We start from the raw sequence: 57,671 nt of genomic DNA, 5'->3' as shown, positions 1-57,671 counted from the left end.
CGCCGACGCCCCCACAACGGCGATCCTCATGCGTGCTCCTCTCGCAGTGGTCACCATGTGACCGGGAGTTCGTTGACGCCCTGGATCGTCGTGCCCGGGCGCAACGGCAGCTGGTCCACCGGAACCGCGAGGCGCAGCGTCGGAACACGCTTGATCAACGCGCCCAGGACGACCTCCAGTTCCAGGCGGGCCAGGTTCTGGCCGAGGCACTGGTGGAGGCCGGTCGGCGGGCGGGCCTGCCGCCAGCATGGCGTCGATGCGGTCGTGCACGATCCGTTCGATGTCCTCGCGCATGCCCTTGGTCCGCCGTACGGTGAACTCGCTGAGCAGCATCCGCCGCTTGGTGTCGTGCTCGGGCGGGTCGGTGACGATGAACGACCGCTGCGACTCAAGGAGTTCACGGCTCCGCTCGCGTACCACCGTGGCGCGTGGGGAGAGGGCGGGGAAGTTCGGGCGGGTGCGGTCGGAGGACATCCGCGGATCGGCCAGCAGCCTGCGCGCGGTCTCGTGCCTGGTGACCAGCCAGCTGACGGCCGTCGTAGAGCGTCACCCTGTGCGGAGGCGCCTTCTCGGCACGTAACCGGAGGTATTCGGCGGGCGGTTGGTAGGGGCAGGTGCGGTCGCGCGGGTGGTCCGGGACGTGCTCCGGCATGGTGGTCATCGCTCTCCTGGAACTCGGATGGTGCTCGTGAAGGATCGGGTCCGTTCTGTGACGCGCGGGCTGCCGGCCCCGGTGGGGGCCGGCAGCCGACGGGCGGTGGTGGGTCAGGGACGGGTCTTGGCCAGCAGTTCGACGATCTCCGCCGTGCTGCCGGTCTCGCCGAGCCTGGGGAAGATGTGCTCGACGCTGTTGCGGTGTGCTTCTTCGCTGCGGTCCGCCATGGCGTCGGTGGCCAACGTGACGTGGTAGCCGTGCTCATGGGCGGCCCGGGCGGTGGACTCCACACCGATGCTGGTGGCAATACCGGCCAGCACGATCTGGGTGACGCCGCGGCGGCGCAGCTGCAGGTCGAGGTCGGTGCCGTGGAAGGCGCCCCAGTTGCGCTTGGTCACCGTGATGTCCTCGGGGTGGCCGGCCAGTTCGTCGACGATCACGTCCCAGCCCTCGGGCCGGCCGCCAGAGCGGCGCGGGGCCTCGGTACGGCCGGGGACGGCGTCGGAGCCGTCGGCCGCGAAGGTGACCCGTACCAGGACGACCGGCAGGCCGTGCGAGCGGAAGGCGTCGGCCAACTCGACGCCGCGGGCCACCACTTCGGGGCCGGTGTGGGGGGCGGTGGCCGAGGCGGCGATGCCCTTCTGGAGGTCGATCAGTACGAGCGCGGTGCGCTCGTCGAGGGTACTCAGTGCCATGGGTGGGTCTTTCCGTTGCGTTGTTTCGGGGGTCAGCGGCGGCCGGTGCCCGGCGCGGTCTTCGGTAGTGCGCGCGCCAGCGGGGCCGCGGTCGCGAGCGGGACCGCGCCGCCCGCCATGAACAGCGCCGGGGGGTGCGGTCCGTCGGTGTGGGCGCCGTGTTCGAAGAAGGCGGCGCAGGCCGAGGAGGCGGCCATCGCGCTCAGGTAGGCGCAGGTGCGCAGCGGCCCGGCGGCGGAGCCCAAACGCTCGGCGTCGCCTGGTGGTAGAGCGCGTTCCAGTTGGCCAGGCCGTTGTCGCCGATCGGCGGCAACGCCACAGCGATCAACGATGAGTTGGCCGGGTTGAGGATCGACCCCGGGGTCGTCCGGGTGATCAGCCCGCGGTCGAAGCCATCCTCCGGGCGTGAGTCGGGCGGCGAACCGCGCAGCCGCGTGAGTATCGCGCTCACAGCTCGGTGAGCCGTTCCAGCAGGGCCATCGCCTCGACGACGGTCTGCCGTTCCTGCTCGGTGTAGTGGTTCTGGAGGGCTCGGGTCAGCCACTCCTCGCGGGCCTGCCGGTCGCCGGCGGCGCGTTCCCGTCCGGCGCCGGTCAGCGTGACCAGTTGTCGGCGGCCGTCGTCGGGGTCGGGCTCGCGTTGGATCAGCCCCTGCTTGTCGAGTGCCGCCAGCGTGGTGGCCATCGACTGCGGGCGAACCCCCTCGGCGGCGGCGAGCCCGCTGGCCGACGCCGGTCCCCGCTTGTAGAGCAGGGTGAGCGCGGACACCTGGGAAGGCGTGAGGTCCTGGGTACTGGCGATCTCGCGCAGTCGGCGCCGCAGGCGGCTGAACACCACCCACACATCGCGCGCGGCGCGGGAGGCCGTCCCGGAGACACCGTCGGTGGTCTCGTCCATGCCGCCACGGTAAATCCTTCAGTTCAGGCTGTCCAGTTCTATCTGGTCAGCCTGAACTGATGAATGCGGGTGGTTCCTTCGGTGGGTGGTTCCGTTATGAGACGGTCTGCGCCCACTTGTCGGCGACGGTCTTCTTGGCGGTCGTCAGCTGGTCCTCGGTGGGGAAGGCGGGGGAGCCGGAGACCGCGGGGAGCTTGCCCGCGGCCACGGCGTCCAGGCTGCCGTTGACCTCCATGGCGTCCATCAGCACCGGGCGTGCGTACCCCTTGAGGAAGAGGTTCTGGCCGTCGTTGCTGTAGAGGTACTCCTCCCACAGCCGGGCGGCGGCCGGGTGCGGGGCGTTGGCGTTGATCGCCTGCGAGTAGTACTGGGCGTAGAGGCCGTCGGTGGGGACGTTCACCTGCCAGTCGACGCCCTTGTTCTTGAAGGCGTCCGAGTAGCCGACGTTGAGGTAGTCCCAGTCGATGGTGATCGGCGTCTGGCCCTTCTCGATCGACGTCGGAGTGGCGAACGCCGGGTTGAAGTTGCCGATCCGCTTGAGCTTGGCGAAGAAGTCAAGGCCCGGCTGGATCTCCACGTACGAGCCGCCGTTCGCCATCGACGCCGCGTACACCGCGCCGAACGCGGCACCGGACTTGGTCGGGTCGCCGTTGAGCGAGACCTGGCCGCGGTACTCGGGCTTGGCCAGGTCGGCGAAGGTCTTCGGGCACTCCCGCACCCGCTTGGCGTCGCAGCCGATCGAGATGTAGCCGCCGTAGTCGTTGTACCAGTCGGCGTTGCTGTCCTTCTGGGCAGCGGGTATCTGGTCGTAGGAGGCCACCTTGTACGGGGCGAACAGGCCCTGCTGGGCGCCGCTGAGCGCGAACTGCGAGCCGAGGTCCAGCACGTCGGGCGCGTTCGACTGGCCCTTGCGGGACGTGACGGCGGTGATCTCGTCCTGGCTGGCACCGGTCGGGTTCTCGTCCTGCACCTTGATGCCGTACTTCTTGGTGAACCCGTCGATGACCGCGCCGTAGTTGGCCCAGTCGCGGGGCAGCGCGATCGCGTTGAGCGTGCCCTCCTTCTTGGCGGCGGCGACCAGGGCGTCCATACCGCCGAGGTCGGCCGCCGAGGTGGCGGTGGCAGCGCTCTTGTCGTTCGCCGTGGTGCTCGCGGCGGGCGTGGAGCCGCAGGCGCTCAAGGTGAGCGCTGCCGCGGCCAGGACGCCGGTAGCGCCGATCGCCCGGTTACGGGGCACGTTCACGGGTTCTCCTTGCGGGGGTCTGAAAAGGCCACGCTGCGGTGCAACATGACGGGCTCAGTACGTAGCAGTTCGGTGGCCGAAAAGTGAACAAGTGGCCGAGAAGCGATGACGGTAACCGGAACGAAGCGGGTCGTCCAGGGGGTGCAGGCCCTGTGTGGAGGATCTTTGCCGGATTGCGGTGTGTTTGATACCCGGTCGCGTGTTCGGAGCGTCGCGGCGGTGGCGACGGAGGGTGTGCCCAGCGGGCGAACGCCCCCGATAGGCGCAAAAGCGATTTGTGGCAGCGAGTTGGGGTGAAGGGGCGGATCCGGGTGGATCGGTGGCACGAGCTGGGGTGGTGCTCGCGGTGATGCGGAGCGGCCGCGCGGGCTGGGGGTGGGCGCGCGGTCGATCGGTGGTGCGGCTTGGTGCGCGGTCGTGGCGCGCGGTCGGTCGGCTACTCGGCCGCCTGCTCGTGAACGACGGCGAACAGGCCGCGAGCCTGGGATCCGTCCGCTAGCTGCCAGTTCGCCGCGACATGTCCCAATGTGGCCGGGGTCTCGCCTCGTTCGGCGCTGAGAGCCCGATTCACCCGGATGCGGAGTTCCCGGGCGCCGGTCCGTACCAGGAGGTCGGTGCCGTGCGGCCCGTCGGTCACGGCCGAGGACTCGACCTCCGCCGTGTGGCCGCTCTCCGCGAAGTGGCCGACGACGGTCGGGTCCGGGGTGTCGTTCACGCTCTGCGAGTGCGGCTCGGCCCGGCCCATGACGAGGGCGAGGAGTTGGGCGACGAGCACCGGGTCGTGGACGCCGTCGTAGACCCACCGCCGCCCCAGCACCCCGTGCTCCATGGTGCCGATCAGGGCGTGCTCCGCGCCGTCGAGCGGCGCCCCACGGTAGGTGAGCGGCGCGTGGTAGGTGACCGGCGCGTCCCCGGACCCGTCGGTGGCCGCCATGAACTCGATCCCGACCTCGCCCTTCGGGTCATCGAGCCGGAAACCGCCCGCCTTGCCCAGCTGCGGAGTACGACCAGCGGCGCCGAGGTACCAGGGCCGCGCGGGAAGCCATCCGGTGAGCAGTTCCAGCTTGGTCGGCGACAACGTGGTGCGGTGGATGACGGCCATACCTCGGACAACCCCTCCCGTTGGTTACGCCCATCCTGCCACTCCCCTTGGCGGGTAGGGGAGTTGCTGCCGCCGTGGCCTCCGTGACACGACACAGCGGTGGGGGCGATACGGCGTGGCCGCCGCGGAGCCTGCTTCCATAGGGGGCGCCGTTGCCGTCAGCTGCGAGGAGCCGACCCTGAACACGTCGTTCGCGGAAGTACTGTCCGTGGGACTGCTGGTCGTGGTGCTGGTCTGCGCGGTGGTACGGCCATGGGGGTGGCCCGAAGCGGTGGTCGCGGTTCCGGCGGCGGGCGCGGTGATCGGCACCGGAGCGATCTCGCTGGACCACGCCAGAGTGGAGGCCGCCAGGCTCGGCCCGGTGATCGGGTTCCTCGCGGCGGTGCTGGTGCTGGCCCAACTCTGCGATGACGACGGGATGTTCCAGGCCTGCGGGGCATGGATGGCCCGTACGGCGGTGGGGCGACCGCGCCGACTGCTGGTCCAGGTGTTCGTGATCGCGTCGCTCACCACCGCGGTGCTGAGCCTGGACGCCACGGTGGTGCTGCTCACCCCGGTGGTGTTCGCCACCGCGGCCCGGCTGGGGGCACGGCCCAAACCGCATGTCTACGCCTGCACCCACCTGTCCAACACCGCCTCCCTGCTGCTGCCGGTCTCCAACCTCACCAACCTGCTGGCGTTCGCCGCCAGCGGCCTGAGCTTCACCCGCTTCGCCGCCCTGATGGCGCTGCCGTGGCTGGTCGCCATCGCCGTCGAGTACGTGGTGCTGCGCCGGTTCTTCGCCACGGACCTGGCCGCCGGCGCGCAGGCACCGCCTCCCGCCGAAGCGCCGGAACCGCCGCTGTTCGCCCTGGTCACCGTCGCCTGCACACTGGGCGGCTTCGTGCTCACCTCCGCCCTCGGGGTGAACCCCGCCTGGGCCGCGCTGGGTGGCGCGCTCGTGCTCGCGGTACGGGCGCTGGCCCGGCGGCGCACCACGCCCGCCGCGATCGTCCGCTCCGCCGCGCTGCCGTTCCTCGCGTTCGTGCTGGCCCTCGGCATCGTGGTGCGCGCCGTGGTCGACAACGGGCTCGCCTCCGGGCTCGCCCATCTGGTGCCGGGCGGCACCTCACTGCCCGCGCTGCTCGGCATCGCCGCGCTGGCGGCCCTGTTGGCAAACGTCATCAACAACCTGCCCGCCGTCCTGGTGCTGCTGCCGCTGACCGCCCCAACCGGCCCCGGCGCCGTCCTCGCGGTGCTGCTGGGTGTCAACATCGGCCCCAACCTCACCTACGCCGGGTCCCTGGCCACCCTGCTGTGGCGGCGCATCGTGCACGAACACGACGCCGAGGTGGACCTCGGCGAGTTCACCCGCCTCGGCCTGCTCGTCGTACCCGCGGCACTGGTGCTCGCCGTGGTAGCACTGTGGGCGTCCCTGCGCGTCGTCGGAGGCTGAGCACGTGACCGTCATCGTCTGGATCGTCGAGGGCACCTGGCACGCGTGCGTCGACGCCGCCCGCACCCACGCACCGCCGGACGCGCGGATCGTGCTGCTGCACGTCACCGGGCACGACGTCCCGGGCGCGGCGCACGGCGTCTACGCGGGGCTGCTGGGCCGCGGCCACCCCAAGGGGCACCACCCGGCCGAAGGCTGGGGGAGGGATCCCGGGGCGCGGATGGAGGACCTGGCCGCGGCCAGCGCGCAGGAGCTACTGGCCGCCGCCGCCGATCGGCTGGCCCGACCGTGTACCCGGCTCGCCCGGGTCGGTCGCGTCGAACGGGAGGTGGTCGCCGCCGCCGAGGGCGCCGACCTGCTCATCGTCGCCCGCGACGGCGACCGCAGCCGCCTCGGGCCGCGCAGCCTGGGGCCCGCCAGCCGCTTCGTCGTCGACCACGCCCCGTGCCCCGTCCTGCTCGTCTGGCCGGAACCGGCGCCGGGCATCGCCACGATCCCGCCGCCACCGCGTCACGGGTAGTGGGGCTCGGCCCGGCTGGAGCTGCCGACTCGCGGCAGGTCCAGCTCCGCCCGGGCGAAGGCGTCGGCCTCCGCGTCGGTGGTGAACAGCCGCCCGGTCGTGCGTAGTTCGTCCAGGACACCGAGTGCGTCCATGGGTGGCAGATGCTGGTCGCTGATGCCGCACACCAGGACCAGGGTTCCGCGTTTGGCCAACGCGGCGACGGTGTCCCGTAGCGCCAGGATCCCGGTGGCGTCGACGGCGGTGACCCGCGCCATGCGCAGTACGACCACGCCCGTCTGGCACCGCATGAGCGGGCGCAGCAGCCGCGCGGCCGAGGCGAACAGCAGCGGCCCCTCGACGCGGTAGACGGCGAACGACCGTCCGTCGGGCTCTCGTCGTACACAAGCGGAACGCACCACCGCACGCAGCGCCAAGCCAGCGGCCAGCACCAGCCCGGCGGTCACGGCGGCGACCAGGCCAAAGGCCAGTGTGACCACGGCGGTTACCGCGACGACCGCGGCCTGCCCCCGATCCGCACGAGCCAGCGCCCGCAACGACCGGACGTCCACCATCCGCGTCGCGGTGGCGATCAGCACCCCGGCCAACGCGCACACCGGCACCGTCGCCACCAGCGGCGCGGCCGTGAAGGCGAGCACCCCCAGGGCCACGGCATGCACGAGCGCGGCCAGCCGAGAACACGCCCCCTGGCGCACGTTGCTGGCGGTACGAACCACGGTCCCGGTCGCCGCCAGCCCGCCGAACAGCGGCGCGGCCAGGTTGGCCACCCCCTGCCCGAACAACTCCCGGTCGCCGTCATGTGGTTCCCCATCGCTCATCGCGTCCGCCGCCGCTGCCGTGATCAGCGCCTCCAGCGCCACCACGGCGGCGACGGTCACCGCCGACGGCAGCAGCACCGGCATCGAGCGGAAGTCCAGGAAGCCCAGCGACGGATACGGAAGGCTGGACGGCACATGCCCGATGCGCGGCAAGGACAGCCCAACCACCCGTACCAGCACGGTGCCACCGACCACCGCCACCAGGGCGGACGGCACGTTCGGCAGCAGTCGGCCACCGACCAGCCGGGCCACCACCACTGCCGAACAGAGCGCGACGGCCACCCAGTTGGGGTGCGCTATGGATCTGACCGCGGCCTCGATGACCGTGCCGCGCGGACGCACGGCGATACCCAGCCCGGGAGGGATCTGCTGAAGGATGATCACCGCGGCGCTGCCGATGGTGAATCCCTTGACCACCGGCGCGGGCAGATAGCGTAGACATCCGCTCACCCGGGACAGCGCCAGTGCGATGACCAGCAGCCCGGCCATCAGCCCCACGGTCAGCGCACCGCGGGCACCGAAGCGGTGTACGACGGGTGCGATCACCACCGTCAGCACCCCTGTGGGGCCGGAGACCTGGAGGTTGGAACCGCCCAACAGGGCGGCCAGCCCACCGGCCACCACCGCACTGGCCAGCCCGGCCTGGGGGCCGAGGCCCGAGGCGGCACCCAGACCGAGGGCGAGCGGAAGCGCGGTGATCGCCACCATGAGCCCGGCCAGCACGTCCTTGCGCGGGCAGCGCCCCATGTCAACGAGGTCGAGCCGACTGGGCAGTACACCCCGTAACCGAGCCCATGCGCTCCCTGGACCGCCATAGGTGATCACTGGAACCCATTCCCTCCTTACTGGCTTTACGTTGCGTCAAGAAGGCATTGAGGAAAGGGAGAAGGGGATTCGCGCGACGGCGTCGGGGGCAACCGCCGGTCCACAAAGCCGTGTTCGAAGTTGAACGGCTTGATGTCATCGACAATGGCACGGACTACATGGCTGCTGCAATAAAGTCCGGATTACTCGGATTTTCCGGTGATTCGGCAGGGCTGGTCAGCGACATGGGATCAGGTGTCCAGCCCGGCGGCCGATGGCCGAGCGGCGGTTGCCGGTGTACTCGGCCAACGGCCCTGCGGAACCTATCCGTTGGTCAGCCGGTCGAAGGCGACCGGTAGGTGTTCCGGGCCGCGGAGCGTGGCGTTCTCGCGGTAGGGGGGTGGGTCGGCGACCAGCCGTGGGGCTTCCAGGCGCCGGGCCAGGGCGGTGAGGGCCAGCTGGGCTTCGGCGCGGGCCAGGGTGGCGCCCACGCAGTAGTGGATACCGCCGCCGAAACCCAGGTGGGTGTTGTCCCGGCGGTCGGGGACGAAGCGGTCGGGATCGGGGAAGCGGCGGTGGTCGCGGTTGCCCGCGGCGAGCATGATGCGGATCCTTGACCCCTTGGGGATGGTGGTGCCCGCGATGTCGATGTCGGCGAGTGCGCTGCGGCCCGACATCTGCACCGGAGGGTCGTACCGCAGTACCTCCTCCACCAGCGGGGTGGCCAGGTCGGGGTCGGTGCGCAGCCGGGCGAGGACGCCCGGGTCGCGCAGCAGGGCGAGTGTGCCGTTCGCGATCAGGTTGACGGTGGTCTCATGACCGGCGATGAGCAGCAGTACGAGGGTGACGCGCAGGTCCACCGGGCCCATCGGGCCCTCGTCGTCCCCACTGGACATCAGGGCGGACAGCAGGTCGTCGCCCGGCTCGGCCCGGCGCCGCTGGATGAGGGCCTCCAGGTACTCCAGCAGTTGGTCGCGGGCCTGCTGGGCGTCGCGGATCTGCTCCTCCGTCGGCGAGTCGACGGGATCCAGGGCGAGGGTGAGCCGACGGGAGAGGGAGCCGAAGACCGGCTCGTCCTCGCGTGGCACGCCGAGCAGTTCGCAGATCACGGTGACCGGCAGCGGGTAGGCCAGGTCGGCGACCACGTCGAGCTGCCCCGGCCCCGAGCTGGTGTGGGCGTCGAGGAGTTGGTCGACCAGCTCGGCTATGTGGTCGCGCATGCCGGTGATCCGCGGGACGAACTCCTGGGTGACCAGGCGGCGTAGCCGGTCGTGCCGCGGCGGGTCCTGGACCAGCAGGCTGCGTTGGGGTGGTTTGGGGGCCTGCGGGTTGAGCCGGTCGGCACTGATCCGCGGATCGTGGAGCAGCTGCGCGATCTCGTGGTAACCGCTGACCAGCCAGGTCCCGTTGTCCATCCGGACCACCGGCCGCTCGCGCATCAGCGCGTAGTACGGGTACGGGTCGGGCCGGTTCTCGTACCGCATGACCTGGGCGAACAGGTCGGTGGGCGAAAGCCGCGCGGTCGTGGTCATCAGCGTGCTCCCTTACGTGTGTGCGGTCGGAACGAGTTGGCCGGTGGTGCGGCCTTCGGCGGGCGCCCGGTGGGGGAACCCGGCGTCCACTGGGGTGGGTTGGGCCGGGCCGTCGGGGGCGTTGAGTACGGGCGGGAACGGTGCCCCGGCCTCGATGAGGGCGGCGTAACCGTCCAGCACACGGGGGGAGTTGACGGCGACGGCGGCCACCAGCCGTCCGGCGTGGCCGTAGGCGGCCACGAAACGGCGCCGGTCGAGTGAGCCCTGGGTGACCATGACCTGGTCGGCGATGGCGGGCAGGCCCACGGACTTGCAGTTGACCCCGAACTGGTTGGACCAGAAGGCCGGCAGCGGCTGGTGGAGCCGGTGGTCCAGGGGGTCGTGGGTCATGTTGTGCGCGGCGGTGCGCGCCTGGGAGACGGCGTTGTCCCAGTGGTCCAGCCGCAGCAGTTGCCCGGGGTAGCGCGGATGCGGCCAGCGGGCGACGTCGCCCGCGGCGAAGACGTCCGGCACGACGGTGCCGTCAGCGGCCCGTACCCGGCAGGCGGCGTCGCAGGTCACGCCGCGGTCGTCGGTGGCCAGCCCGGAGTGGGCCAGCCACTCGGTGTTGGCGACGGCGCCCGTGGCGACGACGGCCACCTCCGCGTCCACCGTGCTGCCGTCGGACAGCACCGCGCGGCGCAATCGGCCGCGGGAGTCGCCCTCCAGCACCTGGACCGTGGTGTTCAGCCGTAGGTCCACCCCGGCGTCCCGGTACCAGCCGGCGGCGGCGTGGCCGACCACCCCGCCCAGCGCGCTCGCCAGGGGGGCCGCGCCGCGCTGGGTCACGGTCACCGCCAGCCCCAGGTCCCGGCAGGACGAGGCGACCTCGCCGCCGGTGAAGCCCGCGCCGACGACCAGCAGCCGGTGGGGACCGGCGAGCAGTTCCGTCCGCAACCGGTCGGCGTCGTCCCGCCCGCGCAGTAGGTGCACGCCGTGCAGGCCGCCCCCGGACGACTCGGGCCACGGGCGGGCGCGGGTCCCGGTGGCGATCAGCAGCCGGTCGTACGGCACCCGGCGCCCGTCGGCCAGCGTCACCTCGCGGGCGGGCACGTCCAGCCCGGTCGCGGCGGTGCCCAGCAGCCAGCGCGCGTCGATGTCGCGGAGCCGGGGCAGCACGGTGTGGTCGCCCGGCAGCCAGCCGGTCAGCACCGCCTTCGACAACGGCGGCCGGTCATAGGGCTCATGGGGTTCGTCGCCGATCAGGGTCAGCTCGCCGGTGAATCCCTCGTCCCGCAGCGCCTCCGCGGCGCGCAGCCCGGCCAGCGAGGCGCCGACGATCACGATCCGCCCGGCGCTCACCGGTCACGCTCCTCGGCCAGCGGCGACGGCTCGGTGGCCGCGCCCAGCGTGATCGCCTGTACCGGGCACGCGGCAGCGGCTCGCTGGACATCGCGTCGTGTGTCCTCGCCGGGGGCGTAGTCGTACTCCAGTGACTCCTCACCGTGGAACCGGAAGACCGTCGGGGCGGCGTAGACGCACTGTCCGTAGCTCTGGCAACGGTTCAGGTCCACCACAAGCCGCAGCGTGTCCGGTGGGGGCTGCGTGGTCATCGTTCTCCCTTTCCGCAGGGCGGCGTCTGCCCGCTAACAGGGCCTGCGGCCCGGGCACGGCCGGGCTCGGCATCGCGGGCGCAACTCAGATAGTGACTGCTATTCGAACTGTACACGCTATTCGAGCTTTGACGTAGTGGTCACTATCTGAATAGCCTCTATGACATGGATGCACAGCCTGAGGAACCGGTGCGGCGGCGGCTGACCAGGGCCGAGACCAAGGCCCGAACCCGCGCCCTGCTGCTGGACGCGGCGGCGCGCACCTTCGCCCGCAAGGGCTTCACCGGTGCCTCGGTGGAGGAGATCGCCGAGGCGGCGGGCTTCTCCACGGGCGCGCTGTACTCGAACTTCAGCAGCAAGGAGGCGCTCTTCCTCGAGCTGCTGTCGGACCGCAGGAGGGACCGCCTGGCGGCGGCCGCCCAGGCGCTGGACTCCCATGGGGCGGGCACCGCGGAGGCGGTCACCGAACTGGGGCGGCTGCTGGTCAACGTCGCCGACAAGGACATCGAATTCGCCGCGCTGCAGGCCGAGTTCTGGCTGTACGCCATCCGCAACCCGCAGGTGATGGGCGCGCTGGCGGACTCGGCGCGCGAATCGCACCAGGCGCTGGAAGGCCTGGTCGCCGCGGCCATGGCCCGGCGCGGCGCGCCCGAAAGGGTCTCCGCGCAGGCCGTGGCGACGGTGGTGGCGGCCCTGTTCATCGGACTGGTCCGCCAGCGACGCGTCGACCCCGACTGCGTTTCGGAGGAACTCTTCGGCCAGGCCCTCAACTGGCTGTTCACCGGCATCAACGCGGAGGACGCCGACGGCGACTGACCGCCGGTGGAACCCTTGGGGGCCGCCCGGCCGCGGCGAGTGCCTGACGAGCCGCGAACAGCGTGCGCGGCAACACCTGTGACAGGTAAGGATGTTGGCGGCGGGACTGGCCGAACCGCGCCGCTCGGCAGCGGACCGGCCCAGCCCACCTGACGCAACCGCCCGCAGAAGGAGCCCCGACCGGTGACCGCCATTCCCAACTGCCTGATGATCCCGTGCCCCAGGCCCACTGCCACGCGTCGACTGGTGGTCTTCCCGCATGCGGGCGGGGGAGCGAACTTCTACCGTGCGTGGGGCGAGCGGTTCGGGCCGGACGTCGAGGTGTGGATCGTCCAGTACCCGGGGCGGGAGTCACGGATGGCCGAGCCGTTCGTCAGTGACCTGGACGAGTTGGTGGGGGAGATATCCGCCGGACTGCGGGCCACCGGCAACGGGCCGGGTAACACCGCCCTGTTCGGGCACAGCATGGGGGCGACCATCGCGTACGAGACCGCTCTGGCGCTGGCGGGCGGTCTCCCTCTCGACGCGCTGTTCGTCTCCGCGCGACGGGCACCCGGAAGCGGCCCGGTGTCCGAGGCGCGGGCGCGCCCCCGTACGGACGAGGAGATCCTGGCGGTGCTGCGGCAGCACGGTGGCACGCCGATGGAGATCTTCGATCAGCCGCTGGCACGGGAACTGTTCCTGCCGGTGCTGCGCAACGACTACCTGCTGCTCGACTCCTACCGGCCGGAGGTGGGGCGGCCACTGCTGGACATACCGATCATCGCGCTAAGCGGACGCCAAGATTCCTCGGTCGAGGCGGAATCGGTCATGGGGTGGGGGCGGTTCACCACGGCCGAGTTCCACAGCCATGCCCTGGACGGCGGTCACTTCTACCTGGTGCCGCAGGTGGACCGCGTTGTGGAACTGGTTCGGGCACATCTGCGCGATTACCCCCTTGTCGGGAAGGCATCGATGCGCTGGAATGCGTGAGCTTGTCGGGACGGGTGTTCCAGCAGCATGCACGCGTCCGACAGCGGAACGCGTGGCCCTGGCATGCCCCCTGACGTCTTACCAGACGAAAGGATGTCGATGTTCGGCTGGCGGAAACCGCGGCTGGCAGGCGTCACACTGGCCGCCGCGTCCATGGTCCTGACCTTCGGGACCACCGCGAACGGCGCTGAGTTGACTTCTGCACCGAACGCGCGGGCGCTCTCGGACAACAGAGCGCCAACACCTGTGATCGTTGTCCTGAAGGACCAGCTATCCAACGCCCCGGCCGACGCCGGGCACTTGAAGGACCGGGCGCGTGAGGCCGCCGCCGCGCAGGCACCGCTGCTGGCGAAGGTCAGGGCGAACGGCGGCACCCGTATCAAGAGCTTCGTCGTCGGCAACGCCTTCTCCGCGACGGTCAGTCCGGCGCTGCGCGACGCACTGGCGGCCGACCCCGCGGTCGCCTCGGTCGTCCCGGACGAGACGGTGAGGGTGACTCCGCCGAGCGCCACCGCCCCGGGCACCCAGGGCGGCGGCGCCAAGGGACCCCAGGCCGTCACGCCCAACGCCCGGGGCAACGGCAACGGGAAGAACCCGTACGCCATCTGCCCCAGCGACCCGTCCAAGCCGCTGCTGGAGCCCGAGGCGCTCTACTCGACGCACGTCGAGGGCACCCCCGGCTCGCCCGGCGCCCACCAGATCGCCACCGGCAAGGGCGTCAAGGTCGCCTACATCGCGGACGGCCTGGACCCCAACGACCCGGACTTCATACGTCCTGACGGCACGCACGCGGTCGTCGACCACCAGGACTTCTCGGGCGACGGCTGGGACGCGCCGAGCGGCGCCGCGGAGGCGTTCGGCGACGCCTCGGCGATGATCGCGCAGGGGCGGGAGAGCTACGACCTGTCGAAGTTCGTCAACCCCACCCACCCGCTGCCCGCCGGGTGCAACATCCGCATCGAGGGCTTCGCACCCGACGCCTCGCTGGTGGCCCTCAAGGCCGGTGGCACCACGTTCCCCAACTCGGCGATCCTGCAGTCCATCGACTACGCCGTGTCGGTCGCCCATGTCGACGTGCTCAACGAGTCGTTCGGCAGCAACGTCACCCCGGACAGCGGTGCGCACGACACCATCTCGCTGTTCAACGACGAGGCGGTGGCCGCCGGTGTGACGGTGACGGTGTCCAGCGGTGACGCCGGTATCAACAGCACCATCGGCACCCCGTCCACCGACCCGCACGTGATCTCCGCGGGCGCCTCGACGGACAACCAGAGCTATCTGCAAACCGGTTACGCCGCCGCCCAGTTCTCCAACGGCACCTGGGCCAACGACCGCATCTCGGCGCTGTCGTCGGGCGGTTTCACCCAGGCCGGACGCACCGTCGACCTGGTCGCGCCCGGTGAGGCGGACTGGGCACTGTGCTCGCCCAAGATCAGCGAGTACACCGAGTGCACGAACTTCAACGGGACGGGCAGCGCGATCCAGCCGTTCGGCGGGACCAGTCAGTCCGCGCCGCTGACCGCCGGCGCGGCGGCCCTGGTGATCCAGGCCTACCGGGACAGCCACCACGGCCAGTCGCCAACTCCCGCGCTGGTCAAGCAGTTCCTCACCGGTACCGCCCAGGACCTCGGCCTGCCCGCGCAGGAGCAGGGCGCCGGTCTGCTGAACGTGCGCGGTGCGGTGGAGGCCGCCCGCGGCTACCACAGCCCCGCGGGCGCCAAGCAGAGCGGCACCGTTGCCGTGACCACCGGCCAGCAGGACATCTCCGGCACGCCGGGCTCCGGCCACACCGCTGACGTCACCGTGGTCAACACCGGCCACACCACCCAGACGGTCACCGGTGCCACCCGTACCTTCGCGCCGCTGGCGAACTCCCGGCAGACCGTGCCGCTGAACTCCTCCACCGACCCCAAGTTCGCGTACGCGACCAACGGTGCCACCTGGGTGCACCACGAGGTGAAGTTCACCGTGCCGCCGGGGGCCGACCGGCTCGCCGCGTCGATCGCCTGGCAGGGCAAGGCGCAGAAGTCGGGCGCCAACACCGTGACCCCGGTGGTCCGGCTCACCCTGCTGGATCCGTCCGGCCGACTGGAGACCAACACCCGTCCGCAGGGCGGCCCGGTCTCGGCCAACTTCGGCATCGCCGACGTACCGCACCCGGTCGCGGGCAAGTGGACCGCGATTCTGTACACCCCCGCCGGTAGCGACGGGTTCACCGGTCCGGTGCTGCTGGACACGGCCACCCAGCGTGCGGTGCAGGCCGGTTCGGTCAGCCCGCAGGTGACCAGGCTGGCGCCGGGGCAGAGCACCACCCTGCACGTCCACCTCACCACTTCGAAGACCAGCGGTGACAGCGCCGAGTCGATCACCGTGGCCAGCTCCAACGGCCACACCACCAGCGTTCCGGTGATCCTGCGCAGCCTGGTCCCGCTCTCCGGCAAGGGCGGTGACTTCACCGGCACGGTCACCGGCGGCAACGCCCGTGACGCCTCGCCCGCGCAGTCCTTCACCTACGCCTTCGACGTCCCGTCCGGCCACCGCGACATCCGCGCCGGTGTGACGCTCAGCGACCCGAACGTACTCGTGCAGGGCGCGCTGATCACCCCCAACGGCACGCCGGTGGACATCGAGAGCAACGCGCTGCTGAACACCTCCGGTGCGCTGACCGGTACCACGCGGGGCGTGTCGGCCACCGCCGTCAACCCGGCGGCCGGTCGCTGGCGGTTCGTCCTGAACGTCCTCAACCCGGTCAGCGGTGCTGAGCTGAACGAGCCGTTCCACGGCACCGTCGGCCTGGACCAGGACCAGGCGACCGCCACCGGTCTGCCGAACAGCACCAGCGCCAAGTTGGTGGCGGACAAGCCCACCACCGTGCGTGTGACGTACACCAACAACACCGCGGCCACCCAACTCGTGCAGGCCGACGGCCGGCTCACCAAGATGGTGGACGTCCCGCTGGTGCCGCAGGGCACCTCGGCCACCGTCGCGCTGCCGCTGCACCCGACCTCGACCACCCCGGGTTTCCTGGTGCCCCCGGGCACCGACAGGTTGACCTCGGTCGCGGCCTCCTCGACGCCAGCGCAGCTGGAGTTGAGCGCCACCGCTGGTTCGCCGGACTCGTTCGGTGACCTCAAGCAGGCGCAGGACGGTTCCACCGTCTCGGTCGTCAAGGGCCAGGGCAGCGCCGCGCAGCCGGTGGTTCCGGGCTTCTGGAGCAGCTACGTGCAGCAGATCGGCCCGTTCCCGGCGACCGGTGCTCCGGCCGGTACGTCGACCATCACCGCCAGTGCCCACACCCAGGCGTTCGACCCGGCGCTGACCTCCAGCACCAACGACCCGTTCGCGGTCGCGGTGAACGCCTCGGCCCCGACCCTCAGCCCGGTCACCGTCAAGCCGGGCGCCACCGGCTCGCTCCAGGTCACCATCACTCCGCGCGGCCCCAAGGGCAGCACCGTGCACGGCGTGCTGTACCTGGTGACCGCCCCGGGCGGTGTGGCCACCGCCAACAACCAGATCGGCACCACCGGTTCGGTCCTGGCGGCGATCCCGTACACCTACACCGTCAACTGACGCGGATCAGCCAAATCCCGGCCGGGGCCGCTCCATTGTCGGAGCGGCCCCGGCTGCTTTCGTAGGCGCCTCGCGGCGGCGGGCTCCACGGCCGCCGCCGAAGCGGCGTGCCAGCCCGGCGGATCACTGGATCTGGCGGCGCACCAGCTCGTGGAACAACCCGCCGGTGTCGGCCAGCAACCGCGCGGGTGGGCCCTGCTGGACGATCCGGCCGTCCGACATCACGATCACCCGGTCCGCGTCCAGCACGGTGGACAGCCGGTGCGCGATCACGATACGCGTGGCGTTCAGCTCGCGGGTGCTCTCGATGACCACCCGCTGTGTCTCGTTGTCCAGCGCGCTGGTCGCCTCGTCGAGGAACAGCACACGCGGGTGGCGGATCAACGCCTGGGCGATCATCAGGCGTTGCCGCTGACCACCCGAGACGCTGCCGCCGCCGTCGGAGAGCATGGTGTGCAGGCCCATCGGCATCCGCCTGATGTCCTCGGCCACCCCCGCCATCTCGGCGGCCTGCCAGACCTCTTCGAGGGAGTACGACTCGGCGCCGCGCACGCAGTCCAGGATCGTTCCGGTGAACGGCTGGGCGTTCTGCAGCACCACCCCGCACTGGCGGCGCACCGCCGCCTGGTCGAGCGCCGCCAGGTCCTGGCCGTCGTACAGCACGCTGCCGGTCAGCGGCCGGTCGAAGCCGATCAGCAGGCGCAGCAGAGTCGACTTGCCGCAGCCGCTCGCCCCCACGACGGCCACGAACTCGCCCGGCGCCACCCGGAACGAGACGTCGTCCAGCACCAGCGGCCCGTCCTCGGTGTACCGGAACGACAGGCTCCGGGCCTCGATGGCACCGGACAGCGTGCCGGGCGCGGTGCTGCCTCCGCGTACCTCGGGCCGCTCGTCCAGTACCGGCTTGATCTGCTCGTACAACGGCAGTACGGATGCCGCCGAGATCAGCGCGCCCGTCAGCTGGGTGACCGAGGTCAGCAGCATCGTCACGGCGGTGTTGAAGGTGAGGAAGCCGCTCGCCGACAGCGAGCCGCGGGCCGGACCGGCGAGCAGAGCGAACATGATGAGCGTGCACAGCGGCAGGTAGACCGCGTTGCACACGGTGATCAGGTTCTTGATCCGGCCCACCCGCCGCTGGAGTTCCCGGCTGCGGGCGAACTCGCCGGCCCAGGCCGCGTAGGCGAAGCCCTCGGCGGCGGCGACGCGTAGTTTGGGCAGTCCGCGCAGCGTCTGGAACGCCTGGTTGTTGAGCTTGTTGTTGAGTACCGTCAACCGCCGCTGCCAGCGCACCTGCCACAGCCCGAGGGCCAGGAACACCGCGCCGATGACCACCAGCATCGCCAGCGCCGTCAACGCCAGCGGAAGGCTGTACCACAGCAGCAGCACGAGGTTCACCGCACCGACCGTGCCGGCCTGCACGGCCACCGAGCTGATGCCGGAGAGCACCCGGCGTATCGCGCTGACCCCCAGCGCCGCGGTGGCCAGTTCGCCGGTGGAGCGACCGGCGAAGAATCTCGTGGGCAGCCGCAACAGCCGGTCCCACACGGCCGGCTGCAAGCTGGCCTCGATCCGGCCCTCCAGTCGCAGGAGCGCGATGTTCTCCAGCAGGGAGAAGGCGGCCGACACAATGGTGGTGGCCACGATGGCCAGCGATGTCTGGACGATCAGGCTGGTCTCGGCGTTGGGCACGTAGGAGCCCAGCACCTGTCCGGTGGCGATCGGCACCATCGCCCCGAGGACGACCGCGACCAGCCCGCCCAGCGTCAGGTTGCGCAGGTCGGGCAGGGTCCCGCGCAGCCCGAAGCGCAGCAGCCGCCAGGCGGGCAGGGGCCGTTCGGGCAGCGGCCGGTAGAACATCACCCCCTCGGACGCGAGCCGCCCGGCGTTCCCCGCGCCGATCCTGGTCCGGGTGCCGGCGACCGGATCCACCGCCTCGTACCGGCCGCGCCGCCACAGCAGTGCGACCGGAGCGTCGGTGGCGGCCCAACGGCCCACCAGAGGCCCGGAGTTCTCCCGCCACCAGCGTCCGGCGAGCCGGACCGTACGGGTACGGAACCGGGAGTTCAGCGCGATCCGCTCGACGGGATCCAGCCGGTCGTTCACCGCGCCGCCCGGTGTGGGCGCGGTGACCGCGATCCCCGCCGCGGCGGCGACCGCGCGGCAGACGGCGAGCGCGGCGTCGTCGGACGCCGCGGCCGGGCCGGTCGCGGCGCGGCGCGGCTTGTCGATGGACGCCAGCAGTGCCTGGTCGGCCTGGGCGCGCACCGCCTCACCGGCCTTGATCCCGGCCGCCGCCCGGTCCTCGTGGGCCCGCTCCAGCCCTTCGATCCAGCGGTCGAGGGCGAACAGCAGCCGGGCCTGCTGGTTGACCAGGCGCTGCCACATCGCGCCGTCGATCAGCAGGTCCTGGGCCGCCTGCGCGCTGTACTCGGCGCCGTACCGCAGGCTGCCGGGGTCCACGGACATCCACAGGATGCCGTCGTCATCAGGCGCCAACCGGCCGTGCTCGTCCGGCGTTTCGAACAGCATCCGCAGCCCGCGGCCGATGCCGAGCGCGAACGCGTCCTCCAGCGGGCTCAGTGGTGTGTCGGGGCTCTGGTAGTACGTGTTGTCGTACAACTCCCTCAGCTGGATGCGGCGCAGTACGCAGCCGGTCAACGGCCGCCCGACGAGGGTGTGCCGCGGGCCCTCGACAGGGCCGAGCAGCAGGGTTCCGGCCTCCAGTCGACCCAGGAAGTGCCAGCGGCCCTGGCCCGTCGCGTCCACCGCGAACAGGTCCATCGCGCCGTCCACGAGCAGCCACAGCACATGCGGGCCGTCGAGCGGCAGATTGCGTACGCCGGTTGTGCCGACCGGTTCGCCCAGCCCTCCGAGGGCGCCCACGACCACATCGCCGCTCGCCGCGACAGACGTCATCTCAATGCTCCCTGACCAGTTGGGCGTACGGCCCTCCGGCGGCGAGCAGTTGCTCGTGCCGTCCGCGTTCCACCACAGCCCCGTGCTCCAGCACCACGATCTCGTCGCTGTCCCGCACCGTGCTCAGCCTGTGCGCGATCACCACGCAGGCGCAGCCGCGCCGCCGCAGGTTGTCGATGATCACCTGCTCGGTCTCCGCGTCCAGCGCGCTGGTCACCTCGTCCAGCACCAGCACACTGGGCTGCCGCACCAACGCCCGTGCGATCTCCAGTCGTTGCCGCTGCCCGCCGGAGAAGTTACGGCCGTCCTGGTCCACCCGGCTGTGGACGCCGCCCGGCCGCCTGGCCACCACGTCGTACACGGCGGCGTCCTTGAGGGCGGCGACCACCGCCTCGTCGGTGATCGACGGATCCCACAGCGCCACGTTGTCGCGTACGGTGCCCTCGAAGAGGAAGACGTCCTGGTCGACGAAGGAGACCGAGGCGGACAGCGCACCGCGCGGGATGTCCGCCAACCGCCGCCCGTCGACGAGGATCTCGCCCTCCCACGGCTGGTACAGCCCGGAGATCAGCCGGGAGACGGTGGACTTGCCGCTGCCCGAACCGCCGACCAGGGCGACCTGCTGGCCCGGTCCGACCGTCAGCGAGAAGCCGGTGAGCAGCGGCTTGTCGAGCGGGCTGTAGCCGAAGGTGATGTTCTCCAGCGCCACATGGCCGCTCAACCTGCGGACGCTGTCCTCCGGTTCGCGCCGTGCGTACCGCGGGTCCGCCGGGAAGCGCTCCACGTCGCCGAGCCGGGCCACGTCGGCCGCGAAGTCCTGCACCCGGCCCGCCACCCCGTTCAACCGGGTGACCGGCGCGGTGAAGCTGGTGACCAACGCCTGGAAGGCCACCAGCAGACCGATGGAGATATGGCCCTGCACCGCGCGCGTCCCGCCGATCAGCAGGATCAGCGCGCTGTTGAACGCCGCGAGGGCGGGCGCCACCACGGCCAGCGCCGCGCTCGGCACGCCGAGCCGCTGCTGGCCGTCCAGCGTGCTGGCGTGCTGCCCGGCCCAGCGGCGGAAGTACGCGTTCTCACCGCCGGTGGCCTTCATCGTCTCGATCAGCCGCAGCCCGCTGTACGAGGTGTTGATCAGCCGGGCGCTGTCCGCGCGGGACTTCTGCACACCGTTCGCCCGGATCCGTACCACCAGCCGTAGCGCCACCACGTTGAGCAGCGCGATCAGCACCCCGATGACGGTCAGTTGCGGGTCGTACGTCCACAGCAGGACCGCGTAGAGGACCACGACCACCGCGTCCACCCCGGCCGCCGCCAGGTCCCTGGCCAGGGTCTCGGCGACCGCGTCGTTGGACTGCAGGCGCTGGACGAGGTCGGCGGGGTCGCGCTGGGCGAAGAAGGTGACCGGCAGGGTGAGCAGATGCCGCAGGAAGCGGGCGCTGCTCAGGGTGGAGGAGATGATCCGCCCGCGCAGCAGGTTGGCCTGCTGCAACGCGGTGAGCACGGCGGTCAGCACGACGGTGGCGGCCAACGAGGCGAACAGCACCGGCAGCAGCGAACTCTGGTCGCCGAGCAGGAACATGTCGATGTACGTACGGCTCAGCGCCGGTACCGCGGCGCCCACCAGCACCAGCAGGAAGCTCGCGAGCACCGCCGCCAGCATCGTGCCCGACGTGCCGCGCAGCCGGGCCGGCAGCGCGTCGGTGATGCCCGGCCTGCGACCGCCGCGACGGAAGCCCTCGCCGGGCTCGAAGGTCAGCACCACACCGGTGAAGCTGGTGTCGAAGTCCTCCAGCGACACGAAACGGCGGCCCCGGCCCGGGTCGTTGATGCGCACTCCGTACCGGCCGAGGCGCCGTGCCATGCCGTCGTAGACGACGAAGTGGTTGAACTCCCAGAACAGGATGGCCGGTGCCCGCACTTCGGCCAGGGCGGCCGGTTCCATCTGCATGCCCTTGGCCGTCAGCCCGTAACCGCGGGCCGCCTTGAGCACGTTGCTGGCCTTGGAGCCGTCCCGGGAGACACCGCAGGCGATGCGCAGTTCCTCCAGCGGTACGTGGCGTCCGTAGTGGGCGAGGACCATGGCGAGGGACGCGGCGCCGCACTCCACCGCTTCCATCTGGAGCACGGTGGGGGTGCGCACCGCTTTGCGCCGCTTGCCGCGCGGCGGGGGCTTGATCTCGGCGCGCTGCGGGCGGTGTCGGCCGCTCATGGCAGCAGCCAGTCGATCGGGCGCTGGGCGGGCAGCCGGACGGCGGCGCTCACCAGCGTCATGGAGTCGATCGGGTACGGCGGGCCGCTCGCGGACGACCACGCGTATCCGGACTTCGTGGCGTCCGACCGGTCCAACTGGACCAGCACGGCCACCGGTTGACCCTGCGCGGAGAACTGCTCGGCCAACTGGCTGTCGCCGAGGAAGCCGGTGATCTGCTGCCGGGACTGCGGCACCCGGCCGACCGCCTGGACGTGCCCGCGCAGCACACCGAACCGCTGCGTCGGGACGGACTGGACGGTCAGGTCCACGGGGGAGCCCACCGGGACCGTGGCCGCGCCGCTGGCGGACGCGTAGACCACCGCCACCAGGGGGTCGTTGGCGCTGTTGACGCGCTCCATCGTCGCCAGGTCCGCACCGGTGCTGACCACGGCGCCGATCCTGGCGTCCAGGGTGGTCACCCGGCCCGCGGCCACCGTGCGTACGGTCTGCGCCCGTTGGCCGGTGCGGACGCTCAACAGCCGTGCGCCGCTGGGCAGTGTGTCGCCTTCGTTCGCGAACACGGCGGTGACCTGACCGGCGACCGGGCTCTGCAGTACGTAACTGCCTTCCGCGTGAGTCAGAATGCCCGGCGCGTTCAGTTTGGCGGAAACCGAGCCGGTGACCGCCCAGAAACATGCGGCGGCCATCACGACCACTGTCACGGTGAGCACGAGCCAGCCCTGCGGCCGGGCGAAGCGCACCGGCACGTCCAGTTCCTCGGGGGATTGCAGCTTCGCAAGCGCCTTTTGTCGGAACTGCACGTACTATTCCTTCAACTGCTTTCAGGATCGGCCTGCCGAAGGCCACGGGGATTCGGTTGGCCGACGGCATGAACGGACCCCGGAACGCTGGTTCCGGGGTCCGGCGCCGTCAGATGCCGGCGAGACCGGTGACGCCCGGGGCGACGCCGGTGACCGACGCGACGGTCGGCGCGGCGATCGGCGCCACGGTGTCGACGGTGCCGACCACGGAGCCGACCACGCCCGAAACGTTCAGGCCGAGGACGCCGAGGCCGCCGGACACGTTGTCCAGGTCGGCGTCGTCGATCTCACGGGTCTCGACCTGGGGCGTGAAGTCGTTACGCATGACGTGCGTTTCCCTTCGTAGCTCTGGTGTTTCCTAGCCGGCTTTTCTGAACGGGGACGGTAAGCCGGGGACCGGTTTTCACAACGCCCGTATGTCGATGAATGCAATCACGTCGGCGGGGCGCCGGGCCACCGGAGTTTCGGGTCTTTCCGTGAACGTTTCGGCACGTCAGCGGGGTGATGTGCGGCATCGGGCACCGAACGGTGACGACTTCTTCACAAGATCGTTTGTCCAGTTCTCCCGCATTGGCGAGGTAGTTGCATTCGGCTGTGCCCGGATTTGGCGGAATCTGTCGCTCCGGTTCGGTGCTCGGGATGTGAGCCTTGTGTGTGCGTGGCGTGGGGTGCCGGGCACGCTGCGGAGTGAGCCGTGTCTCACCGCGGCCGACCGCCCTTGTCTATGCAACGAGTTGCATAGCAGGATGCCGCGCATGGCACTTGAGCACGCCATCCTCGTCTCCCTGCTGGAGCAGCCGGGGTCCGGCTATGAGCTGGCCCGGCGGTTCGACCGTTCCATCGGGTACTTCTGGACCGCCACCCACCAGCAGATCTACCGCGTGCTGCGGCGCATGGAGCGGGACGGATGGGTCGAGGTCCGCGACGTACCGCAGGACGGGCGGCCGGACAAGAAGGTGTACTCCGTGGCCCCGCCCGGCCACACCGCGCTGTCCGACTGGCTGGCCGAGCCGGTGGAACCGGAGAGCGTCCGGCACAGCCTCGCGGTGAAGATCCGCGGCGCCGCCTTCGGCGACCCCGCAGGGCTGATCGCCGAGACCGAGCGCCACCGCGAGGTGCACGCCGAGCGGCTGGCCCGCTATCTCGCCGGAGAGCAAAGGGACTTCCCGGAATCCGCCGAACTGGACGCCGGACAGCGGCTCCAGCACGTGGTGCTGCGCGGCGGCATCGCCTACGAGCGGATGACCCTCGACTGGCTGGACGACGTGCTCGCCACCCTGCGCCGCCTCGGCGGCGCCCCCGAACCGCACTGAGGACCGCCCCCGGCACAGAAAGGCGCCCCGCACATGGCCGACGCCCTGCTGTTCAACCCGCACACCTACGACCCCGCCCACTTCGACCCCGAGACGCGCAGACTGCTGCGCGCCACCGTCGACTGGTTCGAGGAGCGCGGCAAGCGCAGGCTCATCGAGGACTACCGCAGCCGCGCCTGGCTGGAGGACTTCCTGCGGTTCTCCGCCAAGGAAGGGCTGTTCGCCGCCTTCCTCACCCCGGCCGCCGAGGCGGCGGGCCACCAGGACAAGCGCTGGGACACCGCGCGCATCGCCGCCCTCAACGAGATCTTCGGCTTCTACGGCCTCGACTACTGGTACGCGTGGCAGGTCACCATCCTGGGCCTCGGCCCGGTCTGGCAGAGCGACAACGCCGCCGCCCGCGCCCGCGCCGCCGAACTCCTCGACCAGGGCGAGGTGTTCGCGTTCGGCCTGTCCGAGAAGGCGCACGGCGCGGACATCTACTCCACCGACATGGTGCTCACTCCGGACGCCGACGGCGGCTTCCACGCCACGGGATCCAAGTACTACATCGGCAACGGCAACGCCGCCGGGCTGGTCTCCGTGTTCGGCCGCCGCAGCGACATCGAGGGCCCGGACGGCTACGTCTTCTTCGCCGCGGACCCGCGCAACCCGGCGTACCACCTGGTCAAGAACGTGGTGGACTCCTCCAAGTACGTCAGCGAGTTCCGGCTGGAGCGCTACCCGGTACGCCCCGAGGACGTGCTGCACACCGGCAGTGCCGCCTTCGACGCGGCGCTGAACACCGTAAACGTCGGCAAGTTCAACCTGTGCACCGCCTCCATAGGCATCTGCGAGCACGCGATGTACGAGGCCGTCACCCACGCCCACAACCGGATCCTCTACGGCCGCCGGGTCACCGAGTTCCCGCACGTCCGCCGGGAGTTGACCGACGCGTACGTCCGGCTCGTCGGCATGAAGCTGTTCAGCGACCGCGCCGTCGACTACTTCCGCACCGCGGGACCCGACGACCGCAGGTACCTGCTGTTCAACCCCATGACCAAGATGAAGGTCACCACCGAGGGCGAGAAGGTCATCGACCTGATGTGGGACGTGATCGCCGCCAAGGGCTTCGAGAAGGACACCTACTTCGCCCAGGCCGCCACCGAGATCCGCGGCCTGCCGAAGCTGGAGGGCACGGTCCACGTCAACCTGGCCCTGATCCTGAAGTTCATGGGCAACTACCTGCTCGCACCCGCCGGGTACGCCCCCGTGCCCAGCCGTCTGGACGCGGCCGACGACGCCTTCCTGTTCCGCCAGGGACCGGCCCGCGGCCTCGGCGCCATCCGCTTCCACGACTGGCGCGCCGCCTACGACGGACACGCGGACCTCCCCAACGTGGCGCGCCTGCGTGAACAGGCCGACGCCCTGTGCGAGTTCGTCACCACCGCCGCGCCCGACGAGGCACAGCGCAAGGACCTCGACCTGCTGCTCGCCGTCGGCCAGCTGTTCGCCCTGGTGGTGCACGGCCAGTTGATCCTGGAGCAGGCCCGGCTGACCGACCTGGACCGGGACGTGCTGGACGAGTTGTTCGGCGTGCTGGTGCGCGACTTCTCCGGGTACGCGGTCGAGCTGCACGGCAAGGAGTCCGCCACCGAGGCCCAGCAGCGGTGGGCGCTGGGCGCGGTCCGCCGCCCGGTCACCGACCAGGAGCGCACCGCCCGCGTCTGGTCGCGGGTCGAGGCGCTGTCCGGCACGTACGAGATGCGGCCGTAACACGCCGCCTCGGGTCCGGTGCCCTCCGGTGAACCGGGCGGCACCGGATCCCGTACCACTGTTCGCAAGGTCGCACCTCTGACGCAGCACGCCCCGTACCGGCCGGACACCGCGGAGGACCACCGATGAGCGAGCAGCACAGCCTTCCGATCTCGACCCACCCTGATGGCGGCGCCGAACTCCATGTCGTCCTGCACCTGCGCTGGGAGGACGTCGCCGCCCTCGGCCGCGACGCGGCCCGGCTGGCCGCCCAGCTCCAGCGGCCGGTCAGCCTGGACGAGGCGGCCAGCCAGCGGCTGAGCGCCCGGCGCACCACCACCACGACGGCGACGAAGGACCGGACCGACACCACCACGGCGTCCTCCCGGATGTCCCTGGCGTCCAGCGCGTCCACGGAACCCGCAGGCCAGTGGTCCTCCGGTTCCGCCACCTCGGCGGTGGGTACGACCGCCAGCACCACCCGTGGGCCGTTCGACCCGCCCGCCAAGATCGCCTCGCTGCCCGGTGCGACCGTTGACCCGGGTCGCGCCACCGGTTGAGCCCGCGGGCGAACACCGTCGGTTGTCGCGGGCGATGCGAACTGACACCATGATGCCCGGCCGCCACCGGGCAACCGGTGGTGGTGACAGGCAGTGATCCCGACGCGTAACGCTAGGTAACGACATGCGCTTGTTGGCCCCCGTAAGGCCACGCGCCCTGGCGAGCTGTGCCTGGAGCCGCTACTCGCGGTGTAGGCGTTACCACAAGTCGTTCTCCGGTGGTCGCGGTCGCGAACTCCCCCCACGCAGAAGATCGATTGGTTTCGCCATGTTTCTCGCTCGCTCGGATCGGCAGGTGCGGCAGTGATCGCGGTGATGACGCGGCCCAGCCCCGCCGACCAGTCCGCACAGCGCGTTCCAGAGCCCCGGAAGTCCACCCTGCCGTCCCTCACCGGCATGCGGTGGATGGCCGCGCTGCTCGTCTTCGGCCTGCACGTACACAATTTCGGATACTTCGGCGGCGAGGGTCAGGGCTTCGTGTCCTGGGGATTCGACGCGGGCGACACGGGGGTCTCCTTCTTCTTCGTGCTCTCCGGCTTCGTACTGATGTGGTCGTCCCGTCCCCGGGACAAGGCCGTCGGCTTCTGGCGGCGGCGTTTCGCCCGCATCTACCCGGTGCACCTGGTGACCGTGCTGATCGCGCTGCTGATGGCGTACACCATGGCGCCGAAGATGCGGCCGACCGGCGAGGAGGCCGCCGCCAACCTGCTGCTGGTGCACTCATGGACGTACGCGTGGTGGCAGACCCTCGACCCGGTCAGCTGGTCGCTGGCCTGCGAGGCCTTCTTCTACCTGCTGTTTCCCGCGCTGGCGTGGCTGCTGCGGCGGTTGCCGGTGCGCGCCCTGACGTTGCTCGCGGTCGCCAGCGTGATCACGGTGATGGCGCTGCCCTGGGCGAACACCCACTTCCAACTGGGCTGGCACATCTACTCGTTCCCGCTCGCCCGGGTGCCGGAGTTCATCCTGGGCGCGGCCAGTGCCCGGCTGGTGCTGCTCGGCCGGTGGCGCGGACCCGGGCTTGAGGCGTCGCTGGCTGTCACGCTGATCGGGTACTTCCTGGCGCCCCGGCTCGGTGGTGCCACCGAGCACATGGCCGGGACCATCATCGGCTTCGCGCTGCTGATGCCCGCCGCGGCGCGCGCCGACATGAACGGCGAGCCCTCGATGTGGCGGCACCGCGTCCTGGTGCGGCTGGGTGAGCTCTCGTTCGCCTTCTACATGATCCATCTGCTGGTGCTGTACGCCGGCGCACGACTGTTCGCCGCGTCACCGCACCTCCCGGCGGTGGAGGCGGTGGCCGCCGCGGGCGTCGCGTTCACGGTGTCGCTGGCGCTCGCGTGGGTACTGTACGAGGGCGTGGAGCGCCCATGTCGGCGGTTGCTGCTCAGGCCGCTGACCCCGGCGCCCGCCGCCCCTGCTGGAGCCGCGGAGGTCTGATGGGTAGAGCGGGTGTGCGGGTCGGCGCCGTCACTGCGGCGATCGTCGCCCTGACGTTGCCGTTGGCCAGCAGCGGCGCGGCGGAGCCCGCCGCAGCCGGTGACTTCGCCGTCGCCTCCGTCCACTGCCCGGCCGTGCCGCCTCCGCCGCGGGTTCCGGCCGGGGGCAGCACGGTGGTGGTCGGTGCCTCGATCGCGGCCGGATACCGCAGCTCGCAGGGCGAGCGGACCGCCTGGCCGCATCTGCTCGCCGCGCGCCTGCGGCACGACCGTGTTCCGGTGGCGATCGTCAACGACAGTGTCAGCGCCGCCCGCCTGCTCACCGACACCCCCGGTCACCCCTGCACCAGCGCCCTGCACCGCGAGGGACCGGCACTGGCCGTACCCGGCGTGCGCACCCTGGTGCTGGCCGACCTGATCAACGACATCCAGCAGACCCCGCACGTCTACGACCCGCGGGCGATCGAGGCCGGCCTCCGCCAGTTCGTGGCCAGGGCGCACGCCCACCATGTGCGCGTCGTGGCGGGCACGATCGCGCCGTACGGAGGCTTTCCCGCCTACCAGCCGGCGGGGGAGCGGACCCGGCGAGAGGTGAACGCGTTCATCACGCACAGCCATCTGTTCGACGCGGTGCTCGACTTCGACGCCGTGGTCAGGGACCCGCACCAGCCAGTCCGGATGCGCCCCGCGTACGACTCGGGCGACCATCTGCACCCCAGCGACGCGGGCCAACGCGCGATGGCCCGCGCCGTCCCGCTGCGCGTGCTCTGGCCGCCTGCGGGGAGGTAACTCCCGGAAACCGCCTGGGCTTCGGGCCCGGCCCGAAGGTCACGCGCGGGCCGGGGTGAAGGTGATACGGCGGTCGACGGGGGAGTAGCCGCTGACCGTGACGGTGGGGCCGTGGGTGGGCAGCGACGGGTCGGGGAACCCGGCGTCGACCGGTTCCAGGCCCTCGACGCGGCGGTCCACAGTGCGGAACGGTGGCGGAAACGGCGCCGCCGACTCGATCAACCGCTCATAGAACTCAAGCCACTTGGTCTGGTCGAAGGTCACCGCGGCGATCACCCGGCCCTGGTACCCGTACACCCCGGTGAACCGCCGCTCGGCCAGCGAGCCTTGGGCGACCAGGACCTGCTCACCCATGCTCGGCACACCGACGGACTTGATGTTGACGCCGAACTGGGCGGACCAGAACGCCGGTACCCACAGGTGCGGACGGCGCTCCGCGCTGGAGCTGACCATGTTGTGCGCGGCGGTCCGCGCCTGCGCCACCGCGTTGCCCCAGTGCTCCAGGGACAGGAACTGGTAGCCGAACAGCGGGTGCGGGGAGCGGGCCACGTCGCCCGCCACGAAGACGTCGTCGGTGACGATGCCCCGAACGTCGAAGGCCCGGCAGCCCGCGTCACAGGCGATGCCCCGCGGCCCGGCGGCCAGCCCGGAACCGGTCAGCCACTCGGTGTTGCGGGTCGCCCCGAGGCAGATCACCGCCAGGTCGGTGTCGACCGTGCTCCCGTCGGACAGATGGGCGTACCGCAGCCGACCGGCAGGGTCGCCCTCCAGGCCGGTGACCATGACCCCGCAGCGCAGGTCCACGCCGTGCGCCCGCTGTAGCGTCGCGGCCACCTCGCCGACCACCTTGCCCAGCGCGCCCACCAGCGGCGCCGCCCCGCGCTCCACGACGGTGACCGGTAGCCCCCGGGCCCGGCAGGCGGAGGCGATCTCGGAGCCGGTGAAGCCCGCGCCGATCACCAGCACCCGGCGCGGTCCCGTCGCCAGCCGCCGGTGCAGCGCCGCCGCGTCATCGCGGGTGCGCAGCACGCAGACCCCGTCGAGCTCGGCCTCCTGCGGATGGAACCAGGGCCGGGCACGCACCCCGGTGGCGATCAGCAGCCGGTCGTACTCCACCTCGTCGCCGTCCGCCAGTCGCACCCGCTTGGCGGACATGTCCAGACCGGTGGCCGCGACGCCCAGCCGCCACTGGGCGTCCAGCGCCTCGTACCGGGGCAGCGCGGTGTGCTCGGCGGTGGTACGGCCGAGCAGGACCTGCTTGGACAGCGGAGGGCGGTCGTACGGTTCGTACGGCTCGTCGCCGATCAGCGTGAGCGAACCGGTGAAGCCCTCCTCCCGAAGCGTCTCCGCGGCGCGCAGACCGGCCAGCGAGGCGCCCACGATGACGATCCGGCCCTCACGTCTGAGCGCCGTCAGATACCCGTCAACCGCCATGCCGGGCACCTTCCTCCTCGACCCGCTCGTCCACCGCGATGGCCTGGACCGGGCAGGCCCTGGCGGCGCGCAGTACGTGCTCCCGCTGCGCCTCGTCCGCGTGCGGGTCGTACAGCAGCGCCTCGTCGCCGTACAGGGTGAACACATCCGGCGCGAGGAAGGCGCACTGCGCGTATCCCTGGCATCGGTTGAGGTCGACCACAAGCCTCATGGGATCTCCGCTCCCGCTTCGCCGGTTACACCGGGTCCCCTCGGTCCAGCTTGGAAGGTCCACCGCCGCCGCGCCCGTGCGAGTGGGCCGAACGGAGTCCGGCAGCGGCCGGGCCTGCCCTTTCGGCATTGGGCTAGGGTGATGTGGTGCCAGTTCTTGGGAGTCGGGAGACGGAAATGGCGCAGCAGGCGCGGGCGATCCGGACCAGGCGGACGATTCTTCAGGCCGCGGCGGAGGTTTTCGACGAGTTTGGCTACGAAGGCGCCAGCACGACCGAGATCATCGCCCGCGGCGGGTTCACCAGGGGCGCGCTGTATTTCCACTTCCCTTCCAAGGAAGCGCTCGCCGACGCGGTCATGGCCGTCCAGTCCGAGGCGCTCGTGCCACCGGTGCGGAAAATCAGGCTGCAGGCCGTCATCGACCTCACCCTGCTTTTCGCCGAACGGCTGCGTACCGATGTGGTGCTACGGGCGGCGGTTCGGCTCGGCGTCGACCAGGCGTCCAACAAGAACCCGAACCGGGCGCCCTACCAGGAGCCGATCAACCTCATTGAGCAACTCCTGAAGGAAGCCGGGGACCGCGGCGAACTGCTGCCCGGCGCGGATCCGCAGGAGGTCGCCAGAACACTGGTCGGCGCGTTCACCGGAATCCAGATCATGTCCCAGGTGTACGAGCGGCGGCAGGCGCTGCCGAGCCGGATATCGGTGCTGTGGAAGTATCTGCTGCCTTCTTTGGCGGCCCCGGAACTGATGGCCTACCTCAGCACCGACCCGGAACGCGGCAAGGGTGACGCCCCGGACACGGCACCACCGGAGGGCATGGTCGGCAGCGCCTACGGCAGCCTGCCGACGCGCGCGTAGTCGGCGTTCAGCCGTGACCCGACCATGCCGTCGGCCCAAGCGCCGCTGGATCAAAGGCCCTTGACCGCTCCGCCGTCGATCACGTAGTCGGCGCCGGTGATGCTGCGGGCGCGGTCACTGGACAGGAAGACGATGACGTCGGCGACTTCCTCCGGCGTGATGAAGCGGCCCGTCGTCATCTTCAGCCTGTTCGGCGTCATCTCCACGTATTCATGGTGGCCGTACCCGCGTACGGCCGCCATCGTCGCGCCGAAGCCGTTCGGGTCCTCCCACACCGAGGTGAGGGTCGGACCGGGGGTGACGGTGTTGACGCGGACGCCCTTGGGTCCGAACTCCTCGGCGACGCCCTTGCTCACCGCGGCCAACGCGGCTTTCGCGGCGCTGTAGTTGATGGGCCCGGCGGAGGGGACGTGCGCGGCGATGGACGAGACGTTGATGACCGACCAGGGGCCGCCGAACTCGGCCAGGCCCGCCAGCGCGGCCCGGGTCACGCGTACCGCGCTGAAGAAGTTCACGTCGAAGGTCCGTCGCCAGATGTCGTCGTCCGCGGAGAGGAATCCCTCCCGCGCGTAGGCGTCGCCGCCTCCGAGGTTGTTCACCAGTACGTCGATGGCGCCGAGTTCGGCCCTGGCCCGCTCGATGAGCAGTTCGGCTCCCTCGGGTGTACTGAGGTCCACCGCCATCGCAATGACCTCGCCCCGCGCGTGCTCGGCCGCGGCGTCCTTGAGGTCGGCGGTTATCGTCCGTGCGGCGCCGACCACCCGGGCGCCCTCGGCCACCAGGGCGCGCACCACGGCCAGGCCGATTCCTCGGCTGGCGCCGGTGACAACGGCGGTCTTTCCTAACAGCTGAGAGTCCATCCCCACTCCTTCGGCACGGTCAGAACGCAGGTCGATCATGCCCTAATCGCCCCTGCCGGATGTGTTCGGGAGCCTGATCGGCCGTATTCGTCCGGCCGTTGAACGGGAAACCGGGTGGCCGGTCGTGAAAAGATGAATGACGGCTTCCTGGTGCGCGTGTGCACCTATGCCACAGCGCAGTTGGCGTCGGCGCCGAGTCAACTCATCTCCGCCTGCCACCTGTTGGCCGCCACTGCGGTCCACTGGCCGGAACCGCGGCGCCGTCGAATCCCGCTGGCGGTCTGCGTGAGCTGGCGGTCTTCGGTGTACGGCGGTGCACTGCCGCCGAGTTGGAGGCGCATATCGCCGTGCGGCTCGGCGAATACCGGGAATCCGTCGAATTCGACGCTCCCACGGCGCCCGTCGCGTGTGTGAGGTGTGCGGCGGGGGCGATCGGGCAGGGCCGGTCCGGTCGCGCGGGAACCCGGAGGAAATGGTTTTCCTTTGCGATTGCTGGTCTTCGTGGGCGGGAACCGCGTCGCCCCGTCAGCCGGGGCCGCGAAATTCGAACATCCCTCTTCTGTGGGCGACATGGGCGTGCCATCATGCGAGTGGTTCTGACGTGTACACGGCAGCAAGGTGTCGTTGTGCACGCGCAACCCCTCCCCCCACGGAAGGCCATCGCATGTCCCGGAAACGCCTGGCGGGCATAGCCGCCGGAGCGGTGGTCGCGGTCGCCGCGGCCACGCTCCCGCAGGCATCGTTAGCCGTCGCCCGCAGCAACCTCCCGCAGACCACGAACGAAGCGACCCAGGACACGGTCGTCGTCTACCGCGTCCCCACCCACCGTCCACAGGACGCCCAGACGCTGATGCGCGCCGGATACGACCTGATGGAACACCGCCAGGGCAACGACCTGTTCGTGCTGGGCGACCGTACGACCGGCGGACAGCTCAGACACCTCGGCTTCGCCCCCACGGTCGTCAAGACGGCGAAGCGCCCGGCCGCCCGCCAACTGCCCGGCGACTCCAGCGGCACCTATGACGGCGGCTACCACACCGTGGACGCCAACTACGCGCACATGGACCAGGTCGCCTCGCAGCACCCGGACCTGGCCACGGTGGTGACATACGGCCAGTCCTGGCTCAAGCAGAACGGCATGGGCGGCCATGACCTCAAGGCGATCTGCGTCACCAAGAAGCAGCAGGGCGACTGCCAGCTCAACCCCAACTCAACCAAGCCGCGGTTCTTCCTGATGAGCCAGATCCACGCCCGCGAGATCACCACCGGAGAGGTCTCCTGGCGCTGGATCGACGAGCTGACCAACGACTACGGCAAGGACCCGGACATCACCAAGCTGATGGACACCACCGAGATGTGGGTGGTCCCGATCGCCAACCCGGACGGCGTCGACATGGTCGCCCAGGGCGGCGACAACCCCGTCCTGCAGCGTAAGAACGCCGATGACTCCAACGGCTCGTCGTGCGGTCAGGGCGGCGGCCAGATCGGTGTCGACCTCAACCGCAACGCGGGCACCCACTGGGGCGGCGCGGGCACCTCGGACCAGCCGTGCGACGAGGTCTACCTCGGCCCGGCCGCCGACTCCGAGGTGGAGAACACCGCCCTGGAAGGGCTGTTCCGCCAGCTCTACCCGGCGGTTCGCACCGGCACCGGTGACTCCGACCCGGCGCCCGCCGACGCCCGGGGAATGATGATCACCCTGCACAGCGACGCCAGCATGGTGCTGTTCCCCTGGGAGTTCGACAGCACCGTACACACCGGCAACGACGCCGCGCTGCGCGCGCTCGCGGGCCAGATGGGGTCGATCACCGGCTACCAGTCAGGGCAGGCCGGTGAGATCCTCTACAACGCCTCCGGCGGCACCGACGACTGGACGTACGACAAGCTCGGTCTGGCCAGCTTCACCATCGAGATCGGCGACGTCGACAACCGCGGCTGCGACGGGTTCACCCCGCCGTACTCCTGCCAGGACAGCTACTTCTGGCCCAAGATGAAGCCCGCCCTGGTGTACGCCGCGCAGCACGCTGCGGCGCCGTACCAGACCACGGCGAGCACGGCACCGCGCAAGCGGTAGCGCCTCCCGCGCGGGGTTGGGGGATCCCTCCGGGGCTTCGCCCCGGGCCCCCACCGCGTGGGTTCGCGGATCCTCCTGGCTTCTCGCCGGGGCCCCGTCGCGCTGCGGGGCCGTTAGACGTTGGCCGGGTTGCCCTGGCCGCAGAGCCTGCGTTCGTCGTGGAGTGCGAACGGGGTGGTGCGCAGGTCCACCAGTTCGATGCCGAAAATCCGTAGCCGCAGCGTGAGTTGGGTGCTCAGGTCGTAACCGGCGTACAGCGCCCAGGCTGGCCTGGCGTCGCCGGACCCGGACGCCCGGCCCTTGAGGTAGACGGACAGGTCGCCGCCCACACCCGCCGCGCCGTACAGGAACACGCTGGCCTGCGCCCCGATCCGGGCCGTCGCAGTGGCGGCACCGGCGATCCGCGGCTGCCCGCCATCGGTGCGCTGGTCCACCTCGTGCAGCGGCTGCCAGCCCTGCGCACGGTCGTAGCGCGCTCCCACGGTGAACGACCCGGTGGTGCGCCGCTCGGCGTCGAGGACGATGCGGCCGTCGGCCGTGAACCGGTACGAGAACGTCACCTCGGCGCTGACCACGACCGGCACCGGTCCCACCCAGAAGGTGTACTGGCCGGTCACCGCGGCGAGCGGCACCGAGACGGTGCCGGTGTCCACGTGCCCCGGCGCCGTGCCGTGCAGGCTCCAGCCGTACCCGTACGTGCCACCGAGCCCGACCGCGGCCCGCTCGGGCCGTATGTCCCGGGCGCCGCGCCGCTCGTACTGGAAGATCAGCTCGGGGCTGAAGTCGACCTCTCCGGCCAGCCGTGCCGGGGAGCGGTCGGTCGCCGCGATGTCCTTGGGCAGCGGTACGTTCAACGCCAGCCGCAGCGTGGGCCGTTGCGGGGCGGCCGGGGCGGACGGTGAGGGTGTCGGGGTGGCCGGGGCCTGTACCGGACCGCCCTTCGTGGTGACACCCGCCGACAGCGGCCTGACCCGCAGCTGGCGGGGGGCAAGCAGCGTTCGCCTGTCCACCCGCTGGTCGCCGAGGAGTTCCGAGATGCTCGCGGGGGCGGTGGCCACCTCCGTCCGGCCCTTGGCCGACCTGACGACCTTCGCCACCTTGAACAGCGCGCCGGACGGCGCCTTCCGGTTGGGCGCGGACGCGATCACATCGCCGGTGCGCACCGAAGCGGTCTTCGGCGTGTCGAGCACCGCCCGATGCCCCTGCGCGTCGTACGAGGCCAGCCGGATCGGGGCGGAAACTCCCTCGGCGGAAGGCGAGTTGCCGGGCGTCTCTGCGACCCCCGCGCCGGTGTCGGCGCTGTCCACCGGCGCGTCCAGGGGGGCGTCCGGCGTGGCGGGCGCCGAGGGGCCGGCGTCAGCCGCCACGGCGCTGTGGCCCGAGTCGTCCAACGACGGCAGCAGCGCGTGGGCGCCGAGTGCGGCGGGTACCAGCACGCCGAGCGCTGCGGCGGGCACCGCTACGCGGCGCCAGGAAACGGCCATGAACAGGTCCCTCCGGAGGGGCGACGGACTCCCATAGCATGACGGTTTGTGATCTTGGGGAGCCATGGAGAAGGACAGCGAGTTGAGCCAGGACGGCGTGGAGGTTTCCACAACGGTGCAGGAGGCCGTCGCGGCGCTTCATGCCGATCTCGACCAGTTGGTCGAGCTGGTGACGGAACGCCTCAGGGCGCGGCTGCCCTCGTACGCGGCGATACCGCCCGGGCTGCTGAGGCTCCGGGTGCGGCGGGCACTGGTCGGCGGCATATCGGCGGTGCGCCGGCTGGCCCAACTCCCCGGTAGCGAACTGGACTTCGGTCAGCGCAGCGCCTGGCCGCCGGACCACGCGCCCAAGGTGGAGGACGTCATCTCGGCCTACCGGATCGGTGTGGACACCGTGTGGTCCCGCTTCCAGGCGGAGATGGCGAAGCGGCAGGCGCCCGCCGAGGAACTGCTGGCGATCGGGGAGAGCGTGTGGGCCTGGGCCGGTGCGGTCACCGTGCACCTGGTTCGCCGCGCCAACGCCGACGGCCATCCGGCCGCGGACCGGCGGCGCGAGGCATATGTGCGCACCCTGCTGCTTGACCCGGCCGCCGCCTCGGCCGACGGCGACGGACTCGACCAGGCGGCCATCCGGCTGCCGTTCCGGGCCCGTGCGGTCTCCGGCGGCACCGTACCGGTCGAGGTGGTCGAACTGCTGCGGCCCTGGCTCGCGGTGGACTCGGCGGGCGGGCCGCTGGTCACGGCGGTGGACGGGGACGTCGCGGGGCTGCTGGTGGCCCGGCCCCGCGGGCTGCGCCGCCACCTGGTCGTCGGACTGGGCGCGGCGGTGCCGCCGTACCGGCTCGCTGCGGAGTTCACCCAGGCCACACAGGCGCTCACAACCGCCGTGTGCTTCGGGCTGGTCGGCGCTTTCACCCGCGAGGAACTGGGGCTACGGGCGGCGGTGGTCAGCGCGCCCGCGCTGGGCCAGCAGTTGGTGGAGCAACGGCTGGCTCCACTGCACGAGCGCGGAGAGGAGGGCGCCCAGCTTGAGGAGGCGGTCGCGGCGTATCTGCGGTACGGGATGAGGATCGAGGCGGCGGCGCGGACCCTGTTCGTGCACCCGAACACCCTGCGCAACCGGCTGCGCCGGTTCGAGGAGGCGACGGGCACCAGTCTGCGCGAACCGGCCGACCTGGCCGAGATCTGGTGGGCGTTGGCCCACCGCCGCATCCACGGTTAGCGCTGGACGACCGACCGGCTGAGCTGCATCGTCTCCCCGCAGGCGCGGAACTTGGCCCTCCGGTGGCGTGCGTCCGTGATCGGCACATCCGTCCGCACCGCGTCGTGCGGTGCCCGTACCACGGCCTCGCTCTCGCTGACGCACAGGTCGCTGGCGCCCTTCGCGCCCCTGGGCGTGTAGCGCAGGTCGAACGTCACGCCCGCGCCCTTGGGCAGGGTGACGGCCGCGGGGCGTCCGCGGCCGACGCCGTTGACCGCGTTCGCCTTGCCGTTGTGCACGGCCACCACCGGAAACCCACCGAACAGACAACGGCCCTTGCTCCGGTTGACCGCCGACAGCTGGGCGTCGGAGAGCTGGAGCAGGGTGAAGCTCCACTTCAGGGCGTGCGTACGGCAGTTGGGCAGGGACTCGTGCGCCACCGCCGGGGTGGCCGGGAGGCTGGACAGGCTGACGCGGGGCCCGGCCGGGGGCCGCCCCGGCGGGCTGCCGTGCGCGGCCGTGGGGCCGCAGGCAGCCACCCCCAGACCGGCGGTCAACGCCGCCACGGCCCCGATCAGGCGATGCTTCGCTCGCATGGATTACCCCCAGCTATCCGGCTCTGCGCGTTGCGGATGGTAGTCCGGCCATCCGCCCTTGGAGGATCATCCCAGACCACCCTCCGGCCGACGAGGTGCCCGGTCCCCTAGGCCGTGCGTTGCGAGGCGGCGGCCTCGGGACGCAGGTCGGCCATGGTGAGCCGGCGCGCGGGCGGCTGCGGCAGCACGTGCCGGGAGACGGTCCGCGGACCGGGACCGACGTGCAGGAGTTCACCGGAACGCAGGTTCCGCCAGCCCGGGTCGTCGTCCAGCCGTTCGCTGGCGACCACCACGGCCGGGGCGTCCGCCAGGTCGTGGGACCGTACCCGCAGCCGGCCGCCGCTGCCGGTGTGTTCCATACGACGGCCGGTGCCGCGCTCCAGAACGTACAGATCGTGGGTGTCGGGATAGCGCAGTGCCCACAAGTCGTCGGCGGTGATCAGCACCAGGTTGAGCGCGAACACCGGCAGGTTCTCGGCGATCCAGCGGGCCGCGTGCTCGATGCCCGCGCCCACGTCGCCGCCGCGCGCCGAGGTCTCCCGGGTGATCAGCGCGAAGAAGCGCTCCGAGTCGGTGTCACCGCGTACCAGATCGAGGTCGTCGCCGAGGTGCCGGTCCAACGCGTCGAGTCCCTCGATGACGCCGTTGTGCGCGAGCAGCCGCCCCTGCTGGAGGAACGGATGGGTGTTGCTTTGCAGCAGCGCGCCGGTGGACGCGTAGCGCACATGCGCGACGAAGGTGGCCGACTCCACCCGCCTGGCCTCCTCGGCGAAGGCGCGGTCCCGGAAGGCGGCGATCGGCGCCTTGTGCACCTGGGGCGTTCCCGACGCGTCGTAGAACCCCAGACCGGTGCCGTCCGGGTCCCGGTGGCTCTGCGCGCTGAGGCTGTCCGGGGCCTGGAGCAACCAGAAGACCGCGCCCACCCGTTGCGGCGCGCTGCTCATGCCGAAGAGTCGGCACATGTCGCTTTTCCTCCTTCTCTCTGCCGCCGGGGGCCTGGGGTACGAGGATGACAGCACTCACAGCCGACGGCGGTAACGTCTTGTGTTCCGGGCGAGTTGGGCCGCAACCGAAACACGTGGTCCGGATGTCCTGGGTGTTGTCGGGTTGTGCAGGGTGACGAGGGGCAGGGTGTTGAAGCGCACAGTTGGGAGATCGAAGGTCGGGGGAGCGAAGGGAGCCGCGGCGTACCGCAGGCGTGCCGCTGCCGCCGCGGTGGGGCTGTCGGCGCTGGCGCTGGGGGTGAGCGCCTGCTCGACTCCGGCCCACGGCCAGGGAGCCGGGAGCGCTGCCGCCGCCGTTGACCCGGCGAAGATCACAGTGACCATGGACAAGGACTCCTCCGGGGACGTGGTGCCGGACAAGCCGGTGAAGATCGGCGTGCAGGACGGCAAGCTCGCCTCGGTCACCGTGGCCGACTCCAAGGGCGACGCGATACCCGGCACCCTTGACGCGGCCACCGGCACCTGGACCCCCAGCTCGCCGTTCGGCGTCGGCTTGAACTACACGCTGCGGGCCAGCGCCACCACTCCCGGCCACAACGGCAGGCCCGCCACGCAGCAGGTCAACTTCACGGTGGAGACGCCGGGTAAGGCGTTGGAGCTGGACTCGATCACCCCGGCCAAGGGCGCCGTGGTCGGGGTCGCCATGCCGATCTCGATCGTCTTCTCCCACCCGGTGGCCGACTCCGCCAAGGCCTCGGTGGAGAAGCAGCTGAAGGTCACCACCAGCCCGGCGGTGACCGGCTCCTGGCACTGGTTCGGTGACGAGCGGGTGGACTGGCGCCCGCAGCAGTTCTGGAAGTCCGGTACGCATGTGACCGTCGACGCCAACCTCAACGGCGTCAACGACGGCAACGGCCGCTACGGGACGCACAACTACGAGCACGGCTTCACCATCGGCAGCGATGTCGAGGCCGTCTCCGACACCGCCAGCCACAAGCTGAACGTCTACCAGGACGGCAAGCTGGTCCGCTCGCTGGCCGCGGACAGCGGCAAGGCCGGCTTCTCCACCTGGGGCGGCACCATGGCGGTGATCGACAAGCAGCCGGTGGTGGAGATGACCTCGTGCAGCGTCGGCATCCAGTGCGACAAGAACGGGCCGAACTACTACGACCTGAAGCTGCCCTGGGACGTGCACCTGACGGACTCCGGCACCTACGTCCACTACTCCACCGGCGACACCGATCCCGGCCTGGACAACAACTCCCACGGCTGCATCCACCTGTCGCTGGACGACGCGAAGTGGTTCTACGACTTCGTGAAGCAGGGTGACCCGGTGACCGTCAAGGGCGAGCCGAAGAACGCCGCGCCGGACAACGGCTACGCCGACTACAACCTCGACTGGTCGCAGTGGGTCGCGGGGAGCGCGCTGCACTCGTGACGGTCAGCCGTCCTCCTCTTCGAGGACCCGGATGACGCTGTTCGGGCAGAGTTGTTCGGCCAGCCGGGCCTTGTCGCGCAGTTCGGGCGGCGGCTGGTCGTCGAGCACGACGACCATGCCGTCCTCGTCGGACTGGTCGAACAACTCCGGGGCGTGCAGGGCGCATTGACCGGCGCCCTGGCAGCGACCGCGGTCGATCCTGATGCGCATGGCGATCACTCCTGCCAGGTGACGGGCAGCTGGTGGACGCCGTAGATGAACATGTCGTCGCGCAGCGGCACCTGGTCCGCGGGCACCGCCAACCGGAGCGTGGGGAAACGCCGGAGGAGCGCCGGATAGCCGATGCGCATCTCCATCCGCGCCAGTTGCTGGCCCAGGCACTGGTGGACGCCATGGCCGAAGGCGATGTGGTGCGCGGCGCCACGGGTGACGTCCAGGTCGTCGGGTTCGGGGAACCGCTCGGGGTCCCGGTTGGCCGCGGCGACCGAGGCGACCACCGTCTCGCCCTCGCGCACCTCGACCCCGGCGAACTCGACGTCCTCCCGGGCCACCCGGACGACGCCGAACTGCACGATGGTCAGGTACCGCAGCAGCTCCTCGACCGCGTTGTCCACCACGTCGGGGCGCTCGCGCAGGGCGCGGGCCTGCTCTGGGTGGCGCAACAGGGCGAAGGTGCCCAGTGCCAGCATGTTGGCGGTCGTCTCGTGTCCCGCGATGAGCAGCAGTTGGCCGAGCCCGGTCAGCTCCTGGTCGGTCAACCCCGCGGACGGGTCCTCGCAGCGGATCAGCTGCGACAGCAGCGCGTCATCCGGAAGCTGGCGCTTGATCGCCACGAGGGACCGCATGTAGTCCCACAGCGCGTCCCGTGCCGCGTACACCGACTCCTTCGGCTCGTCCAGCCGGAACAGGGTGGCCGTCCACCGCTGGAAGTCGGCCCGCTGGGCGTACGGCACGCCGAGCAGTTCGCAGATCACCAGTGACGGGATCGGCCGGGCGAAGGTCTCCACCAGGTCGACCGGCGGGCCGGCGCGCTCCATCGCGTCCAGGTGGTCGGCGACGATCCGCTCGATGCGCGGCGCCAGCTCGCGCATCCGCCGCACCGTGAACCAGCGCGTCACCAAGCGGCGGTAGCGGGTGTGCTCGGGCGGGTCCATGCCGATCAGCGAGCCCGGCACCCGTGGATCGCCGTCGCGGATCGGGAACGCCCGTACCGGCGAGGAGGCCCGGCGGCGGTCGGAACTGAACCGTAGGTCCTCCAGCAGGGCACGGACGTCCTCGTACCGGGTCAGCAGCCAGCCGACCTTCCCGTCCGGGAAGGCGAGCCTGCTGATCGGCCGACTGCGCCGCAGCTCGCCGTACTCCTCGGGCGGATCGAACGGGCAGCCTCGGTGCGTGGGCAGCGGGACCGGGGACGGCGTGGGCGATATGACAGACACGGGCGGCGCTCCTTTCCACCGGCGGGTCGGCCGCACGACCGTCCCCCGAGCGGCCGACCCACGAGCAAGCCCTCTCACCTACCAGGGTAGTCCGTTGCCAGGGGCAACATATCGTTCACTTGTTCGGCTTTCCGCCGGACGGTGATGCGGAAGGAAATCGTGGCGATCTCCGGCAGGACACGATGGAAAGGCAGTGGGGGCGCATGCCGCTCGGGACCGCGCTGACCCGCCGGGTCAACGGACGAGGCTCAGCCCGGCCCGACCCCGTCCAGATAGCGCTGTGTGCCGCGCCGCCTCAAGTGGCGCTCCGCGCCGCCGAGTCCGCCGACGTAGCTGAGCAGCGCGATCGCGGCCACCAGTATCGAGTCGTACGGCGCCGCGATCACCCCCGCGCCGTGGAAGCTGCCCAGCTTCGACATCGCCGTCATCGCCGCCAGATAGCCGACCAGCCACAGGCCGTGCAGCAGATCCCGCCAGTCGAAGCCGTCCCGCCGGTGCTCCCAGGCGTGCCATGAGTACCCGACCGCGGTGGCCACGGCCAGCGCCAGCAGCACGTAGTGCAGCCGGTCCCAGCCCGACCAGTAGAAGATCAGCGCCGTCACGGTGAAACTGACCGGGGCGAGCAACGCCACCCCCGGTACCAGCCGGGCCATCTGCCGCCCGGAGCGGCGGATCGCCTGCGCGGAGACCAGGCTCATCGAGTAGCCGAGCAGCGTGAGGATGCTGGTGACCGCGATGATGTGCGGCCAGTCCCGCAGGAACACCAGGAAGCACGCGCTCAGCACGAAGTTCACCGCCAGGGCGTTGCGGGGAATGCCGGACCTGGTGTGCACCGCGCCGATGCGCTGCGGCAGCAGCCCGTAGTGCGGCAGCCCCATCGCGTACGCGGCGCGGCTGCCCTCCGCCGTGTAGACCAGTGCGGAACCGGCCGGGGATCCCACGGCGTCCACTGAGAGCAGCATCGACAGCCAGAACAGGTTGAGCGCCTTGGCCAGATACAGGTACGTGGACTGCTGGTTGACGCCCGAGGACCAGCCGTGCGCCAGGTTGGCGTGCGGTATCGCGCCGAGGAAGGCCAGTTGCAGTACCACGTACAGCGCCAGCGACCCCAGCAGCGCGGTCGCCACCGCGCGCGGGATGTCACGGCGCTGCCCGGTCGCCTCGCCGGCGAAGTCCAACGGCGCCTGGAAACCGGTGAACGCGAAGACCGCCCCCGCCGTGGTGATCGCGGTCAGTGCCACCGGATAGCCGTTCGGGGCAAGGCCGCCGTGCCCGGTGAGGTTGTGCCGGTCGAAGTGCGCGGCGAGCAGCGCCAGCGCGGTCACGGTGGGCACCGCGATCTTCCCGATGGTGATCAGCAGGTTGAACCGGGCGAACAGCCGCACCCCGAACCAGTTCAGCAGAACGAAGGCGCCCATCAGCCCCAGGCCGAGCAGATAGCCCCACGGCGCCAGACTCGACCCGGAGTACAACCACGGCCAGTGCGGGCGCAGATACGCGATCGCCGCGGTCGCCTCACCCGGCGGATTGGTGGCGTAGGCCAGCCAGATGCACCAGCTGGCGAACGTGCCCACCAGCCGCCCCGAACTGTGGAACGGCCAGCGCACCAGCCCGCCCGACATCGGATAGGAGGCCCCCAGCTCGACCAGCACCAGAGCCATCGGCACCAGCGCGAGGCCCGCGATCACCCAGGTCAACAGCGCGGCGGGACCGGCCTCCTGGGCCGCGTACATCGGGGTCAGCAGCCATCCGGAACCCAGGATGCCGCCGAGTGCGATACCGGTGAGGTGCCAGAACCCCAGCGCTCTGCGTAGACCGGGGTCGCTCGCCGCGTTGCTGACGCCTCTGCTGGTCGTCGTCGCCATCCGATCTCCCCCGTGAGTCAGTGGGCGGTGCTGCTGCGCCTTCGGCGAGGGTGACCACTGCTCTCCGCCCCGTTGTCCGACGGAGCGTCAACCCCTCCTTCCAGGTTCCCACTTCATAGCACGCGCACCGTAAGTACGCTGGTTCTGTTCCAAACTTCACCGGACCTGCGGAGCCACTCTTGGACATCGCCATCACGTGCGCGGGCACGAACCCGGCCCAGGAACTGCGCCTGCTACGCCAGTGGTTGCCCAAGGCCGACCCCGAACTCGCCCTTGACTTCGACAGGCAGGAGAGCTCCAGCGAGCATCTGGGCGGCGAGCTGGTGACCGAGGTGCTCACCGGGATCAGCGCCGCCGCCGACATGGTGGCACTGTGCGCGGCCGTGGCCGGATGGGTGCACAACCGGTTCGGACGCAATGTCGACACCAGGCCCAGGGTCCAGCGGAGTCCGGCGCCGGACGGCGCCGCCACGGTCACCACGGTGGTGGTCGGGCCGGTGACCGTCACCGTGGTCACCGCGCCCGGCGAGCCCCTGCCCGTGGTCTCCCGCGATGACGGCTGACCCACTGGAGGTCGCCCATCTGCTCAGCATCGGTGTGTCCGAGTACCCCGACCCCCACTACGGCGACCGGCGCTCGCTCGCCAGCAGCGCCAGGGCGCTGGAGAAGGCGCTGAGCGGGGGTAACAGCATCTGGGCGATCCCCGAGGGCGGCAGCACCGTGCTGACCGGTTTCGTCACCCTCCGCCAGTGCCTGTACGCCCTCAAGGAGGCCGCCGCCGTCCCCACCGACCTGCTCATCGTCTACCTCGGCTGTCATGGCAGCCGCTTCATGAGCAATCCCGACGAACTGCAACTCGCCCTGTCCGACTCGGACTTCGACTACTTCAACCTCCATCTGTCGTTCCGCCAGGTGAAGGAGATCCTGCGCAACGCGGTGGCGCGCCGGAAGCTGCTGCTCCTGGACTGCTGCTACGCCGACGACTCCTTCCTCGGCGCCCGCCGCGACAACACGGCGCTGGAGGTGGTCGGGGTGTGCACCCTGGCGGCGACCGAGTACCGGGTGGAGGCCAGTTCGGTGTGGAAGGAGACCGGGTACACCGGCTTCGCCGGGGCCCTTGTGGAGGTACTGGAGCAGGGCATCGCGGAGGGGCCCGCCGAGCTGACCATCAGCGACGTCTTCGAGGCGGTCAAGTCCCGCATGGTGGCGGCGGGACTGCCGCAGCCGGGCATGCGGGGCGACGCGGACCGGCTGGTCCTGGTGCGCAACCCGGAGTTCCGGCCGGGACCCGACGACATCGACCCGCCCACCGCCGAGCTGTCCCCGCTGCTCGACCTGCCGCCCGCCGAGTTCGCCGGACATGTGACGGGACCGCCCGACGGTGCCCCGGCGCCGGAGGCCGAACGGCTGCTGGCGGGCTTCGTCGACCACCGTACGCTCGCCGACATCGCGCTGCTGATCGGCGAGTTCACCGGGGCCGGTCGACCGGACCACGTCGCCGCCACCGCGGAGCGGGTGCTCGCCCAGCGGGACAGCGCCGACTTCGCCGCCCTGATCCATCTGTCGCACGGCGACGAAGCCCTCCTGGACACGCTGACCAGCCGCTCCGTCGACACCTTCGCCGTGGTGCTCGGCGGACTGCTGCTCAGGGAGTGCGAGCAGTGCGCGCGGGTGGCCGACGAGTTGTGCGCCCGGCCGCCGGTCGCCGACTGGACATCGCACCAACTCGTCGAACTGCTGGCCCGGATGCGGCACGGAACCGGAACCGACGCGCCACGCGACCGTGTGCTCGGCGCGCTGTCGGTCGACCGGCTCAGCGCACTGGCCACGCACCTGTGGGAGGCCGACGACCACCGGGGCATGCCGCCCGAGCGCCGCCGGGACGCGGTGGACGCGGTGGAACGGATCGCCGTGCTGGCCCCGCCCGGGAAACTGTACGAACTGGCGTCGGTGATGGCCGCGTCCGGCCAACGGGAGCTGGGCAACGCCCTGTTGGAGGCCGCGGCAGACGGCCGGTCCGCGGCCGATCTGGCCGACCTGCTGCGTCTCGCCGGGGCGGATCCGGACTTCGCCGAGCTGCTGCGGTTCACCGCGTTGCGACGGCACCCACCGCGGTTCCTGCTGCCGGTGCTGGACGCGCTGCCGGACGGGCCGCGGGCCGCTGTGCTGGACTGCGCCGCACAGCAGCCGCACGGGCTGTCGGTGCGTGATCTGTCCCGGCTGCTGTTGCTGCTCCACCACGAGGGGCGTGCCGACACCCTGGAGTCGGCGCTGGACGCGGCGATCCGGCACCGGCCGCCCGACCAACTGGCCGCCATGGCCGTCCAGTTGTACCGGTACGGCGGCCGACGGATGGCCGGGCTGGTGACCGGACGGCTGGTGCTGGCCGGGGCGCCCGCCGTGGAGAAGACCATCGAGGTGATGCGGCTGCTCCAGGAGGCGAAGCAGGACCTGATGGTCGCCGCGATGCTCAACCGGGCGGCGTGGGGCCTGCGCGCGGACAGCGCGCTCCACGTCGCCTGCCGACTGGCCGATCTGGGGTTCCAGCAACTGGCACGCGCACTGGTCCGCCGGGTGGTCCGCACGCTGTCGGACCGTACGGCCTGCGGCGTGGACGATGCGTTGGTCGGGGCACTGGACGGGTTCACGACCCTGCCGGGCGCGACACACGACCAACTGCCCTGGCTGCTGGGGGCACTCACCGAGTTCTGCACCGCCCAGCAGGTGTGGAGCCTGATCACCTGGGTCCGGCCGCGCTGCCACGCCGGTGAGGAGATAGTGCTCAACCGGGTCTGCCGGATCTGGCCGGTGGCGCGGATCGAAGACCTGGCCGACATCATGGACCACGAAAGCTACGGGGCGCTGGCCCGGCAGCTCATGGCCGAGGCGATCGAGGTCTTCACCGAACGGCGCCCTCAGGGCGCCGAGACCGCGGAACTCATCCTGGTGCTACACCGGCGCCTGGAGCGGCGGGCGTTCAGGAAGGCGTCGCAGAAGCTGGTGGTGAGCCTGGCGGGCAAGCGCGATCCGGATCAGGTGATGCGGCTGGTCGACCGCCTTGTCGGCGCCGACGAGTACCATCCGCTGCACGACGTACTGTGCGACGCGGTGGTACGGCACTTCGACGTGGACGCGCTGATCGCGTTGCCGGGCGTGCTGAAGACCAAGCAGCTCACCATCGTCCAGGAGATGGCGATGGCGGCGCTGGTCAGCCCGGCCCGGGTACCGCCCGAGCGAGTCCCCGACGTGCTCCAGGCACTGCACGACGCGGGCAGCCCCCAGGAGGACCTGGCCGACATCTGCCGCTACATCGGCGCCCGCCGCAGGGTCGACCACACGGACGTGATCCGCTGCCTGCGCGCGGCAAGCCTTTACCCCGAGGCAGCCGCCTACGCCAAGGGCACCGATTCCGGCCGCCGCCGCTTCTACGTACCGTAGGCACCGGGCACCTGGCCCTGGTTGCCCACCAAGGGGTCGGGGGACCGCCCCCGGGCGAACCCTCAGTACAGGTGCCGGTGGTCAGCCGGCGGCCACGCCAGCACCGCGTAGATCTGCACCATCGCCGCCTGCTGCAACGTCTCCGTCTGCGCGCTGCCCTCGAACCGGAACAAGCCCGTCGAGGAGTCGCGGAACCGGTTCCACACCGTGTCCCCGTACTCGGCCATCGCATCGCGATAGGCGTGCCCCCCGGCCACCGACTCCAGCAGCAACAGGTTCTTGAAGTAGATCGAGTTGAAGTACGGCGGCTGTCCCAGCAGCCTGCCGCCGGTGACGAAGTAGGAGTGTGCCGCGCCGGCGATCCGCTGCGCGCGGTCGAGGTACTCCCGGTCGCCGGTGATCTGGTACAGCAGCGTGTTGACACCCACCGGAACGCCCTGGTTGTACGTCCAGAACGTGGTCTCCACGGTGCCGGTCAGGTTGACGTGGTCCCAGTACAGCGCGTCGGGGCTGAGCAGATAGCGGTTGGTCCAGTCGTACATCCGGCGGGCCCAGTCGAGGTACGTGGCCTGGCCGGTGATCTGGTGCAGCCGCAGGCCGAGTTCGGCGCCGGGCATGTTGGAGACGGTGTTGCGGTCCTGGCTCCAGGTCGCCTGGGTCCAGAACACCCCACCGGGGTCGGCGTGCGCGGTGTCGGAGTCCCAACCGGAGACCACGAGTTGGAAGATCTGCTCGGCCCGGGCCAGCGCCTCGCGGTCACCGTGCATCAGATACCGCTGGACGTCGAGCAGCCCCACCCATTCGTTGTCGTCGTAGAAGAAGTCACCCCCGCCGCCGTAGGGCGGCACCGGGTAGGAGGCGTACCCGGGCTTGCCGGTGGTGCCGCCGGACGCCTTCCAGTACCGCTGCTGGCCGACCGCCCGCGCCGCGAGGTCCGGCAGATAGCCCTCGCCCTGTTGACCGGGCATGCCGGTCAGGTCCAACGTGGCGGTGTGCGCCTGGGAGAACGGCCACTCGTAGGAGTATGCGTTGTCACCGGAGACGACGGGATACCGCTCGTGGTAGAGACCGGAGCCGTCGCCCACGGCGAGGTACTTCTGCAACGCCTGGTAGGAGGCGGCGGCACGGGCTGCTGCGCTCATCGGGGCGTCCTCCCTGGGGACGGGTGCGGATGCCGGAGCAGCCGCACGCCTTCTGTGAGGCCGCGTCAAGGCTAGCGGAAGCGCGCCCCGGCGGCCCTGGTTCCGCCGCCGATTGCGCGGCCACCGGGCGCGCCGCAGGCTGGGAGCGGGAGTGACACGGAGGGCGGAGACGATGGAGCGGACCGCGTGTTGTGTGGTCGGTGGCGGCCCCGCGGGCATGGTGCTCGGCCTGCTGCTGGCCAGGTCCGGGGTGGATGTCACGGTGCTGGAGAAGCACGGGGACTTCCTGCGCGACTTCCGCGGTGACACCGTGCACCCGTCCACCCTGTCGCTGCTGGACGACCTGGGCCTCGCCGAGCGGTTCGCCGAGCTGCCGCAGCGGCGGGTGAGCACCGTGCAGTTGCCGATCGGGCCGGGGGGCGAGCTGTTCACCGTCGGGGACATCAGCTCGCTGCGCGGGAAGTACAACTACGTGGCGATGGTGCCGCAGTGGGACCTGCTGAACCTGCTGGCCGACGAGGCCCGGCGCGAGCCGACGTTCCGGCTGCGCATGGACACCGCGGCCACCGGGTTCCGGTACGAGCGCGGCCGGGTCGCCGGGGTGCGCTACCGCACCACGGACGGCCGCACCGGCGAGCTGGCGGCCACCCTCACGGTGGCCTGCGACGGCCGTGGCTCGCTGGCCAGGGACCTGCCCGAGCTGGGGCTGCGGCGGTTCCGCTGCCCGATGGACGCCTGGTGGTTCCGGCTGCCCCGCCGGGCGGGCGACCCGCGCGGGCTGGTCGGCACCTTGGGGGAGCGGTTCCTGGTCGCCATGATCGACCGTGGCGAGTACTGGCAGTGCGCGACGCTGATCCCCAAGGGCACCGACGTCCAGCGGCGGGCCGCCGGTCTTGAGACGTTCCGCTCCCAGTTCGCCGCGGCCGCGCCGTGGATGGCCGACCGGGTGGCGGCGCTGGGTTCGTGGGACGAGGTGAAGCTGCTGGACGTGCGGCTGGACCGGCTGCGGCACTGGTACCGGCCGGGGCTGCTGTGCATCGGCGACGCCGCGCACGCGATGTCGCCGGTGTTCGGAATCGGCATCAACCTCGCCGTACAGGACGCCGTCGCCGCAGCCCGCCATCTGGCCGGGCCGCTGTGCGCGGGCACCGTAGGGCCGGGCGACGTACGGCGGGTGCAGCGCCGCCGGTGGCCGACGGCGGCGGCGACCCAGGCGTTGCAGCGGATCGCCCACGCCAGGGTCGTCGGACCGCTGCTCGCCGGTCGTTCGCCAGGTGCCGAGCGGGACCGGCCGCCGCGACTGGTCCAAGTGCTCACCGCCGCCCCGTGGTTGAAGCGGGCCCCCGCGTACTTCTTCGCCTACGGCGCGCTGCGTGAGCGGCCGCCCGCGGCCGCGTCGGACCGGTCGCCGGTCAGTCGCTGACGACGCCGTCCAGGTACACCCAGTCACCGTCGTGCCGGACGAAGCGGCTGTTCTCGTGCAGCTCGCCCGCCCGGCCGCGGTCGGTGTAGTGGGCGCGGAACTCCACCGTGGCCTCGGTGTGGAACGCGCTGCCCCCGGCGCCGCCGAGGACCTCCAGCCGCTCCCAGCGCAGCCCCGGGTCGAAGTCCACCCGGGGCGGCCTGGTGTCGGGGTGCCAGCTGCGCAGCAGATACGCCTCGTCCCGCACGGCGAAGGCGCTGTACCGGGATCGCATCAGCTGCTCCGCGGTCCCCGCCCGGACCGTTCCGCGGTGCAGTCGCCCGCAGCAGTCCTGGTAGGCCGAGGGCAGCCCGCACGGGCAAGGTGCTCCGGCCGGGCGGTCGGATGGCGGCGTGTGTCGGGACATGGCTCCACGGTGACTGTGCGTACGGTCTGGTGCGTGCCCAAGCGTAGGGCACCCCGGTCAGCCGTTGACCGCCCGCAGGGCCCGTGCGGTGGCCCGGGCCGCCGCACGCTCGTGGCGCCGCGCCAGGAAGCGGCGGATGCGGGAGACCGCGAACGCCACCAGCACCAGCCCGCCCACCAGCAGCGCCGCCGCGATCGAGGCCGCCGCCCAGGGATGGAAGATCGCCAGCGTGACCAGCCCGGCGACCGCGAGGTCCTCCAGCAGACTGATCGCGATGTTGCTGGCCGGCTCCGGAGAGGTGTTCACCGCCATTCGCAGCGACGCCTTGACCGCGTGGCTGGCCAGCGCGCTCACCCCGCCCAGCGCACCGGCCGCCACCTCGCCGAGCGATCCGGGGTGATGGCCGGCGAGCAGCGCGGCGACCGTGGCCCCGGCGATGGGCCGGATGAACGTGTGGATGCCGTCCCAGACGGTGTCCACGTAAGGGATCTTGTCGAAGACCGCCTCGCACACGAACAGCACACTGGCCGCGATCATCACATCGGTGCGCTCCAGCACCGGCGGAACGGCGGTCGCGCCGCCGAACCGCCCGAACAGCCCGAGCAGCATGACCACACCGTAGGCATTGATCCCACTGGCCCAGCCGCTGGTGAAGACCAACGGAACTATCGTCATCTCGCCTTCCCGAGGAGGTCCACGGGCCGCGACCACCGCGCGTCCCGGGTCCAAATATCTCAGGACGGTGGTCCGGCGTACTCCACGGCCGCGTCCAGCAGCCACTCGGCCAGGTATCCGGCGAACGAGGAGCGCACCAACAGCCAGAACCCGGGCCGCCGTTCGTCGCGCGCGGCCAGCACGACCTGGGCGCGGGCCAGCAGGGTCTGGGCGCAGCGGCCGGGCCCGAAGGACCTGGGATGCAGATCGAGCGACGTGCCGTGTGCCAGCAGGTCGCGGCTGCGCGGACCCGCGACCAGCAGTGCGGTGCGTTGCGCCGACACGTCGGTGACCGCCGCGTGCGCCCCGCCGACCGCACCGCGCAGCCGCGCCTCCAGCCCGCTCGCGGTGCCGGGCGGACCCACCACCAGCCATTCGTCGGGCCCCAGCCACAGCGCGGCCAGCCCGCCGCCGCGCACCATGGTGTTGGGGGCCACCGGCAGCGGGATGCCCAGCGCGAGCCGCACCGCGTCCGCCGCCGGGCCCTTGGCGTCCAGCCGTACGTTCACCTGGGTCAGGAACGGCAGCTCGGCCAGCCGCACCGCCCCGCCCGAAGCACGGGTGGCGGCCGCGAGACGGGCGGCGAAACCGCCCAACGGGCTGTGCTTCTCGACCTGTTCAACCATCCCGGCGGGTCCCCTCCGGATCGTAGAGAACGGGGTCGGCGACCGTGACCGGGACCAACTCGCCGCCCACCGGTGCGTACAGCCGCTCGCCGATCCGCCGGCGGCCGGAGCGCACCAGGGCCAGCGCGAAGGTCCGGCCGAGGGCGGCGCTGCGGTAACTGGAGGTGACATGGCCCTCCATGGGCACCGGGGGTTTCGCAAGCCGATCGGTGGCGATGAGCTGGGTGCCTTCGGGCAGCAGCACGTCCGGTGGCGGCAGCAGGGCCACCAGCTGCTTGCGGTCGGGCCGGCTGGTGTCGGCGCGGGAGTGCGAGCGCTTGCCGACGAAGTCCCGCTTCTTCTTCGACACCACCCATCCCATGCCCAGGTCCTGCGGCGTCACCGTGCCGTCGGTGTCCTGCCCGACGATCGGATACCCCTTCTCGGCGCGCAGCACATGCATGGTCTCGGTACCGTACGGGGTGATGCCCAGTGGTCTGCCCGCCGCGTGCAGCGCCTCCCACAGCGCGGTGGCGTACCAGGACGCCACGTTGATCTCGTAGGCCAGCTCGCCGGAGAAGCTGATCCGGCACACCCTGGCCGGTATCCCGGCCACGGTCGCGTCCCGCCAGGCCATGAACGGGAAGTCCGGTGCGCCGACGGCGAGTTGCGGCGCGATCGCGGCCAGCACCTCGCGGGAACGCGGGCCGACCAGCGCCACGGTGGCCCACTGGTCGGTCACCGAAGTGCAGTGCACCCGCAGCTCGGGCCACTCCGTCTGCGACCACTCCTCCAGCCAGTCCAGTACGGCGGCGGCGTTGCCGGTCGTGGTGGTGAGCAGGAAGCGGTCCTCGGCCAGCCGCGCGACGGTGCCGTCGTCGAAGACCATTCCGTCGGCCCGGCACATCACCCCGTACCGGATCATGCCGATCCTCAGCGTGCTCATCATGTTGGTGTAGAGCCTGTCGAGGAACACGCCCGCGTCCGGGCCCTGGACGTCGATCTTGCCGAGCGTGCCGGCGTCCATCAGCGCCACGCCCTCGCGGGCGGCCCGGCATTCACGGGCCACCGCGGCCGCCATGTCCTCGCCGTCCCGCGGGTAGTACCAGGGGCGCTTCCACTGGCCCACGTTCTCGAACCGGGCGCCGTGCGCGAGATGCCGGTCGTGCAGCGCGGTCACCCGCACCGGATCGTGCAGCACCCCCCGGTTCCGCCCGGCCAGCGCGGCGAAGGAGACCGGGGTGTACGGCGGGCGGAACGTCGTGGTGCCCAGCTCGGCCGGATCGACTCCCAGCAGTCGCGCCGCCACGCCGCTGGTCAGCACGCCGGAGGTCTTGCCCTGGTCATGCGCGGTGCCAGCGGTGGTGTACCGCTTGAGGTGCTCCACCGAGCGCAGCCCGGCACCGCTGGCCCGGGCCAGGTCGGCGACGGTGACATCGCGTTGCAGGTCCACGAAGGCGCGGTCCAGATTGTCCTGGCCCGGCACCACCCACAACGGCACTGAGGGCGCGCCGGGTTCGGGCGCCGCGGACGCCCCTGGTGGCGGCAGCGGACGGGCGGCCGTGAACCCCTCGTCCTGCGCCGCCCGGCGTCCCGCCTCGGCGCCGTCGGCCAGACAGCCCGGCAGCTCGCCCACCCCCCGGGCGGCCCCCGCCACCCGTACCGCCTGACGGCACCCGTCGGGCAGGAACGCGCTGAGCCCCGGGTCGTACCGCAGTTGACCGCCCGCCTGGCCGAACAGATGGAGTGCGGGATTCCAACCGCCCGACACCAGCAGCAGATCCGCTGCGATCGGCACCGCTGGCCCGGTCGGCTCCCCGTCGTGCAGCGGCCGTACGGTCACCCCGGTGAGCTGCCGGTCGCCGGCCGTGCCGGTCACCGCGTGCCCGGCCAGTACCTCGATCCCCGCCCGTGCGGCCCGCTCGGCTGCGGCTCCCGGCCGGGGCCGGGCGTCGACGACAGCGGCCACGTCCACGCCCGCGGCCGCGAGGTCGAGCGCCGCGTCGTACGCGCTGTCCCCGGTGGTGAACACCACCGCGCGCCGGCCCGCGACCACCGCGTACCGGTGGAGGTACACGCGTGCCGCCGCGGCCAGCATGATGCCGGGGCGGTCGTTGTCCGCGAAGGCGATCGGGCGTTCGTGCGCACCGGTCGCGAGCACCACCCGCCGGGCCCGGATGCGCCAGATCCGCTCCCGCGACAGATGCGAGGGCGCCTGTGCGCCAAGGTGGTTGGTGCGCCGCTCCACCGCCAGCAGATGGTTGTCGTCGTAGTGGCCGAAGACGGTGGTACGGGTCAGCACCCGGGTCTCCGCCGCCGCGGCGAGTTCGGCGGTGGTCCGGGCCACCCAGTCGGGCAGCTCGCCGGTGCCCAACAGGCTGCCGCCGGGCTCCGGTTGCTCATCGGCGAGGATCACCCGGGCCCCTGTCCTGGCGGCGGCCGCCGCCGCGGCCAGCCCGGCCGGGCCGGCGCCGACCACCAGCACGTCGCAGTGGGCGTGCACCGCGTCATAGCGCGCCGGGTCGGGCTCGTCGGCGAGCCGCCCCTGCCCCGGCAGTCCGCTGGCCACCAGGCCGTCGTACAGCTCGACGGTGGTCGCCGTGAGCATCGGCTCGGGGAAGGGCGCCTTGATCTGCACGATCGCGTTCGGTTCCGCACTGTCCGCCGTGAACACCCCGCGCGGACGGTCCAGTTTGACGCTGCGCGCGGTCCGCCGTACCCCGGTGGCCAGCAGCGCGGAGGCCAGGGTGTCGCCGCGGTAGCCCTGGTACTCGATGCCGTCGAACCGGAAGGACAGCGGCTCGTCGCGGCGGATCCGGCCGCCGGCGGGCAACCGGAACGGCTGCGCGGTCATCCGGTCACCGGCCTCGGCTCACCGACCCGGTAGACGGCGAGGACCTCGTTGGTCGCCGTGTTCCGGACCGCGTTGAACCAGCGGCGGCAGCCCGCGGAATGGCACCACCGCTCGGCGTGCGGCCCCTTGGGGTTGTCGCGGAAGAACAGATAGCGCGCCCACTCCCGGTCGGACAGCGCCGCCGGATCCTGCGGGTACGGGACGTGCGCCTGGCCGCCGTAGCCGAACTCGGCCTCGTCGCGCGGCCCGCACCAGGGGCAGGGGATGAGCAGCATCGTCGGGCTCCTCTTGTTGTCCTTCGCTCGCCTGCGGGCGGGCCCTCCGGCGCGCTCAGTGGGCGACCGCCGCCGCGCCGTGCTCGTCCACGAGCGCGCCGGTGGTGAAGCGGTCAAGGTGGAACGGCCTGGCCAGCGGATGGGGTTCGTCGTACGCGATGGTGTGCGCGAGGACCGAGCCGACCCCGGGCGTGGCCTTGAAACCACCCGTCCCCCAACCGCAGTTGAGGTACAGCCGGTCCACCGGCGTGCGCCCGATGATCGGCGAGGCGTCCGGGGTCACATCCACGATCCCGCCCCAGGTGCGCAGCACGTGGGCGCGCGCGAACACCGGGAACAGCTCCAGGGCGGCGGCCATCTGGTCCGCGATGATGTGGAACGCGCCGCGCTGGGTGTAGGCGGGGTAGGCGTCGATCCCGGCGCCCATCACCAACTCGCCCTTGTGCGCCTGGCTGACGTACACGTGCACCGCGTTGGACATCACCACCGTGGGATGGACGGGTTCCAGGAGTTCGGAGACGAGCGCCTGCAACGGGTGGCTTTGCAGCGGCAGTTCGACACCGGCCATGGCGGCCAGCACCGAGGAGTGGCCGGCCGCGCACAGCGCGACCCTGTCCGCCGCGATCGGGCCCAGCGAGGTGCGCACCCCGGTCGCCCGGCCGCCGCGCACCTCGATGCCGGTGACCTCGCAGTTCTGGATGAGGTCGATCCCGGCCGCGTCGGCGGAGCGGGCCAGTCCCCAGGCGACGTGGTCGTGCTTGGCGATGCCCGCGCGTGGCTGGTACGTGGCGCCCAGCACCGGATGGCGGGTGTCCGGCGCGGTGTTGATGATCGGGCAGACCTCCCTGACCTGGTCCGGGTCGAGCCACTGCGCGTCCACGCCGTTCAGCCGGTTGGCCTCGACCCGGCGCATCCCGTCCCGGACGTCCTGGAGGCTGTGCGCCAGGTTGAGCACACCGCGCTGGGAGAACAGCAGCGGATAGTCCAGTTCCTCCTCCAGCCCCTCCCACAGTCTCAGCGCGTGCTCGTAGATCCCGGCGCTGGCGTCCCACAGGTAGTTGGAGCGGATGATGGTGGTGTTGCGCGCCATGTTGCCCCCGGCCAGCCAGCCGCGTTCCAGCACCGCCACATCGGTGATGCCGTGGTCGCGGGCGAGGTAGTGCGCGGTGGCCAGGCCGTGGCCGCCGCCGCCCACGATCACCACCTCGTAGCGGCGCTTGGGGTCGGGGTTGCGCCAGAGCCGGTCGGGGTGTTCGGGCAGCCCGGCGCCCGGGGGGCGCGGGCTCACCGGGCGGCTCCCCGGTCCAGGTCGCGCAGTCGTCGCATCGCCGGGTCGAACAGGGGCTCCTCGGCGACGACCGCGGGCACCCGGCGCTCGAAGTAGCCGATCTCCAACGGGCGCCCGGCGGTGGCCAGTTCGGCTGGCAGCCATGCGTAGGCGATTCCCTTGCCGATCGTGTAGCCGTAGGCGGCGCTGGTCACATGGCCGACGCACGCCCCGCCGTCGTACACCGGCTCCTTGCCCATCACTACCGACGCCGGATCCTCGACGGTCAGACAGGTCAGCCGGCGGCGCACCCGGGCGGCGCGCCGTTCCAGCGCGGCCCGGCCGATGAAGTCCCCCTTGTCCGGTCTGACGGCGAAGGCCAGTCCGGCCTCGTACGGGTCGTGCTCGAAGGTCATGTCGGTGCCGAAGGACCGGTAGCCCTTCTCAAGGCGCAGGCTGTTGAACGCCCCGCGCCCCGCCGCGACGCCGCCGTACGGCTGGGCGGCCCGCCACAGCGTGTCCCACAGCTTCAGCCCGAGGTCGGCGGTGGTGTACAGCTCCCAGCCGAGTTCGCCGACATAGCTCAGCCGCATCGCGGTGACCGGCACCGTGCCGATGTGCGCGCACTGGGCGCGGAAGTAGCGCAGCGCCTCGTTGGAGAAGTCCCGGTCGGCCAGCGGCTGCAGCACCTCGCGGGCGCGCGGCCCCCACAGGCCGACACAGCAGGTGCCCGCCGTGATGTCCCGCAGCCCCACGGAACCGTCGTCGGGCAGATGCCTGCGCAGCCAGTCGAGTTCCAGGTTCGAGTTCGCGCCGATCTGGAAGTGCTCCGGGCCCAACCGGGCGACCGTCACGTCCGCGCGGATGCCGCCGTCGTGGTCCAGCAGCAGGGTGTACGTCACCGAGCCGACCGACCGGTCCATGGCGCCGGTGGTCAGCCGCTCCAGGTACGCCAGTGCGCCGCGGCCGGTGACCTCCAGCCGTTTGAGCGCCGTCATGTCGTACAGCGCGACGGCCTCCCGGGTGGCCAGCGCCTCGGCGCCGACGACGGGCGACCAGTAGCGGGCCGCCCAGTCGTTGGGGGCGGGTATCTCCCGGCCCCGGGTGAGCGGTTCGTTGGCGGCGTACCACTGCGGGCGCTCCCAGCCCGCGGCTTCCAGGAAGACCGCGCCGAGTTCCCGCTGGCGGGGATGGAACGGAGTGGTGCGCAAGGGCCGTGGCGCGCCCGGCGGTTGCAGTGGGTGGATGATGTCGTAGACCTCCACGAAGTTCTGGCAGCCCCGGGTGAGCACGTACTCGGGCGCCAACTGGTGCGGCTCGAACCGGTTGACGTCGCACTCGTGCAGGTCGAACGACGAGCAGTGGCCGTCGACCAGCCATTCGGCCAGTGCCCGGCCGACGCCCGCGGAGTGGGTGACCCAGACCGCCTCGGCCACCCAGAAGCCGCGCACCCGCGGCGACTCGCCCAGCAGCGGCATCCCGTCGGTGGTGAACGAGAACAGTCCGTTGATGCCCTCCTCCACCTTCGCGTCCCGGGTCGCCGGCAGCAGTGCGCGGGTCTCTGCCCATGCTTCGGCGAAGTCCTCCTCGGTGAACGCCCGTACCGACGGCATGGAGTCGCCGGTGCCGACGGGCGCGATGTCGTCCACGGCCACCGGCATCGGGCGGTGCCGGTAGCTGCCGATGCCCAACCGGTCGTGCCGGTCGCGGTAGTACAGGGCCGCGTCCTGGTGGCGCAGGATGGGCCGGACCGCCTCCGCGGTCTGCCCGGCCAGCGCGGGCACCGGACCGGTCCACGCCAACTGGTGGGCGAGCGGTACCAGCGGCAGCTCCATCCCGGCCATCCGGGCCACCTTCGGCCCCCAGATACCCGCACAGCACACCACCACGTCCGCCGGAAGCTCGCCCCGGTCCGTCATGACCGCGCTGACCCGGTCGCCCACCGTCCGGATGTCCAGCACCTCGTGCCGGTCGAGGAAGCGCACCCCCCGGCCGCGTGCCGCCCGCGTCTGCGCCTCGACCGCGAGTACCGCCTTGGCCAGACCGTCACTGGGCACCAGCAGCCCGCCCAGCACCCGCTCCCGGTTCAGCAGCGGATGCAGCGCCACGCACTCGTCCGGGCCGATCACCCGCGCCGGTACGCCCCACGCGGTGGCCCAGCCGTGCCGTCGGTGCAGTTCGGCCAGCCGCTCCGGGGTGGTGGCCACCTCAAGTCCGCCGACCTGGAGGAAGCAGGGCTGCCCGGCCACGTCGAGGGCGGAGAACTTCTGCACGGTGTAACGGGCGAAGCCGGTCATGGTCTTGGACGGGTTGGTCTGGAACACCAGGCCGGGGGCGTGCGAGGAGGACCCTCCGGTGGCGGGCAGCGGCCCCTGGTCGACGACGGTCACCTCGGTCCAGCCCCGTAGCGACAACTCGTCGGCCAGCGCGGCTCCCACGACGCCCGCCCCGATGATCACCACACGCGGTCCGGCCATCACGAACCTCCTGCTCGTAGCGGTGCCAGTGGTCACGCCCGGTGGTCCCGGGTGGTGTGCCGGTGCCGGTGGAACTCCTCCCTGACCGGCGGCAGCGGCTCATTGCCCAGGACGAGGTCGGCGGCCTTCTCGGCGGTCATCATCACCGGGGCGTAGATGTTGCCGTTGGTGATGTACGGCATCACCGAGGCGTCCACCACGCGCAGCCCGTCGACTCCCCGTACCCGCATGCTGGTTGGGTCGACCACCGCCA

Annotated in this window: 47 protein-coding genes and 1 pseudogene (2 of these 48 cut by a window edge); 17 read left to right on the top strand and 31 right to left on the bottom strand. The window is 71.4% G+C overall.

Features of this window, described 5'->3' with window-relative positions:
• From P3G67_RS15165 to P3G67_RS15135, 6 genes are all read right to left on the bottom strand, one after another.
• On the bottom strand, nt 1-30 hold the 5' portion of the coding sequence (locus P3G67_RS15165; RefSeq protein WP_276093960.1) for an NAD(P)/FAD-dependent oxidoreductase. The gene continues 1,197 nt to the left of window position 1, outside the view; only the first 30 of its 1,227 coding nucleotides appear in the window; its start codon is at nt 28-30; its stop codon lies off the left edge, out of view.
• Nucleotides 31-765: 735 nt separating this feature from the next.
• Nucleotides 766-1,350, bottom strand: coding sequence for a hydrolase (locus P3G67_RS15155; protein WP_276093959.1), 585 nt, complete (start codon nt 1,348-1,350; stop codon nt 766-768).
• A gap of 32 nt (nt 1,351-1,382) precedes the next feature.
• Complete coding sequence (locus tag P3G67_RS15150) at nt 1,383-1,595, bottom strand: hypothetical protein (RefSeq protein ID WP_276093958.1); 213 nt, start codon at nt 1,593-1,595, stop codon at nt 1,383-1,385.
• Nucleotides 1,596-1,797: 202 nt separating this feature from the next.
• Nucleotides 1,798-2,247: a MarR family winged helix-turn-helix transcriptional regulator gene (locus P3G67_RS15145; RefSeq protein ID WP_269857434.1), complete on the bottom strand. Its 450-nt coding sequence runs from the start codon at nt 2,245-2,247 to the stop codon at nt 1,798-1,800.
• A gap of 94 nt (nt 2,248-2,341) precedes the next feature.
• Complete coding sequence (locus tag P3G67_RS15140) at nt 2,342-3,490, bottom strand: ABC transporter substrate-binding protein (protein ID WP_276093957.1); 1,149 nt, start codon at nt 3,488-3,490, stop codon at nt 2,342-2,344.
• 436 nt (nt 3,491-3,926) lie between these two features.
• Nucleotides 3,927-4,592, bottom strand: coding sequence for a maltokinase N-terminal cap-like domain-containing protein (locus P3G67_RS15135; protein ID WP_276093956.1), 666 nt, complete (start codon nt 4,590-4,592; stop codon nt 3,927-3,929).
• 178 nt (nt 4,593-4,770) lie between these two features.
• Between P3G67_RS15135 and P3G67_RS15130 the strand changes: the two genes are divergently transcribed.
• The gene (locus P3G67_RS15130) at nt 4,771-6,027 is read left to right on the top strand and encodes an SLC13 family permease (protein ID WP_276094101.1); all 1,257 of its coding nucleotides are present in this window, start codon (nt 4,771-4,773) and stop codon (nt 6,025-6,027) included.
• A gap of 4 nt (nt 6,028-6,031) precedes the next feature.
• Nucleotides 6,032-6,547: a universal stress protein gene (locus tag P3G67_RS15125; RefSeq protein ID WP_276093955.1), complete on the top strand. Its 516-nt coding sequence runs from the start codon at nt 6,032-6,034 to the stop codon at nt 6,545-6,547.
• On the opposite strand, the gene P3G67_RS15120 is transcribed toward P3G67_RS15125, so the two are convergent.
• The 4 genes from P3G67_RS15120 to P3G67_RS15105 all read right to left on the bottom strand — a co-directional run bounded on the left by P3G67_RS15120 (nt 6,538) and on the right by P3G67_RS15105 (nt 11,266).
• Nucleotides 6,538-8,112 (bottom strand): SulP family inorganic anion transporter, encoded by a 1,575-nt coding sequence (locus tag P3G67_RS15120; protein ID WP_276093954.1) that lies wholly within the window; start codon nt 8,110-8,112, stop codon nt 6,538-6,540. The genes P3G67_RS15125 and P3G67_RS15120 overlap by 10 nt on opposite strands.
• Nucleotides 8,113-8,492: 380 nt before the next feature.
• Entirely contained in the window at nt 8,493-9,701 is a 1,209-nt protein-coding gene (locus tag P3G67_RS15115; RefSeq protein WP_276093953.1) for a cytochrome P450, read from the bottom strand.
• A 12-nt stretch (nt 9,702-9,713) separates the two neighbouring features.
• A complete protein-coding gene (locus P3G67_RS15110) occupies nt 9,714-11,042 on the bottom strand; it encodes an NAD(P)/FAD-dependent oxidoreductase (protein ID WP_276093952.1) in 1,329 nt (442 codons plus the stop codon).
• Nucleotides 11,039-11,266, bottom strand: coding sequence for a ferredoxin (locus P3G67_RS15105; protein WP_276094100.1), 228 nt, complete (start codon nt 11,264-11,266; stop codon nt 11,039-11,041). Before P3G67_RS15105 ends, P3G67_RS15110 begins: the two co-directional genes overlap by 4 nt.
• 192 nt (nt 11,267-11,458) lie before the next feature.
• Here P3G67_RS15105 and P3G67_RS15100 point away from each other — a divergent pair, with 192 nt between their 5' ends.
• The 3 genes from P3G67_RS15100 to P3G67_RS15090 all read left to right on the top strand — a co-directional run bounded on the left by P3G67_RS15100 (nt 11,459) and on the right by P3G67_RS15090 (nt 16,651).
• The gene (locus P3G67_RS15100; RefSeq protein ID WP_276093951.1) at nt 11,459-12,109 is read left to right on the top strand and encodes a TetR/AcrR family transcriptional regulator; all 651 of its coding nucleotides are present in this window, start codon (nt 11,459-11,461) and stop codon (nt 12,107-12,109) included.
• Between the two features lie 183 nt (nt 12,110-12,292).
• Nucleotides 12,293-13,081: a thioesterase II family protein gene (locus P3G67_RS15095; RefSeq protein ID WP_276093950.1), complete on the top strand. Its 789-nt coding sequence runs from the start codon at nt 12,293-12,295 to the stop codon at nt 13,079-13,081.
• Nucleotides 13,082-13,327: 246 nt separating this feature from the next.
• The gene (locus P3G67_RS15090; RefSeq protein WP_276093949.1) at nt 13,328-16,651 is read left to right on the top strand and encodes a S8 family serine peptidase; all 3,324 of its coding nucleotides are present in this window, start codon (nt 13,328-13,330) and stop codon (nt 16,649-16,651) included.
• A gap of 123 nt (nt 16,652-16,774) precedes the next feature.
• Here P3G67_RS15090 and P3G67_RS15085 read toward each other — a convergent pair whose 3' ends face one another.
• The 4 genes from P3G67_RS15085 to P3G67_RS15070 form a co-directional block, all read right to left on the bottom strand.
• Nucleotides 16,775-19,567, bottom strand: coding sequence for an NHLP bacteriocin export ABC transporter permease/ATPase subunit (locus P3G67_RS15085; RefSeq protein WP_276093948.1), 2,793 nt, complete (start codon nt 19,565-19,567; stop codon nt 16,775-16,777).
• 1 nt (nt 19,568) lies between these two features.
• Nucleotides 19,569-21,779, bottom strand: a complete 2,211-nt coding sequence (locus P3G67_RS15080; protein WP_276093947.1) for an NHLP family bacteriocin export ABC transporter peptidase/permease/ATPase subunit — start codon at nt 21,777-21,779, stop codon at nt 19,569-19,571.
• Complete coding sequence (locus P3G67_RS15075) at nt 21,776-22,582, bottom strand: HlyD family efflux transporter periplasmic adaptor subunit (protein WP_269857446.1); 807 nt, start codon at nt 22,580-22,582, stop codon at nt 21,776-21,778. The genes P3G67_RS15080 and P3G67_RS15075 overlap by 4 nt, the downstream gene beginning before the upstream one ends.
• Before the next feature lie 109 nt (nt 22,583-22,691).
• The gene (locus P3G67_RS15070; RefSeq protein WP_269857447.1) at nt 22,692-22,907 is read right to left on the bottom strand and encodes a type A2 lantipeptide; all 216 of its coding nucleotides are present in this window, start codon (nt 22,905-22,907) and stop codon (nt 22,692-22,694) included.
• A 430-nt stretch (nt 22,908-23,337) separates the two neighbouring features.
• Between P3G67_RS15070 and P3G67_RS15065 the strand changes: the two genes are divergently transcribed.
• The 5 genes from P3G67_RS15065 to P3G67_RS15045 all read left to right on the top strand — a co-directional run bounded on the left by P3G67_RS15065 (nt 23,338) and on the right by P3G67_RS15045 (nt 28,414).
• Nucleotides 23,338-23,895, top strand: coding sequence for a PadR family transcriptional regulator (locus P3G67_RS15065; RefSeq protein WP_276093946.1), 558 nt, complete (start codon nt 23,338-23,340; stop codon nt 23,893-23,895).
• A gap of 33 nt (nt 23,896-23,928) precedes the next feature.
• A complete protein-coding gene (locus P3G67_RS15060) occupies nt 23,929-25,650 on the top strand; it encodes an acyl-CoA dehydrogenase family protein (RefSeq protein ID WP_276093945.1) in 1,722 nt (573 codons plus the stop codon).
• A gap of 125 nt (nt 25,651-25,775) precedes the next feature.
• Nucleotides 25,776-26,189 (top strand): hypothetical protein, encoded by a 414-nt coding sequence (locus P3G67_RS15055; RefSeq protein WP_276093944.1) that lies wholly within the window; start codon nt 25,776-25,778, stop codon nt 26,187-26,189.
• Between the two features lie 315 nt (nt 26,190-26,504).
• Nucleotides 26,505-27,626 carry an acyltransferase family protein gene (locus tag P3G67_RS15050; RefSeq protein WP_276093943.1) on the top strand — a complete coding sequence of 374 codons (1,122 nt, stop codon included), beginning with the start codon at nt 26,505-26,507 and terminating at the stop codon, nt 27,624-27,626.
• The gene (locus P3G67_RS15045) at nt 27,626-28,414 is read left to right on the top strand and encodes a GDSL-type esterase/lipase family protein (protein ID WP_276093942.1); all 789 of its coding nucleotides are present in this window, start codon (nt 27,626-27,628) and stop codon (nt 28,412-28,414) included. The genes P3G67_RS15050 and P3G67_RS15045 overlap by 1 nt, the downstream gene beginning before the upstream one ends.
• Nucleotides 28,415-28,453: 39 nt before the next feature.
• Here P3G67_RS15045 and P3G67_RS15040 read toward each other — a convergent pair whose 3' ends face one another.
• Entirely contained in the window at nt 28,454-29,848 is a 1,395-nt protein-coding gene (locus P3G67_RS15040) for an NAD(P)/FAD-dependent oxidoreductase (protein WP_276093941.1), read from the bottom strand.
• Complete coding sequence (locus P3G67_RS15035; protein WP_269857454.1) at nt 29,838-30,059, bottom strand: ferredoxin; 222 nt, start codon at nt 30,057-30,059, stop codon at nt 29,838-29,840. The genes P3G67_RS15040 and P3G67_RS15035 overlap by 11 nt, the downstream gene beginning before the upstream one ends.
• Before the next feature lie 176 nt (nt 30,060-30,235).
• On the opposite strand from P3G67_RS15035, the gene P3G67_RS15030 reads away from it, so the two are divergent.
• Nucleotides 30,236-30,919: a ScbR family autoregulator-binding transcription factor gene (locus P3G67_RS15030; protein ID WP_276093940.1), complete on the top strand. Its 684-nt coding sequence runs from the start codon at nt 30,236-30,238 to the stop codon at nt 30,917-30,919.
• Between the two features lie 50 nt (nt 30,920-30,969).
• On the opposite strand, the gene P3G67_RS15025 is transcribed toward P3G67_RS15030, so the two are convergent.
• On the bottom strand, nt 30,970-31,779 hold the full coding sequence (locus P3G67_RS15025) for an SDR family NAD(P)-dependent oxidoreductase (RefSeq protein ID WP_276093939.1): 810 nt from the start codon (nt 31,777-31,779) through the stop codon (nt 30,970-30,972).
• A 664-nt stretch (nt 31,780-32,443) separates the two neighbouring features.
• Here P3G67_RS15025 and P3G67_RS15020 point away from each other — a divergent pair.
• Nucleotides 32,444-33,853: a M14 family zinc carboxypeptidase gene (locus P3G67_RS15020; RefSeq protein ID WP_276093938.1), complete on the top strand. Its 1,410-nt coding sequence runs from the start codon at nt 32,444-32,446 to the stop codon at nt 33,851-33,853.
• A 113-nt stretch (nt 33,854-33,966) separates the two neighbouring features.
• Here P3G67_RS15020 and P3G67_RS15015 read toward each other — a convergent pair whose 3' ends face one another.
• Nucleotides 33,967-35,337 (bottom strand): hypothetical protein, encoded by a 1,371-nt coding sequence (locus tag P3G67_RS15015; protein ID WP_276093937.1) that lies wholly within the window; start codon nt 35,335-35,337, stop codon nt 33,967-33,969.
• Nucleotides 35,338-35,401: 64 nt separating this feature from the next.
• Here P3G67_RS15015 and P3G67_RS15010 point away from each other — a divergent pair, with 64 nt between their 5' ends.
• Nucleotides 35,402-36,559: a PucR family transcriptional regulator gene (locus P3G67_RS15010; protein ID WP_276093936.1), complete on the top strand. Its 1,158-nt coding sequence runs from the start codon at nt 35,402-35,404 to the stop codon at nt 36,557-36,559.
• On the opposite strand, the gene P3G67_RS15005 is transcribed toward P3G67_RS15010, so the two are convergent.
• Both P3G67_RS15005 and P3G67_RS15000 read right to left on the bottom strand, forming a co-directional pair.
• Nucleotides 36,556-37,134: a DUF4232 domain-containing protein gene (locus P3G67_RS15005; protein WP_276093935.1), complete on the bottom strand. Its 579-nt coding sequence runs from the start codon at nt 37,132-37,134 to the stop codon at nt 36,556-36,558. The genes P3G67_RS15010 and P3G67_RS15005 overlap by 4 nt on opposite strands.
• A 107-nt stretch (nt 37,135-37,241) precedes the next feature.
• Nucleotides 37,242-38,096 (bottom strand): class II glutamine amidotransferase, encoded by an 855-nt coding sequence (locus tag P3G67_RS15000; protein WP_276093934.1) that lies wholly within the window; start codon nt 38,094-38,096, stop codon nt 37,242-37,244.
• Between the two features lie 172 nt (nt 38,097-38,268).
• Here P3G67_RS15000 and P3G67_RS14995 point away from each other — a divergent pair, with 172 nt between their 5' ends.
• Nucleotides 38,269-39,516: a L,D-transpeptidase gene (locus P3G67_RS14995; protein WP_313880328.1), complete on the top strand. Its 1,248-nt coding sequence runs from the start codon at nt 38,269-38,271 to the stop codon at nt 39,514-39,516.
• A 3-nt stretch (nt 39,517-39,519) separates the two neighbouring features.
• Here P3G67_RS14995 and P3G67_RS14990 read toward each other — a convergent pair whose 3' ends face one another.
• From P3G67_RS14990 to P3G67_RS14980, 3 genes are all read right to left on the bottom strand, one after another.
• Nucleotides 39,520-39,726: a ferredoxin gene (locus P3G67_RS14990; protein WP_269857463.1), complete on the bottom strand. Its 207-nt coding sequence runs from the start codon at nt 39,724-39,726 to the stop codon at nt 39,520-39,522.
• Nucleotides 39,727-39,731: 5 nt separating this feature from the next.
• Complete coding sequence (locus P3G67_RS14985; RefSeq protein ID WP_276093933.1) at nt 39,732-40,952, bottom strand: cytochrome P450; 1,221 nt, start codon at nt 40,950-40,952, stop codon at nt 39,732-39,734.
• 248 nt (nt 40,953-41,200) lie between these two features.
• Entirely contained in the window at nt 41,201-42,817 is a 1,617-nt protein-coding gene (locus tag P3G67_RS14980) for an APC family permease (RefSeq protein ID WP_269857465.1), read from the bottom strand.
• Between the two features lie 179 nt (nt 42,818-42,996).
• Between P3G67_RS14980 and P3G67_RS14975 the strand changes: the two genes are divergently transcribed.
• Both P3G67_RS14975 and P3G67_RS14970 read left to right on the top strand, forming a co-directional pair.
• A complete protein-coding gene (locus P3G67_RS14975) occupies nt 42,997-43,380 on the top strand; it encodes a hypothetical protein (protein WP_269857466.1) in 384 nt (127 codons plus the stop codon).
• On the top strand, nt 43,370-46,255 hold the full coding sequence (locus P3G67_RS14970; protein ID WP_276093932.1) for a caspase family protein: 2,886 nt from the start codon (nt 43,370-43,372) through the stop codon (nt 46,253-46,255). Before P3G67_RS14975 ends, P3G67_RS14970 begins: the two co-directional genes overlap by 11 nt.
• A gap of 62 nt (nt 46,256-46,317) precedes the next feature.
• On the opposite strand, the gene P3G67_RS14965 is transcribed toward P3G67_RS14970, so the two are convergent.
• On the bottom strand, nt 46,318-47,397 hold the full coding sequence (locus P3G67_RS14965; protein WP_276093931.1) for a glycoside hydrolase family 76 protein: 1,080 nt from the start codon (nt 47,395-47,397) through the stop codon (nt 46,318-46,320).
• A 172-nt stretch (nt 47,398-47,569) separates the two neighbouring features.
• Here P3G67_RS14965 and P3G67_RS14960 point away from each other — a divergent pair, with 172 nt between their 5' ends.
• Nucleotides 47,570-48,820 (top strand): FAD-dependent oxidoreductase, encoded by a 1,251-nt coding sequence (locus P3G67_RS14960; RefSeq protein WP_276093930.1) that lies wholly within the window; start codon nt 47,570-47,572, stop codon nt 48,818-48,820.
• Here the strand turns inward: P3G67_RS14960 and P3G67_RS14955 are convergent.
• The 7 genes and pseudogenes from P3G67_RS14955 to betA all read right to left on the bottom strand — a co-directional run.
• Complete coding sequence (locus P3G67_RS14955) at nt 48,810-49,226, bottom strand: YchJ family protein (protein WP_276093929.1); 417 nt, start codon at nt 49,224-49,226, stop codon at nt 48,810-48,812. The genes P3G67_RS14960 and P3G67_RS14955 overlap by 11 nt on opposite strands.
• A 57-nt stretch (nt 49,227-49,283) precedes the next feature.
• The gene (locus P3G67_RS14950; RefSeq protein ID WP_276093928.1) at nt 49,284-49,901 is read right to left on the bottom strand and encodes a DUF4126 domain-containing protein; all 618 of its coding nucleotides are present in this window, start codon (nt 49,899-49,901) and stop codon (nt 49,284-49,286) included.
• A 59-nt stretch (nt 49,902-49,960) separates the two neighbouring features.
• Entirely contained in the window at nt 49,961-50,566 is a 606-nt protein-coding gene (locus tag P3G67_RS14945) for a sarcosine oxidase subunit gamma (protein ID WP_276093927.1), read from the bottom strand.
• A pseudogene (locus tag P3G67_RS14940) lies at nt 50,559-53,674 on the bottom strand (sarcosine oxidase subunit delta family protein). The gene P3G67_RS14945 and the pseudogene P3G67_RS14940 overlap by 8 nt, the downstream one beginning before the upstream one ends.
• A 55-nt stretch (nt 53,675-53,729) precedes the next feature.
• A complete protein-coding gene (locus tag P3G67_RS14935) occupies nt 53,730-54,962 on the bottom strand; it encodes a sarcosine oxidase subunit beta family protein (RefSeq protein WP_276093926.1) in 1,233 nt (410 codons plus the stop codon).
• Nucleotides 54,959-57,418 (bottom strand): GcvT family protein, encoded by a 2,460-nt coding sequence (locus P3G67_RS14930; RefSeq protein ID WP_276093925.1) that lies wholly within the window; start codon nt 57,416-57,418, stop codon nt 54,959-54,961. The genes P3G67_RS14935 and P3G67_RS14930 overlap by 4 nt, the downstream gene beginning before the upstream one ends.
• 32 nt (nt 57,419-57,450) lie before the next feature.
• Nucleotides 57,451-57,671 carry the 3' portion of a choline dehydrogenase gene (gene betA, locus P3G67_RS14925; protein WP_276093924.1) on the bottom strand. It continues 1,456 nt past the right edge of the window, so the window shows 221 of its 1,677 coding nt (coding positions 1,457-1,677); its start codon lies beyond the right edge, outside the window — the gene reads right to left on this strand; the stop codon is at nt 57,451-57,453.

It is taken from the genome of Streptomyces silvisoli (assembly GCF_029269905.1).
Lineage (GTDB): Bacteria > Actinomycetota > Actinomycetes > Streptomycetales > Streptomycetaceae > Streptantibioticus_A > Streptantibioticus_A silvisoli_A.
Note: the sequence above shows the minus strand (reverse complement) of the source record. Positions and strands in the feature narration are given on the sequence as shown.

Coding starts and splice junctions, on each gene's coding strand:
- P3G67_RS15155 (WP_276093959.1), bottom strand. CDS start 1,350: ATGGCACTGAGTACCCTCGACGAGCGCACCGCGCTCGTACTGATCGAC.
- P3G67_RS15145 (WP_269857434.1), bottom strand. CDS start 2,247: ATGGACGAGACCACCGACGGTGTCTCCGGGACGGCCTCCCGCGCCGCG.
- P3G67_RS15135 (WP_276093956.1), bottom strand. CDS start 4,592: ATGGCCGTCATCCACCGCACCACGTTGTCGCCGACCAAGCTGGAACTG.
- P3G67_RS15120 (WP_276093954.1), bottom strand. CDS start 8,112: ATGGGGCGCTGCCCGCGCAAGGACGTGCTGGCCGGGCTCATGGTGGCG.
- P3G67_RS15115 (WP_276093953.1), bottom strand. CDS start 9,701: ATGACCACGACCGCGCGGCTTTCGCCCACCGACCTGTTCGCCCAGGTC.
- P3G67_RS15100 (WP_276093951.1), top strand. CDS start 11,459: ATGGATGCACAGCCTGAGGAACCGGTGCGGCGGCGGCTGACCAGGGCC.
- P3G67_RS15085 (WP_276093948.1), bottom strand. CDS start 19,567: ATGACGTCTGTCGCGGCGAGCGGCGATGTGGTCGTGGGCGCCCTCGGA.
- P3G67_RS15080 (WP_276093947.1), bottom strand. CDS start 21,779: ATGAGCGGCCGACACCGCCCGCAGCGCGCCGAGATCAAGCCCCCGCCG.
- P3G67_RS15070 (WP_269857447.1), bottom strand. CDS start 22,907: ATGCGTAACGACTTCACGCCCCAGGTCGAGACCCGTGAGATCGACGAC.
- P3G67_RS15065 (WP_276093946.1), top strand. CDS start 23,338: ATGGCACTTGAGCACGCCATCCTCGTCTCCCTGCTGGAGCAGCCGGGG.
- P3G67_RS15060 (WP_276093945.1), top strand. CDS start 23,929: ATGGCCGACGCCCTGCTGTTCAACCCGCACACCTACGACCCCGCCCAC.
- P3G67_RS15055 (WP_276093944.1), top strand. CDS start 25,776: ATGAGCGAGCAGCACAGCCTTCCGATCTCGACCCACCCTGATGGCGGC.
- P3G67_RS15050 (WP_276093943.1), top strand. CDS start 26,505: ATGACGCGGCCCAGCCCCGCCGACCAGTCCGCACAGCGCGTTCCAGAG.
- P3G67_RS15045 (WP_276093942.1), top strand. CDS start 27,626: ATGGGTAGAGCGGGTGTGCGGGTCGGCGCCGTCACTGCGGCGATCGTC.
- P3G67_RS15040 (WP_276093941.1), bottom strand. CDS start 29,848: ATGGCGGTTGACGGGTATCTGACGGCGCTCAGACGTGAGGGCCGGATC.
- P3G67_RS15035 (WP_269857454.1), bottom strand. CDS start 30,059: ATGAGGCTTGTGGTCGACCTCAACCGATGCCAGGGATACGCGCAGTGC.
- P3G67_RS15030 (WP_276093940.1), top strand. CDS start 30,236: ATGGCGCAGCAGGCGCGGGCGATCCGGACCAGGCGGACGATTCTTCAG.
- P3G67_RS15025 (WP_276093939.1), bottom strand. CDS start 31,779: ATGGACTCTCAGCTGTTAGGAAAGACCGCCGTTGTCACCGGCGCCAGC.
- P3G67_RS15020 (WP_276093938.1), top strand. CDS start 32,444: ATGTCCCGGAAACGCCTGGCGGGCATAGCCGCCGGAGCGGTGGTCGCG.
- P3G67_RS15015 (WP_276093937.1), bottom strand. CDS start 35,337: ATGGCCGTTTCCTGGCGCCGCGTAGCGGTGCCCGCCGCAGCGCTCGGC.
- P3G67_RS15010 (WP_276093936.1), top strand. CDS start 35,402: ATGGAGAAGGACAGCGAGTTGAGCCAGGACGGCGTGGAGGTTTCCACA.
- P3G67_RS15005 (WP_276093935.1), bottom strand. CDS start 37,134: ATGCGAGCGAAGCATCGCCTGATCGGGGCCGTGGCGGCGTTGACCGCC.
- P3G67_RS15000 (WP_276093934.1), bottom strand. CDS start 38,096: ATGTGCCGACTCTTCGGCATGAGCAGCGCGCCGCAACGGGTGGGCGCG.
- P3G67_RS14990 (WP_269857463.1), bottom strand. CDS start 39,726: ATGCGCATCAGGATCGACCGCGGTCGCTGCCAGGGCGCCGGTCAATGC.
- P3G67_RS14980 (WP_269857465.1), bottom strand. CDS start 42,817: ATGGCGACGACGACCAGCAGAGGCGTCAGCAACGCGGCGAGCGACCCC.
- P3G67_RS14970 (WP_276093932.1), top strand. CDS start 43,370: ATGACGGCTGACCCACTGGAGGTCGCCCATCTGCTCAGCATCGGTGTG.
- P3G67_RS14965 (WP_276093931.1), bottom strand. CDS start 47,397: ATGAGCGCAGCAGCCCGTGCCGCCGCCTCCTACCAGGCGTTGCAGAAG.
- P3G67_RS14960 (WP_276093930.1), top strand. CDS start 47,570: ATGGAGCGGACCGCGTGTTGTGTGGTCGGTGGCGGCCCCGCGGGCATG.
- P3G67_RS14955 (WP_276093929.1), bottom strand. CDS start 49,226: ATGTCCCGACACACGCCGCCATCCGACCGCCCGGCCGGAGCACCTTGC.
- P3G67_RS14950 (WP_276093928.1), bottom strand. CDS start 49,901: ATGACGATAGTTCCGTTGGTCTTCACCAGCGGCTGGGCCAGTGGGATC.
- P3G67_RS14945 (WP_276093927.1), bottom strand. CDS start 50,566: ATGGTTGAACAGGTCGAGAAGCACAGCCCGTTGGGCGGTTTCGCCGCC.
- P3G67_RS14930 (WP_276093925.1), bottom strand. CDS start 57,418: ATGGCCGGACCGCGTGTGGTGATCATCGGGGCGGGCGTCGTGGGAGCC.